We start from the raw sequence: 56,483 nt of genomic DNA on the forward strand, positions 1-56,483 counted from the left end.
CTTGGCCGAGGTGGCCGAGCCGAAGTCGTTGTAGTGCTCGGCCCTCAATGCGGCGGAGGCGCTGAAGGCCCGCGTGACGCGGCCCTCGAGACTGGCGTAGGCGGCGATGTCGTGGCGCGAGTGCGCGCCCGCGTTGCCCGGCTGGAAGCCCGGGAAGCCCGAGGCGCCGCCGGATTGATAGGAGCCGGGTTCGCCGGCATCGATCTCGTAGCGCTCGCGGCGGGCCTCGGCGCCGAGCGCCAGCGTCCACGGCGAGATGAGGCCGAGGTCGACCTCCCGCGAGACATCGAGGTTCAGCACTGTCTGCTGGTTGCTGAGCCGGCCGGCATCGAAGCGTGTCGGGCTGGCGTTGCCGAGCGAGTAGTTGGCGGTGTTCGCGACGTCCATGTCGAAGCGGTTGCGGCCGTGGTTGACGCTGGCGTCCCACGACCATCCGGCCCATTCGCCGCGCAGGCCGGCGATCAGGCCAAGGTCGACGCTGGTGCTCTGCTGCAGCGGGAGGAAGCCCTCGGGATAGAGCCCGGCGACGTTGTTGGTGACCGCGGTGGCGCGGGTGCGCCAGAACGCGGCGGTGACCGTGTCGCGGTGGCTGAGCGTGGCGACGGCGTAGGCCTGCAGGCTGCCGGCGAGCGGCAGTTCCGCGTTGAGCACGGCGGATTGCTGATGGCTGTCCGGATCGCCGAGCCGGTTGTTGATCTGGCCGAAGCGCGGTTCGGTCGCGGCCTCGCGGGTATCGAGCCCGGCGCGATTGGTGCGCTGCTGATGGCGGTTCTCGAGCGCGACGCGCAGCCAGCCATCGGCACCGAGCGCCAGGCCGGCGCTCACGGACTCGGTGTGCCGGAAGCCGTCGCCGGCGTCGGTCTGGCCGACCTCGACGCCGACGCTGCCGCCGCGCGCGCCCTTCTTCAGCACGATGTTGATCACGCCGGCGATCGCATCGGAGCCGTACTGCGCCGCGGCGCCATCGCGCAGCACCTCGACGCGCTCGATGGCGGCGAAGGGGATGGTGTTCAGGTCGACGGGCGCGGAGCCCCGGCCCTGCGTGCTGTTGATGTTGACGACCGCGGTGGTGTGGCGGCGCTTGCCGTCGATCAGCACCAGCGTCTGGTCCGGCGAGAGGCCGCGCAACTGCGCGGGCCGGACCGCATCGGAGGCGTCGGTCAGCGACGGACGCGGAAAGTTCAGCGAGGGCAGCAGCTGCGCGAGCGCGGTGGCGAGTTCGCTGGCGCCGGTGCGCTGCAGGTCGGCGGCGCTGAGGACGTCGATCGGCGACTCGGACTCGGCGATGGTGCGATTGACGCGGCGCGTGCCGGTGACGACGACTTGCTGGAGCTGATCGGCCGATGCGGCCGTCGCGGATGGCGGCGAGGTCTGAGCATGGACGGTCGGCGCGAGGCTGGCGATGGAGGCGAGCGCGACGGCGCTCAACGGGCGCTGAGGGCGAAACGGCAGACGAAGGGACATGGGGGCTTTCGAGTATTCATCGATCAAGACAGCCCCATAGCCTGCGTGAGCCGGCGTGCCCGGGCAAAGAAGCTCGGCGCAGATGCTCATGCGGAGGGAGCATTCGACAGCCCCGCCCCTCACGCCACCGGCCGCTGCGTCTCCCCCCATTCCGGATTGATCAACGCGAAGGTCTCGTGATCGCGCCAGGCGCCGTCGATGAACAGGTAGCGCGGGCTGAAGCCCTCGCGCTCGAAGCCGAGCCGCTCCAGCACCCGGCGGCTGCGCTGGTTGTCCGGCCGCACCGACGCCTGCACCCGGTGCAGCGACACCGCCGGCCCGAACGCCTCGTCGAGCAGCCGCCTCAGCGCCTCCTGCATCAGCCCCGCGCCGACGCACGCCCGATCAAGGCTGTAGCCCAGCATCGCGCTCTGGAACACGCCGCGCGTCACGTCCGACAGCGCGCATTGGCCGACCACGCGCTCCGGCGCGTCGAGCGACGACAGCCAGAAGCGCCAGGACGTGCCCGCGTCGAAGGCGGACTCCTCGCGGGCGAGCCGGGCTCGCGTCACCTCGAGCTCCCAATGGTCCGCCGCGCGTGTCGGATCCCAGCGCGCGAAGTGCTCGGCGTTGCGGGCCTGATAGTCGATCGTGGCTTCGGCGAGCGCGGACGCCGAAGCCCGCATCAGCAACCGGTCCGTGCGCATCTGCTTGAGCGGCGAGCCCGCGCGGCGGCCCACCGTGAAAGAAGAGGAAGACATCCCGCCACTGTAGTCCCGCGCCACATGACCAACGCCTCGTCGCGAAAGCGGGTGCACAATCACGGCCGCCGTTTCCGGCCTCCCCCTTCCAGCTCCGGCCCATGCCTCGCTTCAGCCGCTCCGTCCGCTTGTGGATGCTCGCCCTCACGGTCGCGAGCCTCCTGCTGGCGTGGCCGTTGCACGAAGCCCGGCACGTGAGCCAGCCCATCGCCGAGCAGGTGGCCATCGCCACGGCGGCGTTCGAGGCCACGACGGCCGCCGCCTCGCTCGCCAATGCCGGCATCGGTGCCGGCATCGATGCCGACGCGGACGGGCACGACGACACCGGCTCCTCCGAAGCAAAGGGCGCCGGCTGCGCCTGGTGTCTCTTCCACGCGCAGCACGCCGTCGCCGCGGACGCGCCGCTGCCGTTCGCCTTCCACGCCGAAGCCTCCGCGCCTCCCGCCTCCCCGCCCCGTGGCCTCCCCACCGGACGCTGCGCGCTCGCCGCCGATCCCCGAGGACCGCCCCGGGCCTGACGCGTCCCCCGCCGGACGCCTGACACCCCCGTTCGCCTTGCCCGATCCCCGTCCGCGCCACCGGCGCCGGACGGCCGCCGCGCATCGCGCCGATTCCAGTCCAGCGCTGCCCTGAGCGGATCTCCCGATCCGCGCGGCGGCCTGCCCGCGCGCGCCACGCTCCCCGGCGCGCCGCGGGACCTGCCCTCGTCCTGCCATGACCATCTCCGCTTCCCCCGCCCTCGGCCGTCGCTCCGCCTTCGCGCCGACGCCCCTCTCCTTCGCGCTGACACTCGCCTTCACGTCGTTCGACGCGAACGCCCAGGCCACGGACGCGTCCGTGTCGTCCGCGTCGTCCGCGTCGTCTGAGGCGCCCTCCGCGCAAGCGCTGCGCCGCGTCGAAGTCTCCGGCCGCCCCACGTCGCCGGCGCGTCAGCCCGGCGATCGCAACGAGCTCTCGCTCAAGCCCGCCGCCCTGCCCGCCGCCGTCCAGCACCTGGGCGAGGAGGACATGGCCGCCACCAACATCGGCCGTGACATCTCCAACGTCTTCCGCCGCGTGCCCGGCGTGCTGGCCCACAACATCGACCAGGGCGAGACCGGCAACGGCTTTCGCATGCGCGGCTTCGCGACGCAGGGCACGCACGGCGCCGACACCGCCGTCCTCGTCGACGGCGTGCCGCAGAACATCCCCTCCGGCCAGGGCGGCGCGGGCCATGGGCCGGTCTTCCTCGAATGGCTGAGCGGCGACATGATCGGCGGCATCGACGTCGTGAAGGGGCCGATCTCGGCGCTCTTCGGCGACCAGAACCGCGCCGGCGCGGTGGACATCCGCACCCGCGACGGCGGCGCGGCGACGCCCTCCAGCCTCGGCGTGACCATCGAGCACCACGGCCTGCGCCGCGCGTCGCTGGTGCTCTCCAACACCTTCGGCGGCGGCGCGGACGGCGCGCTGGCGGCGATCGACTCGCTGCTCATCGCCGACATCCATCGCAACGACGGCTATCGCCGCGACTCCCGCACCGACCGCGACACGCTCTTCTGGAAGCTGGGCACGCGCGTGGGCGATGCCCGCTACAGCCTGCGCTTCACCCGCTACGTCGCCGACTTCGACGCCGCGGGCTACCTGCTGCTGACCGACCTGGAGCGGGGCCTGGATCCACGCTCGACGCAGGCGGGCAATCCGGGCTTCGGCAACGCGCGCCGCACGATGCTGGTGCTGAACCGCGCGCCCGCCGACGGCGACGTCGGCTGGCAGGCGACCGCCTATGCCGAGCGCTTCGACCGCACGCGCGGCATCGCGACCAGCGCGACACAGCACACGGTGGGCACGGACCATCGCGACATCTTCGGCGGCCGCGCGCTGCGCCACCTACGGCTCGGCGAGGACGCCACGCTCCTGCTCGGCGCCGAGGCCCGCGCCGATCGCGGCGACGCCTCCCGCCGCATCGAGGTCCGACGCGTCCCGACCGCCAACTACATCAACGCGCAGGAGCTGGACCTGCTCACCTACGGCGTCTTCGCGCAGGCGCAATGGCGGCCGCGGCGCGACCTCAAGCTCAGCGCCGGCGCGCGCTACGACCGCTTCGACTACGACATCGCCAACCTCAAGCTGCCGGCCGCCAGCACCGGCTACCGCAAGGGCGTGATGACGCCCAAGCTGGGCGCGTCCTGGTCGGTGACGCCGGCGCTGGAGCTGTTCGCCAACGTCGCGCAGGGCATGCGCTCCCCGGCCGCGGAGCAGATCAGCAGCAGCGGCCCGGCCGGCCCGCTCGGCGCGCGAGGCGGCATCGTCAGCCCGGTCGCGCCAAGCAAGGTACGCTCCTACGATGCCGGCTTCACCGCCGCGCCGCTCACCGGCTGGACCGTCTCCGGCTCGGCCTACCTCATCCAGAACGACGACGAGATCACCGGCCAGCCCGATGGCTCCTTCAGATCGGTCGGCGACACCTCGCGCAAGGGCTTCGAGCTCGAGGCCCGCTGGCAGCTCGCCAGTTCAACCAGCATCCATGCCAGTGCCGCCCGCATCGTCGAGGCCACGATCAACAACCCCGTCCCCAACACCGGCGCGAAGCTGCCCGTGCCCGCGCGCCAGTTCAAGGCCGGCGCGCGGCACCGCTTCGCGCTCGGCCCCGGCCGTCTGACGCTGAACGCCGATGCCTACGCCCTCGGCGGCATCCCGTACTACGCGGGCACGCCGCAGACGCAGGAGCGCACGATGCCGGCATACATGCGCTACGACCTGCGCGCGACTTACGACTGGGGCTCGATGCAGGCCACGCTGTACGCGGTCTTCCAGCCCCGGCGTTTCGCCTCCGAGATCGCCTATGGCAGCGCGGCCGGGCTGATGTTGTCGCCGGTGCCGCGCGCCACCGCCGGCGCTTCGCTGAAGGTCTTCTTCCAATGAGCGCCGCTGCCTTGCTCGAGGCCCGGCGCCTCGTCATCCGCCGCGGCGACCGCGTCACCCTCGACACGCTGGACCTGACGGTGCCCGCCGGCTGCGTCTACGCGCTGCTGGGCGGCAACGGGGCTGGCAAGACCACCGCGCTGAACGCGTTGCTGGGCTTCGTGCCCGCGGCCTCCGGCCAGGCGCTGGTGGACGGCATCGACGCCTCGCGCGACCCGCAGGCGGCGCGCGCGCGGATCGCCTACCTGCCGGAGAACGTCGCGCTCTACCCCTACCTCAGCGGCATCGAGAACCTGCGCTACTTCTGTGCCCTGTCCGGCCTGCGCCTGGGCACGGACAGCGCCCGTGCGCTGCTCGCCGCGGCCGGCCTGGCCGGCGAGGCCCAGCCGCGCCGCGTCGGCGGCTACTCCAAGGGCATGCGGCAGAAGGTCGGGCTCGCGATCGCGCGCGCCCGCAAGGCCCGCGCGATGCTGCTCGACGAGCCGACCTCGGGCCTGGACCCGTCGGCCGCCAACGAGTTCGCGCGCGGCGTGCTCGCGGCGCGCGACGAGGGCCTGGCGATCCTGATGGCGACGCACGACCTGTTCAACGCGCTCCAGGTCGCGGACCGCATCGGCATCCTGCGCGAAGGCCGGCTGGTCGCCGAGCTCCCGGCGCGCGACATCGCGCACGACGAGCTCGAGCGCATCTACCTGCGCCATGCGCGCGCCGCGGACGAGGTGTCGCCATGATGGGCGCGCTGGTGCTCAAGGAAACGCGCGCGCTGCTGCGCGACGGCCGTCTCTGGATGCTGGGCGGGGCGCTGTTCCTGCTCTTCGTGGCGATGCTCGCGACGGCCCAGCTGCGGCTGCAGCGGGCCGGGCAGGAACGGCAGGAGGCCGAGGCCGCGTCACGCGCGCAATGGGACCATCAGGGCGAGAAGCACCCGCATCGCGGCGCGCACTTCGGGCTGTACGCGTTCAAGCCGGCATCGCCGCTGGCCGGCATCGAGCCGGGCATCGACGCGCATGCCGGCCAGGCGCTGTGGCTGGAGCCGCACCGGCGCAACATGGCGATGTTCCCGCCCGCGGCGGACGCGGCGCCGTCGATCGGGCTCGGACGCCTGACGCCGGCCTTCGTGCTGCTGACGCTGGTGCCGCTGCTGATCGCGGTCCTCGGCCACGGCACGGTGGCGCAGGAACGCGAGTCCGGCACGCTGCGCCTGCTGCAGGCCTGCGGGGCGCGCGCCCGGCCCCTGGTGCTCGGCAAGTGGCTGGGCCTGTGCGCCGGCATGAGCCTGGTGCTGATGCCAGCGCTGCTGATCGGCGCGTGGCTGGTCGTGGACCGGCGCGGCCTGCCGCAGGCGCTGGCGCTGGGCGCGGCGCTGATCGCGTACTACGCGGTGTGGGCGGCGCTGACGGTGCTGGTGTCGATGCACAGCCGCAGCTCGCGCGCGGCACTGCTGGCATTGATCGCGGCGTGGGTGATGGCGATGTTCATCGTGCCGCGGCTGGGCGCGGCGCTGGTCGAGCATTCGACACCGCTGCCGACGGGTCAGGTCTTCTGGGCCGCGATCGCCAAGGACATCGAGGACGGCCTGCCCGGCGATGGCAACGCGCGGGAACGCCTGCGCGCGCATGAGGCCACCCTCCTCGCCGGACATGGCGTGACCCGGCTCGACGACCTGCCCTTCGGCGCGAACGCGAAACGCCGGATGTTCCGCGATGCCTACGCGGCGCGCGTCCATGCCTTGCACTTCAGCGCCCTGTGGGAGGCGCGCCTGCGGCAGCAGGTGCTGCTGCGCGGCATCACCTGGCCCAGCCCGATGGCGCCGATGCGCGCGATCGGGAGCGCGCTCGCGGGGACCGACCTGGCGCACCGGCGCCATTTCGAGGATGCCGCCGAGCAGTACCGCCAGCGCTTCACCACGCTGATGGATGAATGGGACCTCCAGGCGACGCGCGGCCTCACGGCCTCCGACCGCAAGTACGCAGGCGACGCGCAGTGGCAGGCGATGCCGGCCTGGGCCTATGAACCGCCCGGGATCGGCTTCGCGCTGCGATCGGCGTGGCCGGACTTCGCCGCGCTCGCGCTGTGGCTGGTGACGGCCGTGGCCGCGCTCGCCCTCACGGCGCGGAGGGTGGCGCCATGAGGCTCTTGAACCTGCCGCCATCGCTCGACACCTGGCGCGCCGAGGGCCTGAGGCTGCGGCGGCTGCCGCTGGCGCGGGTGGCGCTTGGCGCGCTGCTGCCGGTGTTGATCGCGGTCTCGACCGCGGCGGGGCTGGAAGCCCGCGCCTGGCGACAGGCCGCGGTGGAGGACGGGATCCGGTTCGCCGCCGCCCGACAGGAAGCGCTCGACCAGCTCCGCGAGAAGCCCGCCGGGCCGGCTGCCGCGCAGGCCACCTACCAGCTCGGACGCGGTGAACTGGGCGCGACGCGCATGCCGGTGGGCGACGGGCTTGCGTTGGGCGTTCAGCGTCTGGAGGTGCTGCCGGTCCGTGAGAAGGCGACGCTCGACAGCCGCCATGTCGACGCGCGTCCGCTGGGCGCGCTGCGCAACCCGCTGCTGACCGAAGGCGGCCTGCCCGGCGTGCCCGCGATGGTGGCGCTGCTGTTGCCGCTGGTCGCGCTGTTGCTGTGCGCCGGCCTGCTGCAGGAGGAGCGCGAGCAAGGCCGCCTCGGCCTGCTGCGCGTGCAGGCCAGGCACGGACTCGCGCCCGTGATCGCCGCCGCGCTCGGCTGGCGATGGCTGGCGCTGTGCGGCGTCGCGATGCTCGGCACGCTGCCGGCGCTGCTGCTGGACCCGGGGACGTCCTTGGCGGCCATCACGGCGTGGGTGGCGGCGCTCGCGGCGTTCTGCGCGGCATGGGTGGTGCTGGGCGGCCTGCTGTCGTGGCTGCCCGTCTCGGGCGCGGCGGCGATGCTTCTGGCGCTCGGCGCGTGGCTGCTGCTGACCTTCGCGGTGCCGGCCACGCTCATGACACTCGCCGAGCGCGAATCGTCAATGCCCTCGCGCCTCGCGGCCATCGTCGCGATCCGCGACGCGCAGCAGGACAGCGAGGAGCGCGAGGAGGCGCTCGCGCGGGCCTGGTACGCGACGCATCCGGACGTCCCCGCCTCGCTGCCGGCCGTGTGGCCGGCGAGCTTCGCGGCGCGCGTGCTCGAGCAGGACAAGCGGCTGCGCCCGCTGATGCGCCGCTTCGACGAGAGCCGCCTGAAGCAGGCGGCCTTCGTCGAGCGCTGGTCGTGGACGTCGCCCGGGCTTGCGCTCGTGCTGGCCGGCGAGCGCCTGGCCGGCACGGATGCGGCCAGCCACGTTCGCTACCTGCGCGAGGTGGAGGCCTTCGAGGATCGCTGGCGCGCGTTCCTTGTCCCCCGGGTGATGGGCCGGCGCGGCCTCGATCCGGCGGATTGGGATGCCCTGCCCCGCGCGGACCTCGCCATAAAAACTCATCACCTTCGTGACTTTTTTCGCTAGGAGTTTGTAGTGCTTCAACTACAAAATCGACGAAACACTACAAGGTGATGGCGCCGGCTTGAGACGGCGCCCCGCCATCCGCCCCGCCATCCGTTTGCACCGGGCGCAGGGCGCCAGGACATGAGGCGCAGTTGATGACTTCAGGATCCCAAGCTCCGGCCACGGAGGAGAGCCCGCCACCCGCGGGACGCCACGCGGCGCCAGCCGACAGCCGATTCGCGGAGGACGACGCAGGTTTCGCGCTCTCCGCCTTCGCCGACTCCGCCCCGCACGCGGATGCCGCCCCTTCCTCCACCGTAATCGCGCTCGTGCGCTGGCCCCAGATGCGCCGGCTGCCTGCCGCGCAGCAGGTCGACATGGCCCGGATCTGCGCGCTGCTGGCGCATTCGCCCTCGGCCAGCTTCCTCATCCATCGCCGCTTGGACCTGCCCGTGGCGACGGTGCGGGCCCTGCTGCGCGAACTGCGCCATCAAGGATGCCTGCGCGCCGCCGGACGTGCCGCCGCAGCGAGCGCCCCGGCGGCTGGATTCGAGGAGCCGGTGCGCGGCGACAGCCTCTGGAGCAAGCTGCTCAAGCGGCTCAGGAGCTGACGATGGAAAGCCGGATCCTGTTGCTCGGCCCCGTCCGCGCCGGCAAGACGACCGCCATCCGCGCGATCAGCGACATCGAGACGGTCGACACCGACGTGCGCCCGTCCGACGACGTGGCGCTGCTGAAGGCGACCACGACGGTGGCGATGGACCTGGGGGTGGTGAGGCTCGACGAACGGGACCGCATCGTCCTGTACGGCGCGCCGGGGCAGGATCGTTTCGACTTCATGTGGGAGATCCTGCTCGCGCAATGCGAAGGCGTGCTGCTGCTGATCGACGACTCCGCGCAGGATCCGGTGGCGGATCTGGCGCATTACTACGGCCTGCTGATGCAGCCCGGCCAGAAGCGGCGTCCGCTGATGGTGGGCGTGACGCACTTCGACGGCCGCCCCGACGGCGACCTGGCCCGCTACGAAGCGGTGCTGGAGCCGGCCCGCGTGGCCTGCGGCTGCCTGTCGTGCTCACCGCCGGTGCAGGTGCTGGATGCTCGCGAGAGCGATGACGTGCGGGCCCTGCTGACCGGGCTGGCCGCCATGCTCGAGGTTCAGCAGCGCTTCAGGACCCGGCCTTGTCTGGCGTGAACGCGCTCACGGGACACGGCGATCCGCCGCACGGCACGGTGCTCGCGCTGCGAGGCTTCGGTGTCTCGTACGGCGAGCGCCGCGTCCTGATGGACATCGACCTCGATCTGCCGGGCAAGGGCGTCACCGTGCTGCTGGGCCCCAGCGGCACCGGCAAGTCCACGCTGCTCCGGACGCTGTCCGGCGTCAACGACGGCCATCCCCTGCTCCGGCTCGACGGCCACCGGCAGTACCAGGCCAGGGACCAGCGCCCGCCGCTCGTCATGCAGAAGACCCCGTTGATGGTCTCCAGCGTGTTCGAGAACCTGGTCGACGGATGGCCGGCGCGCGCGCGCATGACCGCCCGCGAACAGGTCATTCATGTGTCGGCCTGGCTGGCGTCGCTCGGCCTGCAACGGCTGAGCGGACACCTGCGGGACGCCGTGCTCGACATGCCGCCCGCCGACCAGCGCCTGGTGGCCATCCTGCGCGCGGCCCTGCATGAGACACCGCTGATGCTGGTGGACGAACCGACCGCCGGCCTGCACGGGGATGAGGCCGCCGCCATCGTGGACCTGCTGCGCCTGCTCGGGACGCGGCGCGCCGTGCTGGTGGCGACGCACCACCTCGGGCATGCCCGCGCGATGGCGGATCACGTGCTGCTGATCGCCAGCCGCCGGGTGCAGGAGTTCGGACCGGCGGGCGCCTTCTTCGACACGCCGCGCTCGGACGCCGGACGCGAGTTCCTGCGCACCGGCTCCTGCCCCGAGGAGCCGCTGGCGGCCATCGACGCCGCGCCTCAAGACCCTCCCGCGCCGGAGCCCGGACGGACCGCGGCCCCGGCCGTGGCGCCCGCGCCGGCCCGTCCGCGTTCGCTCGGGCCCACCGGCTTCGCCTGGCTGATGCCCGGGCAGCTTGCCGGAACCCCGTGGCCGGGCCTGGTGCATCCGGCGGACTATGACCTGGGCCTGCTGCAGGGCGTCGGCGTGACGCGGCTGGTGTCGCTGACCGACCGGCCGTTCGACGCCCCGCGGGCCGCGGCTTGCGGCATGACCGTCAGCCATGACGCCATCATCGACATGCAGCCCCCGACGGCGGAACAGGCGCTGCGGCTCTGCCGCAGCCTGGACGAGTGGCTGGGCCGCGCGGAGGTCGTGGCCGTGCATTGCCGCGCGGGTCTGGGCCGCACCGGCACCTTGCTGGCCGCCTACTGGATATGGCGTCATGCCGGACGCCTGGACGGGGGCCGGGCCTTGCGGGACGTGCGCCAGCGCCACCCGGGGTGGGTGCAGTCCCCCTCGCAGATCGAATTCCTGGACAGGTTCGCGCGCGACGTCGCGGGCGGACTGCAAGTCCTGGGCGAGCGGGCGGGCCTGGCTCCCGCGGCACGCATCTCCCCGTCTCCCTGCTAGCCGCTTGCGCGGCATTCCCCCTGTTTCTCTTCCAACGTTTCTCCTCCAACGAAAGGCATCCCATGTCCAAGCTCGACGCAGCCCTGCAGAAGGCCATCACCAGTGTTCCCGATTGCGTCGCCACCGGTTTTGTCGACCTGGCCTCCGGCATGTTGCTGGGCGTCAAGACCGTCGACTCGCATCCGCAGGAGGTCATCGAGATGCTGGCCGCCGCCACCGCCGACCTGTTCCAGGGTCCCAGCGTGGTCGCCATCGAACGGCTGTTCCGCTCGGCCCGCGGCGTGCCCGAGGACGGTCATCACTACTTCCAGGAAATGATCGTGAACAGCGACAACCTGATCCACGTGTTCCTGCGCGGCAAGCGCCAGCAACAGGTCGCGACCTACGTGTGCCGCAAGGGCGCCAACCTCGGCATGGTGCTGACGAAGGCGCGCATGGCGCTGCCCGAGATCGAAGCGGCGCTCTGAGCGGATGACGCCCCCCACCGCCCTCTCCGCGGCGCAGTCCAGCCAGGCGCGCTCGGTGCTGCGCGCGCTGCGCGGCGATCACCACGCCATCGAAGCCTGCGCGTTGATGACCAGCGACGGCCGCGTGGTGGCCTCCGTGCTGGGCCAGGACATCGATCCGGACCGGTTCGGCGCGATGTGCGCGGCGCTGCTCGCGCTGGGCGGCCGCGCCGCCCGGGAAGCGCAGCGCGGCGAGCTGCAGCAGCTGATCCTGGAAGGCCAGGCGGGTCCCGTCCTGCTCACGCGCACCGGCGAGCACGGCGTGCTGGCGGTCGCGGCGTCGCCCGAATGCCCGCTGGGGCGCCTGCTCATCGGGGCGCGCACGGCGGCGCTGGCGATGGCGGGGCTCATGGGTGGGATGACGGGCGGGATGACGGGCGGGGCTCGATGACCACCGTCCGCTACGTCGACCTCACGCCGCTGGGCGTGATGCGCGGCCTGTCGGAAGGGCGCCGCGACGATGCCAGCGCGCTGCTGCAGGCGCTGTTGCTGCGCGATCCCGGCCGCGCCTGGGAGCCCGCCGAGCTGGCGGCCTTGCCGCCGAGGCGGGCGCAGGACTGGGCTCGCCTGATGTTCCAGCTCCAGCGCGCGGCCTGCATCGACACCTTCCTCGCGCCGCCCGCCAATCCGGATCCGCGCTGGGCCGGCGTCCAGTCGGACCTCGCGGCGATGGTGGCGCTGGGCGCCTCGCAGGCGGCCCTGCTGGATGCGGACGGACTCGTGGTGGCTCAGGCGCTGGGCGCCGACTGCCAGGACCGCCGGGACCGCGGCACGGCATCGCCGCCCCAGGCCTGCGTGCGCTTGCGAGCCGGCGACGGCGCGAACGCCGCCGTCTACGGCCTGGCCCTGCAGGGCCTCGCCCCCGAGCGCTGCCCGCCGCTGGTGCGGCTCGCGCGCCGCCTGGTGCGGCTGAACACGGCCGTCGCCCCGGCACCGCCGGCGGAACCCGCCCGCCCGGTCGAGGACCTGCTCGCCCGGGAGCTGCGGGGCCTGGCCGACCACTGCCCCGGACTGCTGAGCACGGCGATCGCCTCGCGCGATGGCCTGGCGCTGGCCACGACCGGCGCCCTGCAGGCCGACGCGCTGTCCGCGACCTCGGCCTTCCTGCTGGACGAAATGGATACGCACCTGGGCCCGCTGCGGGAAGTCGGCAGCGCCCGCGAGGTGCTCGTGTGGACCGACGGCGGCCCCTGGTACTTCTCGGCGATCGGCCCGCTGCCTTATCTGCTGGCGCTGCACGCCGCGCCGGACGTGCCTGCCGCGCTGCTCCGCCACGCGGGCGCCCTGGGCTGCGCCCGCATGGTCGCGCTGCTGGCGCCCTTGACCGCGCGCCCATGACCGCGCCCGTGACCGCGCCCATGACCGCGGCCTGACGCCCGGGCCCTGGGCCTTCCCAACCTCTCTCCCCTCCACCCCGACGCGCCATGACCTCGCCCTCCCTCGCCGTCTTCGGCATCACGCATGCCGACCTGCCCACCACGGACCTGGCGCGCGCGCTGCGCATTCATCGCGACCTGCTGGGCTTCTGCGAGACGGCCAGAGGCGACGGATGGATCGATCTGGATGCCGGCGGCACGATCGCCCTGCGCCTGATGCAGGTCGCGCGGGTGGAGCATCGCTGTCTGCTGCGCGTTCGCGTTGGCGATGTCCAGGCCTGCGTCGACGCGCTGGTCGCGAACGGCCTGTCGCTGACCCTGGCCGCGCAGCGCAGCGCGGAGTCCACGCTGGCCGCCACGCTGCAGGACCAGGACGGACATGCGATCTGCGTCTGGCGCCACTTGAGCGAGGACGAGTACGACACGGCGCCGGAACTGCCCAAGGTCAAGGCGTGGACGCCCGAAGCCGACGCGCTGTTGAAGCAGTTGCTGAAGGGGGTGCCCGCGTTGTTCCGGGCCCTGGCGCGCCGCAAGGTGACGCGCGTGACGGAGAGCCTGGCCGATCCGGGGCACAGCGTGGGCACGGAGGAGGTCATTCGCGGCTTCATCCTCGCCAGCCCGCGGATCACGCGGGAGCGCAACCGCAAGCCGCTGGTGGAGGCCGGCATCGACGTGTCGCGGTATCAGGCGGAATGGGATGCGCCGTAGCGGCGCCGGCGCCGCGGCTCAGCGCGGCTCAGCGCGGTGGATCCGGCGGCGCAGCCGCGTGACGGGCCGGAATCCACGCGCCCAGCAGCGCCGCCGCCGCCAGCGCCAGCACGCCCGTGACCGCGATGCCGCCCGCGAGCGACGCGGTCGCGACCAGCGCCGACAGCAAGGCCGGTCCGCAGGAGCCGCCCAGGTCCGACAGGAAGCGCCACACCGCCAGGAAGTACGCGCGGCCGTGGCGCGGCGCGAAGTCCGCGCCCAGCGTCATGATCAGGCCCGAGCCGATGCCGTTGCCGAAACCGATCGCCGTCGCCGCGATCAGCAGCGTCGCGAAACCGGCGGTGAACGGCATCGCCAGCAGCGCCACGCCGATGATCGCCATCGACGGCACCGCGACCCAGCGGCGGCCCTTGGTGTCCATCACGCGGCCCGCCGGATAGAAGAGCAGCATCTCGATGCCGCCGGAGATGCCGTAGATCAGCGAGGCCACGGCCGGCGCGAGCAGGAGGTGATCAGCCCACAGCGGGATCACCGCCTGGCGCGAGGCGCGCACCGCGCTGACCAGCACCACGCCCAGACCCAGCGTCAGGAATACCCGGCGGTGATCGGCCACGATGGTGCCGAGCGAGACCGGCGCTGGCGCGGGAGCGCCAGGGGGATGCGGCGGCGGATGCAGGTCGGGCAGCCGCAGCCCGATCGAGGCCGCCGCGAGCACGCCCGCGATGCCGACCGCGAAGGCCGCCTGCAGGCCGAAGGCATGCACCGCCGCGGCCGACAGGAAAGGCCCGATGAACATGCCGATCCGCATCACGCCGCCCAGCGTCGACAAGGCGCGCGCGCGGTAGAGCGCGGGCACCGCCTCGGTCAGGTAGCTCTGCCGCGCCAGCATGTAGACCGCCTGCGACATGCCCACCATGAAACAGCCGATCGAGAACGGCACCAGACCCGAGGTCAACACGCACAGCGCCATGCCGAGCGCGCTCCACACCCCGGCCGCGACGATCGCCCAGCGCTCGCCCCAGCGCATCGTGATCACCGACGCGGGAATGTTGTTCAGCAGCGAGCCCAGGCCGATCAGCGTGACCACGAAGGCCGCCATCGAGACCGAGGCGCCCAGGTCCCGCGCCATCAAGGGCACGATCGGCAGGATCGCGCCCTCGCCGACGCCGAACAGCAGCGATGGACCGAAGGCCGGGACCGCGATCTTGCGAAGGGAGAACTCGGGCTCGGTTGAAGTGGGTGGCATGCGGAGGCTGCTGGCCCTCACCCCTGCCCTCTCCCGCAAGCGGGCGAGGGAGTAAGAGGCGCGGAGCATCAAAGGTGAAGCAAGCGGGCGAGGGAGTAAGAGGGGCGGAGCATCAAAGGTGAAGACGCGCGGGGTGCAGCGGCCCTTTCTTGCACCCTCTCCCGCGAAGTGGGAGAGGGAGGGGTGAGGGCCTGCGGCCGTGGCAGTGAAGATAAGCCAAGCCTCCCCAGCCCCGCGCCGCTACTCGCCCGGCTCAAGGCGTCCAGCGCCCGCCCAGTGCGCGCAGCAGTGCGATGCGGTTGACCTGCTCGGTCTGGCGCAGCGTCACGAGCACGCGCCTGGCGGTCGTGAGCTGGCGCTGCGCGTCGAGCAGCTCCAGCTGGCTGCTGCCCCCCAGCCGGTAGCTGCGTTCGGCCAGTTGCAGCGAGCGCTCGGCCGCGTCGACCTGGGCCTGCTGCGCGTCGAGCCGCTCGTCCAGCTGGTCGCGTACCGCCAGCGCGTCCGCGACATCGCGGAACGCCGACTGCAGCGCCGATTCATAGCCCGCCAGGGCTTCCTGCCGGCTGGCCTCGCTGACCGCCACCTGCGCGCGGCGCTGGCCGCCGTCGAACAGCGGCAGGTCGATCTGCGGCGCGATGCTCCACACGCCGCTGCCGCTCTTGAACAGGCCGTCGAGGTCCGGACTGCGCGTGCCGCCGCTGGCCGTCAGGGTCAGGCGCGGGAAGCGCGCGGCCCGGGCCGCGCCCACGTCGAAGGACGCGGCGCGCAGACGCTCCTCGGCCGCGCGCAGGTCGGGACGCCGCAGCAGGACCTCGGCCGGCAGGCCGCCCGGCACCGCCGGCAAGGCCATCGCGGACTGCGCGCCCTGCGCGGCGGGCAGCAGCCGATCGGGCAGCGGCTGACCGGCGAGCAGCTCCAGCTGCAGCCGCGCCTGCGTGACCGCCGAGACGCTCTCGGCCGCGTCGCCGCGCGCCGACTCGAAGGCCGTGCGCGCCCGTGCCCGTTCCAGCCCCGAGGCCGCGCCCAGCGCGTACTGGCGCTCGGCGAGCTCATGCGAGCGCCGCTGGCTCTCGCGCAACTCCTGGTTGAGCACCAGCCGCTGCTGCGCCGCCGCCAGGCCGAGCCAGGCCGTCGCCACTTCCGCGGCCAGGCTCAGCCGCGCGCTGCGCTGCGTCTCCTGTTCCGCGAGGAAGCGCGACAGCGCCGCGCCCTCCAGGCTGCCGAGCCGGTCGAACAGATCGATCTCATAGCTCGCCAGGCCGAGGTTGACGGCATAGGCCGTGGCCGCGCCGCTGCCCGTCGTGCGCTGCCGCGTCGCGGAAGCGCCCAGGCCGATCTCCGGCAGCCGGTCCGCGGCGGTGACGCGGTACTGCGCCCTCACCCGCTCCACGGCCGCGGCGCTCGCGCGCAGGCTGCGGTTCTGGTCGAGCGCGATGGCAACGACTTCATCGAGCCGCGCGTCGCTGAAGAAGCCGCGCCATTCATGCGAGGCCTCCACGGCGGCGGCGCTGGCGCTGGCGGCGGCCGGCGCCGCCGCGCGGAAGTCCTCGCGCATCGGCGGACGCGGCGTGCCGGTGGGAGGCACGAGGCTGCCGCAGGCGCCCAGGCCCAGCACGGCAGGCAGCACGGCGAAGATCCCGGCGAAGGTCACGGCGCGCTTCATGCCCGCACCTCCGGCTGCGCGGCGTCACCCGGCTCGCGCGGGGGTCCCTCGAGGGCACCGGGCCCGCCGGCCTTGGCCTGCCCGCCCCGGCTGAAGCGCTGCTTGACCCACAGATAGAACAGCGGCACGAAGAAGATCCCCAGCAGCGTCGCGCTGCCCATGCCGCCCAGCACGCCGACGCCGATCGCGCGCTGCGAGCCCGAGCCCGCGCCGCTCGCGTAGGCCAGCGGCAGCACGCCCATCATGAAGGCGAGCGAGGTCATCAGGATGGGCCGCAGGCGCTGCCGGCAGGCCTTCAAGGTCGCCTCGACCAGCCCCATGCCCTGCCCCAGCAGCGTCTGCGCGAACTCCACGATCAGGATGGCGTTTTTCGCCGACAGGCCCACCGTCGTCAGCAGCCCGACCTGGAAGAACACGTCGTTCATCTGCCCGCCGAGATGGCTCGCCGCCAGCGCGCCGATGATGCCCAGCGGCACCACCAGCATCACGCTGAAGGGCACCGACCAGCTCTCGTACAGCGCCGCCAGGCACAGGAAGATGAACAGCACCGACACCGCGTACAGCATCGGCGCCTGGTCGCCGGACAGGCGCTCCTGGTAGCTGCGGCCGGACCACTCGTAGCCGATGCCGGGCGGCATCTCGCGCAGCACCTGCTCCATCGCCGCCATCGCGGCGCCGGAACTCACGCCGGGCCGCACGTCGGCCTGGATCTCGTAGGCGGCGCTGCCGTTGTAGCGCACCAGCTGGCGCGGACCGTTGGTCCAGCCGGCCTTGGCGAAGGCGCTGAAGGACACCATCTCGCCGGCGGCATTGCGCACGTACCAGTAGCGCAGCGCCTCGGGATCGGCGCGGTAGGCGCCCTCGCCCTGCACCAGCACGCGCTTGACGCGGCCCCGGTCGATGAAGTCGTTCACGTAGCTGCTGCCCAGCGCGATCGACAGCGTGTCGTTGATCGTCGCCGTCGACACGCCCAGCGTGCCGGCCTTGTGGTCGTCGATGTCGATCTGCAGCTGCGGCGTCTCGGTCAGGCTGTTGGTGCGGGCGCGGGTCAGTTCGGGCCGCTGGTTGGCCAGGTCGATCAGGCGGTCGCGCGACTCGATCAGCACCTCGCTGCCGACGCCGCCCAGGTCCTGCAGGAACAGCTGGATGCCGGCGCTGCCGCCCAGGCCGCGCACCGTCGGCGGCTGCACGACGTAGATGTTGGCATCGCGCACGCGCTTGCCGAGCTCGCGGCTGAAACGCTCCGCCAGCGCGCCCGCGCCCTGCTCCCGGCCGGTGCGCTCCGGCCAGTCGGTCAGGCGGATGAAGCCCTGGCCGGAGCCCTGGTCGCCACCGGCCCCGCGCACGATGTTGTAGAAGCGGACTTCCTTCTGCTCGCCCAGATAGGTCTCGATGCTCTGCGCGACCGCTTCCATCCGCTCGGCCGTGGCGCCCGGCGCCATCCGCACCTGGATCTGCAGGCCGCCCTGGTCCTCGTCCGGCAGGAAGGAGGTGGGCAGCGTCTTGTAGAGCACCGCCAGCGCGGCGATCAGCAGCAGGTAGACGGCGAAGCTGCGCACGCCGCGCGCGGTGAGCCAGCGCACCCGCGACACGTAGCGCTCGGTGAAGCGGTCGAAGCCGCGGTTGAAGCCGCCGAAGAACCAGTCCAGCTGCTTGCCGAAGGGCCCGCCATGGGCGGCGTGCTCGCCCTTGTGGACGGGCTTGAGCAGCGTCGCGCACAGCGCCGGCGACAGGCTCATCGCCACCAGCACCGACAGGATCATGGCGCTCACCACCGTGATCGAGAACTGGCGGTAGATCACGCCGGTCGAGCCGCCGAAGAAGGCCATCGGGATGAACACCGCCGACAGCACGACCGCGATGCCCACCAGCGCGCCGCTGATCTCCTTCATGCTGGCGCGGGTCGCGTCGCGCGGGCTCAGCCCCTCCTCGCGCATCAGGCGCTCGACGTTCTCCACGACCACGATCGCGTCGTCCACCAGCAGGCCGATGGCCAGCACCAGCCCGAACATCGTCAGCGTGTTGATCGAGTAGCCCGCCAGCGCCAGCACGCCGAAGGTGCCCAGCAGCACGACCGGCACCGCGATCGCGGGCACCAGCGTCGCGCGCAGGTTCTGCATGAACAGGTACATGATCACCACCACCAGCACCATCGCCTCGATCAGCGTGTGCACCACGCCCTCGATGGAGACGCTGATGAAGGGCGTCGTGTCGTAGGTGAAGCTGACCTTCATGCCGTGCGGGAAGAAGGGCTCGAGCTCCTTGAACTTGGCCTTGACCAGCTCGGCGGTCTTGAGCGCGTTGGCGCCGCTGGCCGGCACGATGGCCATGCCGGCGGCGGTGACGCCGCTGCTGCGCACGTTGGTGGTGTAGCTGTCGCGGCCCAGCTCCACCCGCGCCACGTCGCCCAGCCGCAGCGCCGAGCCGTCGGGCTGCACGCGCAGCACGATCGCGCGGAACTGCTCCGGCGTCTGCAGCTTGGCGCGCGCGGTGATGATCGCCGTCAGGCGCTGGCCGTCGGGCACGGGCTGCGCGCCGAGCTGGCCGGCGGAGACCTCGGTGTTCTGCGCCAGCAGCGCGTTGCGGATGTCGCCCGGCACGAGCGCGTAGCGCTGCAGCCTGGCCGGGTCCAGCCAGATCCGCATCGCGTAGCCGGAGCCGAAGACGTTGATGTCGCCGACGCCCTCGATGCGGCTGATGATGTCCTGCAGCGTGCTGGACAGGTAGTCGCCGAGGTCGGCGGAGCTGACGCCCGGGTTGTCGCTGGTCAGCATGACGACCATCAGCGGCTCGGAGCCGGCCTTGGTCACGCGCACCCCCTGCGCCTGCACCGCCTGCGGCAGCCGCGACAGCGACTGCGACACCTTGTTCTGCACCTGCATCTGCGCCAGGTCGGGATCGGTGCCGGCGACGAAGCTCAGCTGCGTGTTGGCGCCGCCGGAGGCGTTGCTCGAGGACTCGATCGAGAACAGGCCGTCGATGCCCTTGAGGTTCTGCTCGATGACCTGCGTCACCGAGTCCTCGATCGCCTTGGCCGATGCGCCCGGATAGCTCGTGTTGATCGAGATCCGCGTCGGCGCGATGTCGGGGTAGCGCTCGAGCGGCAGGCCGAGCACCGCGGCCGCGCCGGCCAGCATCACGACGATGGCCAGCACCCACGCGAAGATGGGCCGGTCGATGAAGAAGGCGGCCATCAGACGCTCCCGGACGCGGCGCCGGCCGGGGCCGAGGCGCCCGCGCCCTTCTCGATGTCCTTCTCGGCGCCCTTCTCGGCGCCCTTCTTCCTGCCCGGCCCCGCCGGCACCGGCGTCACCGGCTGGCCGGGCCGCACGCGCTGCAGGCCCTCCACGATGAGCTTGTCGCCCGCCTTCAGGCCGCTGGCCACCACCCACTGGTTGCCCAGCGCGCGCTTGAGCGCGAGGCGGCGCAGCTCGGCCTTGTTCCCGGCCCCGGCCACGAGCGCCGTGGCCTCGCCGGTCGGCGACCGGGTGACGCCCTGCTGCGGCACGACGACGGCATCGCGGTCGATGCCGGCGAGCAGCCGCGCGCGCACCACCATGCCCGGCATCAGCAGGCCGCCGGGATTGGGCACGACGGCGCGCAGCGTCACCGCGCCGGTGCCGCGATCGACGGTCACGCCGCTGACCTGCAGCTGTCCGGGCTGTGCGAACTCGGAGCCATCCTCGAGCAGCAGCCGGATCTGGCGGCTGCCCTTGCCGGACGGCCCCTCGCCCTCGAGCTGGCGGCGCAGCTGCAGGATCTCGGCGCTGCTCTGCACGATGTCCACGTGCATCGGATCGAGCTGCTGGACGGTGGTCAGCGCCTGCGTCTGGTTGGCGGTGACGAGCGCGCCGGGGGTGACGGTGGAGACCTCGATGCGGCCGGAGATCGGCGCGGCGATGCGGGTGCGCTCCAGCTGCACGCGCGCGGCGTCGAGGGCGGCGCGCGCCACGGCCACGTCGGCCTGCGCCTGGCGCAGCGCGCTGGCGCTGTCGTCGGCGCTCTGGCGGCTGAGCGCATCGGCCTTGAGCAGCTCGGCGTCGCGCTCGGCGCGGCTGCGGGCGACGGCGGCCTGCGCCTCGGCCTTCTGCAGCGCGGCGGCGGCGCGGGCGCGTTCGGCCTCGTAGGTGGCGGCGTCGAGCTGGTACAGCGCCTGGCCGGCACGCACGGTGCTGCCCTCGTCGAAGAGCCGCTTCTGCACGATGCCGCTGACCTGCGGGCGGATCTCGGCGACCTGGCTCGCGGACAGCCGGCCCGGCAGCTCCAGCGCGAGCGGCGCGTCCTGCGTCGAAACGATGACGACGCCGACCTCGGGCGCGGAGGGCTTGGCGGCCTCGGGCTTCTTCTCGCCGCAGCCGGCGGCGACGAAAGTCATGGCCAGCAGCGCCGGCAGCGCGATCGGGAGCGGCATCGAGCGGGGCATCGAGCGGGGCAGCGGGCGCGGCGTCGGCGCGCGCGGACCGGCCGCGCGCGCGAGGAGTGTCAGAATCTTCGGCATGGCGGCGGATGCTGGCCGACGAATGTGGAGAGACCTTGAAGAACGCGTTGAAGCTTCCGTTCAACCTCACTGTCCGGCTGTTCATCGCCGTCTTCAGCACCGCCATGGCGGTGGCGCTGGCGATGGGCGTGTTCTCGCACATCAACCTGAACCGGGACTTCATCGGCTATCTCAACGAGCAGGCCGTCAACCGGCTGGAGCTCGCACGCACCAGCGTCACGGCGGGTTATCGCGAGAACGGCCGGAGCTGGGATTTCCTGCGCGAGAAACCCGAGCTGTGGGGCCGGCTGCTGCGGCCGCTGGTGCCGGAGGCGGACATGCCGGCGGTCAAGCACGGCCCGGCCGACCTGACCGGCGCGACGCGGCGCTTCACGCTGTTCGACGAGAACCGCGTGCGTGTCGCCGGCTACGCAGGGCCGGTGGAGCCGACGGTGGAGCGGCCGATCATCGTCGACGGGCTGACGGTGGGCTGGCTGGCGCTGACGCCGATCGAGTCGGTGAGCCCGGGCGCGGAGAAGCATTTCTACGACGCGCAGCTGCGCTCGGCCTGGGTGGTGGGCGGCGCCGCGGTGCTGCTGGCCGGCGCGGTGGCGTACTGGATCTCGCTGCGGCTGCTGCGCCCGGTGCGGCGGGTGGCGCACGCGACGCACCGGCTCGCGGCGGGGGAATTCGAAGTCCGCGTGCCCGAGACGCGCGGCAACGACGACATCGCCGGACTGGGCCGGGACTTCAACCAGCTCGCGCTGACCTTGCAGCGCAACGAGGCGATGCGGCGCGAGTTCCTGGCCGACGTCTCGCATGAGCTGCGCACGCCGCTGGGCGTGCTGCATGGCGAGCTGGAGGCGCTGGAGGACGGCGTGCGCAAGCTCGACGCGCAGGCGCTGCGCTCGCTGCAGGGCGAGGTCGCGACGCTGCACAAGCTGGTCGACGACCTGCATGAGCTGTCGATGGCGGACGTGGGCGCGCTGGCCTACCGCAAGGCGGAGCTGGACCTGCGCGAGCTGATCGGCGTGACGGCGGGCGCCTTCGGCGAGCGGCTCAACGGGAGCGGGCTCGAGCTGCGGCTGGATCTGCCGGAGCAGCCGCTGCGGGTGTTCGGCGATGAACGGCGGCTGCGGCAGCTGATGGCGAATCTCGTCGAGAACAGCTGCCGCTACACCGAGGCCGGCGGCGCCCTGAGCATCAGCGCGTGGCGCAGCGGCGGGCAGGTGGTCATCGACGTGCAGGACACGGCGCCCGGCGTCGGGCCGGAGCATCTGCCGCGGCTGTTCGAGCGCTTCTTCCGCGTGGAGGCCTCGCGCAGCCGGCGCGGCGGCGGCTCGGGGCTGGGGCTGTCGATCTGCCAGCGCATCGCGCAGGCGCACGAGGGCCGCATCGAGGCGCGCCCGTCGCCGCTGGGCGGGCTGTGGATGCGAGTGGAGCTGCCGGCCCATGGCTGAAGCGGATGTCCCGTTGCCGGTGAGCGGACCGGGTCTGGCGCCGATGCCGATGGAGCCGGGGCCGGCGCGGGTGCTGGTCGTCGAGGACGAACCCAAGCTGGCGGCGCTGCTCGCGGATTACCTGCGGGCGGCAGGTCACGAGCCGGAGTGCGTGGCTGACGGCGCCGAGGTGATCGCGGCCTGGACGGCCAGGCGGCATGACCTGGTGCTGCTCGACCTGATGCTGCCGGGCGTGGATGGATTGACCTTGTGCCGCGAGCTGCGCGCCAGGAGCAGCGTGCCGATCCTGATGCTGACGGCGCGGGCGGACGAATCGGACCGGCTGATGGGGCTGGAGACCGGCGCGGACGACTACATCGCGAAGAACCCGTTCAGTCCGCGCGAGGTGATGGCGCGGGTGAAGGCCGCGCTGCGGCGCAGCCGCGCGCACGAAGCGGCGACGGCGGCCGCGGTGGCGGCCTTCGCGTCGGGCGGCGAGCCGCTGCGCATCGACGAGGCGGGATGGACAGCGAGCTGGCAGGGCCAGGCGCTGGACCTGACGCCGATCGAGTTCCGCCTGCTGCACATCCTGGCCGCGCAGCCCGGGCGCGTGTATGCGAGGACGCAGCTGCTGGACCTGCTGCACGTCGATGGCCGCGAGGTCACGGAGCGCGCGGTGGACAGCCACGTGAAGAACCTGCGGCGCAAGCTCGAGAAGGCCGGCGCGGGGGCGGACCGGATCCGGTCGATCTATGGGGTGGGATATCGGTTCGAGCGGTGAAAAGTCGAAGGGCCCCTGAGTTGCCTCAGGAGCCCGACGCCGGTTGAGTTCGGTCTTACTGCTTGTAGAAGGTCACGTCGTCGACATTGAGCCAGGCGGAGCCCGTCGAGTCGCTCGTCCAGAACCCGATCTCGGCGTTCCCATTGCTCACATTGATGTTGCTGATGCTGAGCTGCGTATACCCGTCGGACGCCATCGAGGCCACGGACACCTGGCTGCCGCCGAAGTTCTTCACGTACAGCTGGTGCCCGCCCGTGCCCCGCACCCAGGCCTTCACGGTGTACTGCCCGTTGGGCAGGCCGGTGAGCGTCTGCGCGGTGTAGGCCCAGTACGCTCCCGTGCCGCTGTGCACGAGGTGCAACGAACCGGAATTGGGCCGCGTCGTGGCGGTGGACACCGTGCCGCCTTGCGACCCCGTGAACCAGCCGCCCAGCCCGTTCTCGAAGCCGGCGTTGCTCAGCAGGTTCACGCCGCCGTCGATCACGTCGACCCGGTCGGCCGTGACGAAGGTGTTCGACGAACTGGCGTTCTTCGCGCCGGTGGCCCGCACCTTCAGCGTGTGACTGCCCGCCGCCAGCACGGGGCTGCTCCACAGCAGCACGTCGTCCTTGCGAGCGGCTGAATAGGTGTCGATGGCGACTTCCGCGCCGCCGTCGACGGACACCGCGGCGATGCCGTGCGCCGGCGCTTGCCCGCCATACACCTTGACCTGGGTGCCGGTGAAGGGCACCTGGTAGTAAGCGTTGGCGAGCCCGGACCAATGGTTGTCGTTCTGATAGGCGCCGGTCTGGCTGCCGCCCGGCCAGTTGGCGGCGTTGTCGTAGCTGAAGCCGGCGTCGTTGCGCGTCACCCTGCCCAGGTAGGGCAGCAGGATCGGCAGCAGGCGGTTGCTGACCTTGACGTGGCCCGTGTCACTGGGGTGCAGCCCGTCGGTGAAGTCGGTGGACCCGCTCGACGAATCCAGCCAGCCCGTGGTGTCGATGTAGTGCACCTTGGCATCGCCCGCGTTGACGCGCGCGGTCACCGCCGCCTGCGTCTCCGCCTGGTAGAAGCCGCCGAAGGTGCGCAGCGCGAAGATGTCCGCGTTCGGATACTTGGCCCGGATGTTCTGCAGAAAGCCGGTGTAGCGGCTCTGGAACGTGGCCGAAGGCACCGAGTTGAAGGAGTCGTTGCTGCCCAGGTTCACGACGACCAGCTTGGCCGTGTACTTGGAGAAGTCCCAGGCCGGGTTGCCGGTGCACGCCACGTCGGGGCAGCGGTTGGCCTGCCACAGCTTGAAGTACAGCGACTCCATGCCCGGAAAGGTGTTGTCCGAGTAGTGATACCCATCGGACAGCGTGATCCCCGGATAGGAGATCTGGGTGTGATCGGCCGCCATTCGCTCGCCGGTGAGCCAGGCGTAGTCCGAGACCGCGGCGTCGGTCGTCGTCACGCCGGAGGTGATGGAGTCGCCGACGAACTCCACCAGTGGAAGCGTGTCGGGCCGCACCGTGGAGGCGCCGGCGTCCAGCACCAGGCCCTGGAATGGCAGCTCGATCTTCTCGTACTTGGCGAGGATCTTCAGCGTGTGCGTCCCGCTCGCCAGCGGCGTGGGCGTGAGGTTGATCGTGCCGACGGCATCCCAGTAGGTCGTGGGGACGCCATCCACGATGGCCATGAAGACGGTCTTCTCGGCCAGGTTCACCTTCACCGTGGTGCCGGTGAACTTGGTGGACAGATACGAGCCGTTCCAATAGCTGCGATAGAGGGCGCTGCTGCTCTTGTCCCAGCGCCCGACGTAGTTGATGTTGGTGTCCGTGAGGTCACCGTTGCCGGTGCCCGCCAGGACTGGCGCACTGCCGGAGATCGCGATCCCCATCAGAGCCAAATGAAGGAAATGCCGGGGAGCGGACGCCCTGGCAGAACGACGATGACCGGTCATGTCTCGGAACCTTTCAACGTAACGCGCTCATCACTTCGGAGTTGATATAGCGCTAAATCCCGTGACCATCCTAGTTCATGCGTCGCGCGAACTATTTAGGGAAAAACCTAGCCGCCGTCTTCCTCATGGATTCCCGCGCCCACCGGACGCGCCGTAGATCTGCCCGGTGATGTAGCTCGCCTCCGATGACGCCAGCGTCACATACACGTGAGCCAGTTCCGCCGGCTGCCCAGGGCGGCCCATCGGGGTGTCGCTGCCGAACTTCTGCAGCTTCTCCTGCGTCTGTCCGCCGGTGACCTGCAGCGGCGTCCAGAACGGCCCCGGCGCGACGCCATTGACCCGGATGCCGCGCTTGGCCAGCTGCTTCGCCAGGCCCTTGGTGAAGATCATCAGCGCGCCCTTGGTCATCGCGTAATCGACGATGTTCTCGCCCGGGTCGTAGGCATTCACCGAGACCGTGTTGATGATGGCCGCACCCGGTGGCAGATGCGGTATCGCCGCCTTGCTGAGCCAGAACGGCGCATAGACATTGGTCTTGAAGGTCCAGTCGAACTGGTCGGTCGCGATGTCCACGATCGACTCGTGACTCTGCTGCCGGGCGGCGTTGTTGACGAGGATGTCCAGGCCGCCAAGTTGACGGACCGCGTCGGCGATCACGCGCTGGCAGAACGCCTCCTCTCTCAGGTCGCCCGGCAGCGCGACCGCCTTGCGGCCAGCATCGCGGATCAGCTGGATGACCTCGCGCGCGTCCGGTTCTTCGTCCGGTAGATAGTTGATCGCGACGTCCGCCCCCTCGCGTGCGAAGGCGATCGCCGCCGCGCGGCCGATGCCGCTGTCGCCGCCGGTGATGAAGGCCTTGCGACCGGCCAGACGGCCTCGGCCGACGTAGCTGGTCTCGCCATGGTCGGGCCGCGGCGTCATCTTGCTGGCGAGCCCCGGCCACGGCTGTTCCTGCTTTGGAAAAGGCGGCTTGGGATAAAGCTCTGCCGGATTGCGCAGCGGTGGTGGCGGCGCGCCGGGCGACGGCACGGGAGCTCCCATCACCGGGCCGCTGCCGGCCACGCTGGCGACAGCGGCCAGCCCGGTCACGACCCCGCCGACCATCTTGCGGCGCGACAACGCCTCGCGTTCATTTGGATCCATGACGATTCCTTCGCTGGCAAAAGGGACAGCGCCAACATCGGCGCGCGATGCCCTGCCCTCATCCGGCAAGCGCCAAGCCGGGGAAGCGGAAAGGGACAAGGCGAGACACGATTGCCGGGGCCGCGCTTGATCGCCTGTCAGCGAGCGGCCCCCAACAGATCCGCCACCGCCGGCAACCCGATTGCCGCCGTCGTCTGCCATCGGAAAGCGATCTGCGCCGCGACGTCGCCGGGCGCTGGATTGATCTCGACGATCACCGCGCCCTGCGGCGCGAGCCTCACCATCCCCGCCGCCGGATAGACGACGCCGGACGTGCCAACGATCAGCAGCAGGTCGCACGCGGCGATGAGCCCGGCCGCCGCATTCACGACGTCGTCGTCGAGCCCTTCCCCGAACCACACGACGCCAGGCCGGATCGACCCGTTCGCGCAATGCTCGCAAGCCGGCGGCTTCAATCGCCGTTGCGCCTCAGGCGGCGGATCCGCGAGCTCATGCGGCGCGCCGCAGCGATCGCATCGCGCCGCGAACAGGCTGCCATGCAGATGGAGCGCGCCCTCGACGCCCGCGCGCTCATGCAGATCGTCGACGTTCTGCGTCACCACCCGCGCGCCGAGCGCCTGCTGCATCCGCGCGACCGCGACATGCCCCGGATTCGGCGGCGCCGCCATCACCTGACCACGGCGCCATTCATACCAGCCCCAGACGGTGTCCCTGTCGCGCCGCCAGGCCTCGGGCGTCGCGAGCTGCTGCGGATCGAATTCGCCCCACAGGCCGTTGCTGCCCGACCGGAAGGTCGGGATGCCGCTGTCCGCCGACATGCCCGCCCCGCTGAACACCACGATGCGCTCGAAGCGCCGGTCCAGCAGCGACCGCAGCGCCTCGGGCATCTCATGGGGAATGGGTTCGGATGTCATGGCCGCCTCCTCGGAATCGAGGGGCGGTTGTACCTCAGCCGCGCAGCGCGGCTTCGATCCGGGCGACGTCGATCTTCTTCATCTCCATCATCGCGTCGAACGCCCGCTTGGACGCGGCACGATCCGGGTGGTGCAAGGCGTCCGTCAGCACGCGCGGCGTGATCTGCCAGTTCACGCCCCACTTGTCCTTGCACCAGCCGCAGGCGCTCTCCGCGCCGCCATTGCCGACGATGGCATTCCACAGGCGGTCGGTCTCGGCTTGATCGTCGGTCGCGATCTGGAATGAAAAGGCCTCGGTCTGCTTGAACTGCGGCCCGCCGTTCAGGCCGATGCAGGCGACGCCGCACACGCTGAACTCGACCACCAGCACGTCGCCCTGCTGGCCGGACGGGAAGTCGCCCGGTGCCCGCGTGACGCGGCCGACCTTGCTGTCGGGGAAGGTCTTCTCGTAGAAGCGCGCGGCCTCTTCGGCGTCACGGTCGTACCAGATGCAGATGGTGTTCTTGGCGAGCATGGAAGTCTCCTTGAGCGATGCGATGGGGGTGGACTGTGGAGGCGGCCGGACGGGCGGGCAACCGGTGTTCCCCGGCATCCGCCGCTCTCACACCTGGACGACGGACGGCAAGGGCCGGTTTCGACAGCCTCCCCGCAACTTTTTCCGACCCGGCGTCCCCCGAACTGGAGGGCAGCCGCCCTTGGGACGCCGACGCACGTGAGGAGATACTCGACCAAAGGACCGGGCCCGCCGCCCCGGCATCACGCCCGGATGGGCCCCACACCCCTCGGAGGAGCTGCTGCCCATGAGTGCAACGACGCTGGCCGCCCTGCTGATGGCCGCCGGCATCGCGGTCCTGCTGATCCGGTTGATCCGCGAGCGCCGCGCGCATCAGGCCGCGCTCGCCCGCGCCGAGCGCATGGGACAGGTGCTGCTCACGCTGTCGCGGGCCAACCGGATGGTGCTGCGCATCGACGACGATCGCGCGCTCTTCACCGAGGCCTGCCAGCTCTGCGTCGACGCCGGCAACGCGATGCTGGCCGCCGTCTATGTGCGTGAGGGCGACCTCGCCCACCGCGTCGCCAGCGCCGGCCCGGCCGTCGACGTGCTGCGCAACGTCCCCGATCCACTCGACCTGCGCCTGCCCGAGGTCCAGGGCACCTACACCGCGCGCGTGCTGCGCGATGGCGTGAGCGCCGTCAGCAACGACTACGTGCTCGACTCCCAGGCCGGCCGCTGGCGCTCGGAGGCCGTCGCGCAGGGCATCCGCGCGATCGCCTGGATCCCGATCCGGCGCGCGGGCGCCGTCGCCGGCACGCTGATGCTGTGCGCGCGCCAGCCCGACTTCTTCGACGCGGAACTGATGGCGCTGCTCGAGGAACTCGGGGCCGACCTGTCCTTCGCGCTGGACAGCGTCGACAGCCGCCAGGCCCGCGACGCCGCGGCCCGCGAGATCGAGGCCGGCCGCGACCGCTTCCAGCGCCTGTTCGAGGCCGCTCCGGTGCCGATGGCCATCGTGGCGGTGGCCGACCGGCGCATCGTCGAGGCCAACCCGGCACTGTGCCGCCGCTACGGACTCACGCGCGAGGACGTCATCGGCACGACGACGGCATCGCATGCCTACGGTGTCATCGCGCAGGACCGCGATGTCTTCTATCAGGTGCTGCAGGCTCAGGGCCACGTCACCGACATGGCCGTGCGCACGCGCGACGCGGCCGGCAAGGCCGGCCGGGCCATGCTCAACGCCGTCCCGCTCGACTACCTCGGGCAGCCATGCTGCCTGATCATCAGCCAGGCCCTGCAGCGCGAGCAGGACTGATCGCCATCGCGCCGCTCCGGATCAGGCGTCCGGCTTGTGGCAGACCATCTCGATGTTGTGTCCGTCCGGCGCGATGACGAAGGCCGCGTAGTAGTTCGCGTGATAGTTCGGACGCAGCCCGGGCCCGCCGTTGTCCTTGCCGCCGGCCGCCAGCGCCGCGCGATGGAACGCATCGACCTGGTCGCGCGAGGCCGCCACGAAGGCGATGTGCAGGGGCGCGGGCTTCTCGGCGGTCTGGAACAGGCACAGCGACGAGTCTCCCTGCGCGATCTCGATGCCGTACGACGGCTCCCCTTCCCCGCAGATGCGCACGCCGATCGGCTCCAGCGCCTTGAGGAAGAAGGTCTTGCTCGCTGCGTAGTCGCTGACGCCGAACTTCACGTGATCGAACATGGGGACTCCCGGGACTTGAAGGCCTCGATGGCCGAAGGCGTTCTTGTACCTCGGCCCGAGGGACGGTCCGCAAGTCACGGCAAAGCCCTCATGAGCTCATGAGCAAACCTCAGTTCCAGGCGCCACATCGCGGCCGTAGCCTGCGGCGACCCAGACCGAGGAGGCCCTCATGACCCAGTCCGCCGCGTCCGATTCCTGGCGCTTCGAAACGCTCTCCGTCCACGGCGGCTACACGCCCGACCCGACGACCAAGGCCGTGGCCGTGCCGATCTACCAGACCGTCGCCTACGCCTTCGACAGCGCGCAGCACGGCGCCGACCTGTTCGACCTGAAGGTCCCCGGCAACATCTACAGCCGGATCATGAATCCGACCAACGACGTGCTGGAGAAGCGCCTCGCCGCGCTGGAGGGCGGCATCGGCGCGCTGGCCGTGGCCTCGGGCCAGGCGGCGGTGACCTACGCGATCCTCACCATCGCCGAGGCCGGCGACAACATCGTCGCGTCGAGCGCGCTGTATGGCGGCACCTACAACCTGCTGGCCCACACGCTGCCGCAGTACGGCATCCAGGCGCGCTTCGCCGACTACCGCCAGCCCGACGCCTTCGCCGCGCTGATCGACGCGCGGACCAAGGCGATCTTCGTGGAGTCGCTCGGCAACCCGCAGGGCAACGTCACCGACATCGAGCGCATCGCCCGCATCGCGCATGACCACGGGATTCCGCTGATCGTCGACAACACGGTGCCCTCGCCCTACCTGAGCCGTCCCATCGAGCACGGCGCCGACATCGTCGTGCACTCGCTGACCAAGTACCTGGGCGGGCACGGCACCAGCATCGGCGGCGCCATCGTCGACTCGGGCAGGTTCCCCTGGGCGCAGCACAAGGAGCGCTTCAAGCGCCTGAACGAGCCTGACCCGAGCTATCACGGCGTGGTCTACACCGAGGCACTCGGCCCCGCCGCCTACATCGGCCGGGCGCGCGTCGTGCCGCTGCGCAACACCGGCGCGGCGCTGTCGCCGTTCAATGCCTTCCTGATCCTGCAGGGCATCGAGACGCTCGCGCTGCGCCTGGACCGCATCAGCGACAACGCGCTGCGCCTGGCGCGGCACCTGACGCACCACGAGAAGGTGGGCTGGGTGAACTACGCGGGCCTCGAGGACCATCCCGATCACGCGCTGGCGCGCAAGTACCTCTCGGGCAAGGCCTCGGGCATCGTCACCTTCGGCCTGAAGGGCGCCGCCGGCGAGGGCCGCGAGCGCGGCGCGCGCTTTCTCGACGCGCTGCGGCTGTTCACCCGCCTGGTCAACATCGGCGACGTGCGGTCGCTGGCGACCCATCCGGCCTCGACGACGCACCGCCAGCTCTCGCCGGCCGAGCTCGACAAGGCCGGCGTGTCCGAGGACACGGTGCGGCTCTCCGTCGGCATCGAGCACATCGACGACCTGATCGCCGATCTCGATCAGGCGCTGGCCGCGGTCTGAGCGCGGCCCGCGCCGGCCGGTCACTTCACCGTGACGAAGATCGGGTTCGAGTAGAACCAGAGGCTGCCGTAGTTGCGGTCGTTGATCTGGTCGTGGCGCGTGGCGTTGTCGGTCGTGGTGATGCGCTGGTCGGCGAGCGGCTCGCCGCCGGCGCTCAGGTTGGGCACGTCCACGGCCAGGTTGGTGCCGCGCAGGCGGAAGTACTGGCTCTTGCTGGCGGTCAGCGTGGTCGTGACGCTGTAGTAGCCGTCGGCGCCCAGCGTCCAGTCGGCGCTGGTGAAGCGCTTGAGCACGCGCGTCGACGGGTTGGTCGCCACGTCGTACGCGGGCGTGCCCGGCGCGGCCTTGGCACCGACGTCGCCGGCGATCAGGTCGACGTGATCGACCTTGGGCACCATGTTGCCGAGGTTGCCGCTGTTGACCGGCCGCTGGTAGTTGTTCACCGAGGGGCTCTTGAAGCGGATCGTCACCGTGACGGACTGCCCCGCGCCGGCGATCAGTTCCTGCCCCATGCTGGCCTTGCCGGCGCCCGCAGCGGCATTGAAGTCGAGCGCGTTGATCAGGTCGCCGAACACGCCGAAGCTGCGTCCCGCGCGCAGGCTGCCCAGCAGCCCGGCGATGCCGGTGCTGTCCTTGGGCTGCCACACGTAGTTCTTCGCGTACTCGCCCGGGAAGTAGCCGCTGCTGTTGCCGGCGGCGTCGATCTCGAAGTGCGAGTCGGAGTCCGCGACGTTCCAGATCCGGCGGCCCTCGCCCAGCAGCGCGTCCCACACGCCGCCGAGCTGCGCCACGACGTAGTCCGTGCCGCCGTAGGTGCGGTTGGGCTTGTTGGCGTCGATGTAGGCGGAGTTGTAGCCGCCGCGATCGGGCTCCATCTGGTTGCCGACCATGCCTTCGATCGCGAAGACGATCCTGGGCGCCAGGTCGTTCATCTGCCTGAAGTCGGCGATGGTGTACTTGCCGGGATTGCGCGACGGGTGGTTGATGACGGCGTAGCTCGAGTCCGGATAGTTGTCCTTCAGCCAGGCGATGCCCTTGAGCGCGTCGGCGGCGGTGGCGTTGGCGCGCTGGCTGTATTTGGCCTTCCAGCGGGTCACGTCGTCCGCCTTGAACAGCGACTCGTCGGCGGTGGTGAAGACGTACTGGAATTCCTGCGCGGCATGGGGCGAGCTGGCCAGCGTGGTGCTGCCCTCGAAGATGCCGATGCCCAGGTGATCGTGGGTGGGCGTGTCCCACTCGAAGCCGGAGAAGATCAGCTTCTTGTCATAGGTGCCGGCGGCCTGCAGCGCCTGGATGCGGGGCAGCTCGTAGGACTCCATGCCGTAGGCGAAGGCCACCGGGGCGGCCAGCAGGTTGGCGTTGTTGTCGTACTTGGACGAACGCAGGTGGTTGGTCACCGCCATCCAGTCCAGGTTGTTCGAGGTGAAGGCCTTGCCCAGCACCAGGTCCAGCGTCTGCGTGGTGCGCGAGTCGTCGGACTGGACGGTGTGGACGTGCAGGTCGCCGGTGGTCCAGGCGCCGGGCTCCGGCTCGTTGCCATTGCCGCCGCCGCTGCTGCCGCCGCAGGCGGCGAGGGTCAGCAGGCCGGTCAGCGGCAGCGTGGACAGGAAACGGCCACGCCGGGCCTTGGAGTTGATGGAGTCAGTCTTCACGGGAGTCAGGCGCGGCCGAAGCGATGCGGGTGGTTGCGAAAACCCGCGAGTCTGTCGGCGCGGGGTGACGGCCCCGTGACCGGAATCTCACCGCGAGCGCGTGGCGTCGTCGAGCGCTCTCAAGATCGCACGGCGCTGAACGCGTTCATCGCGCCGGCGCGCTCGCCGCCTGCGCCGGCTCCAGGCGATCCAGGCTGTCCTTGAGCGCCTGGAACGCCGGCATCGCGCGCAGCGTCTCCGCGCCCGCCTTCTGCAGCTCGATCACGTCGTTCGCCTCGATCGTGAAGGCCGTCGGCACGCGCAGCAGGCTGTGGCGGATCTTGTCGTCCGGCGCGTCGCGCAGGCTCACGCTGATGATGTGCAGCTCCGCGTCCGCCGCGAACGGGCTGCCCGGCGTGCCGCGCGTGCGCAGCAGCTCGGCCTGCCAGCGGCGGTTGTCGTCCTTGAGCATCGCCAGCGTGACCTGCGTCTCGCGCGCGCCGGCGCCGAAGATCAGCGTCTCGATCACCTGCCCGGTCGAGGGCACGTGGTCGCTGGCGTCGATGCGCTCGGCCAGGTCGCGCTCCGAGTTCACCGTGATCAGCACCATGCGCCGGATCGAGCCCGGCGGCGAGTCCTGGAACGACGACGCCATCGTCCCCCCCGCCAGCAGCCGGTCCAGCATCAGCCGCGCGCCGGTGTTGTCGGACACGCCGCCGTCCACCAGGTGGATGAAGGGGCGCTCCTTCGCGTTGCGGTAACTCTCCGCGCTGAGCGCGAGCAGCCGGCTGCGGTAATCGTCCGCCGCGGTCGAGCCACGCAGCGCCCGCGGCGGCACGGCGCACTCGCCGGCATGGTTCTGCAGCGTCATCGGCGACAGCAGGATGGGCACCGCCGACGAGGCCGCCACCGCGAAGGACAGCGGCGTGCGGTCCAGGTCCGAGCAGATCAGGCTGAACTGCTCGGCCGTGAAGTCGAAGGGCGCGCCGGTCGTCAGGTCGGTCGCCGTCACCATCAGGTCCGGCGCGTTCGGACGCGACTTCAGGTCGCCGAAGGTGCGGCCGCGATAGAGCTCGTCGAGCCGCTGCGCCAGGATGTGGCTGCGGCCGTACCAGGGCGAGGTCAGGTGATACAGCCGCGTCGGCGCGAAGGCCTGGCGGATCAGGCCGGCCTCGAAGGGCACCAGCAGGAAGTCCGGCTCGAAGCGGGTCAGCGTCTCGTCGCCGAAGGCCGCGTAGTGCGCGGCCAGGATGCTGCCGCCCGACACGCCGCTGATCAGGCCGATCTGGTCGAGCATCGTGGTCGTCTGGCCATTGACGCTGAACTGCGTGGCCTTGAGCTCGCGCAGCACGCCGAGCCCGAAGGCGGCCGCCCGCGCGCCACCGCCCGACAGGGTGACCGCGGCCACCACCGGCCCCGTGCGGCGCCGCGTTGGCGGGGCCGGCGTCTCGACCAGCGAGCCCTCCGGTCCGGCCGTCACCGCCTGGACCGCCGGCACGGGCTGCACGCCGTTGATCCACGGCCGATAGGTCGAGCAGCCCGCCAGCGCGGCCGCCACCATCAACGGGGCCGTCCAGGCACCCAGTCTCCGGGCCATCGCCGCGGCGATCCCGTCATTCCACTTGCTCAATCGAATACCCCCGACCCGCGGCGCGACATCGCCGACACGACACGGGACGCCTTATACCGCGACGACAGCTCATTCGACGTCGTGATCTGCCAATTCGGCGCGATGTTCCTCCCGGATCGGACCGCCTCCGCAGCCAAGCGGGCCGCGCTCCGGAGGCCGCCATCCTCAAGCTTGACGACGCGCCCTGGAGGCTTGTTCGACAGAATGAGCCGAAAGAGACGCCACGCATGCCCCGACGGACCCGATGCCACCGCCTCGCGGTCCCCATGCCGCCAATCCGCGCCGCCAGCGGCTGCTCTCGCCACTTCGCCGCATTGATCGCGGCGGCCGGCCTCGCCGGTTGCACGACCGTCAGCATCACCAATGCCGAGGTCATCGAGCGCCGCTATCCGGGACTCACCGTGCTCCAGGTCGTGCCGGGCGCCAGCGGCGTCTCGGTGATCGACACGCGCGGTCTCGGACTCGTGATGGGCGTCCACTCGGCGACGCTGGGCGCGCTGCGCGAGACGACCTTCCTCGCGACGGACGCCTCGCGCTGCCGGACCATCATCGTCATCCAGAACGAGCAGCAGCTGCAGTCGCTGAAGGAGACGCTGGCCACCCGGCCGCTCATCGCCGACCTGTGCGTCGTCAAGTCACGCAACGAACCACAACCACCGCTGGGAGGCCCGCCATGATCCATCTGTCCAGAACCCGCCGCGCCCTGGCCCTGCTGACCGCTGGAGCCTGCGGCTGCGCGCCGCTGCAGCAGGCGCCGCTCGTCTACTCGTCCAAGGTCGCCGTGGGCGTCGACGTCTCCAGCAACGCGGCCGAGAGTCCCGGCGTGTCCATCAGCCTGGGCGTGAAGACCGTCGATGCGGCCTACGTGCCCGTGGCCGTGTCGAAGAAGGCCGATGACAAGGCGCCTGCCGGCGAGCGCACGCCCGACATCGTCCCGATCCATGCGAACTACGGCGAGGGATCGCTTCAACGCGATGCGCAGCAGAACAAGCAGAAGGCGGACGACTACGCCGCGGCCCAGAGCGCCGCCGCCGAGGCCGCCAGCAATGTCGCCAGGCTCCAGGCCGCATCGAACCAGGCCAAGCAGAAGCTGGCGAGCATCGCGGCGGCGCTGGTGGCGATCGATGGGCTTGGCCCGTTGCCCCCCGCGCCTTCGAGCACGGTCGTCGCCGCGATGTCGCCCGCCAGCGCCACGGAACTCCAGACCACGCAGGCCGCCCGGCTGGCCGCGCGCAAGGAGGTGTTCGACAAGTCCGTCAAGCCCCGTCTGGCGGAGCTGGCGGATGCCGGCGTCCCGCCGATCGCCAGCGACGGCGATCTGTCCGCGACACGCGCCGCGGTGGTCACGGCGCAGCAGAAGGTGAACACGGAGATCGACGTGCTCGACAAGTCGCTGACCCTCGCGGTGCCCGCCGCCAATGACAAGAAGGCCATCGCAGACCGGCTGCTCAAGGACCTGGCGGACGCGGCGCGTCAGACCCAGACCACGAAGACGGATGCGATGTCCGTGTTCGGCCGGTTCGATTCGAATGCCTCGGGTTCGGTGCCCGGCGGGGCGGCCTCAGGCAATGCCGCAGGGGCCGGCCTGCTCGTCGGCAAGGTCTTCTCCACCGGACTGGCCTCCCAGAACCTCACGGAAGCGACGAAGGTCGGCGCCGTCTCGGCATGCATCTCCAATGCGCTGACTGCCGCGGGAGCAGCGTCGGCATCGATGTCCGACGCCAACCGTCTGGCGATGGTCAGCGCGCTGGCCCAGGTCTGCGGCGGCAAGCCGGGTCAATGAGGGTCTTTCCCGCGAACGAACGCCTTCACCCCCGCCCGCTCCCGCGAAGCGGGGCGTGGGAGCTCCCACGCCATGCCTCGGCGATCAGCCGCCCCAGTTCCGCCGCGGCGGGACTGCGCGCCTCGGGGTCGTCCTCGCCAAAGTCGAGCGTGTGATCCAGTGACGGCAATGGCGGCAGCCCGTCGCGCTCATCGAGCACGATCATTCCCGGCCTCAAGTGATCCTGCGTGAACGCGGCGACCGCCAGTCCGCTCAGCGCGACCGCGCGCAGGTCCTGCAGGCTGTGCGAGCTGAACGCCCCATGCCAGGCGATGCCGGCGCGATTGAGCGCATCGATGCTGATCCGATGGCAGACGCACGGCGGCGGCGAGTACGCCAGCGGCAACGACTCGTGACCGGCCCGCGAGAAGTCCTCGCCCGCCGCCCACACCATCGGCGAGCGATGCAACAGCTGACCCCGGCCCTCCTCCGCCCGCGACACCACGACGGCGATGTCCAACTCGCGCTCGCGCACCATGGCCGCGAGGTCCAGCGTCAGGCCGACGTTCACCTCCAGCCGCACGTTCGGGCAGTTGCGCGAGAACTGCCGCAGCAGCCGCGGCAGGCCCTCGCTCATGAAGCTCTCCGGCACGCCGAAGCGCACCGTGCCCGAGATCGGTGAGCGCCGGAAGTGCTGCGTCAGCGCATCCTGCGCCTGCAGGATGCGCTGCGCGAGCCGCAGGAAATCCTCGCCATCGGCCGTGAGGCTCAGGCGCCGGGTCGTGCGTCTGAACAGCGGGCGGCCCACCAGCTCCTCGAGCCGCCGGATCTGATGGCTGATCGCCGACTGCGACAGATGCAGGCGCTCCGCCGCGCGCGTGAAGCCGTTGGACTGGTGCACCGCCAGGAAGGCCTGCAAGAGGGTGGGGTCGAAGCTCATGGCCGCGAGATTAATCAAGGCAGTCAATCAATCACAACGATTTAAATCATTTGCCCCATGAAACCAGGGTCATAAGAATGGCCGGACCTCGTTGTTCCCGCTGTCGAAGGACCCGCATGTCCACTGCTCGTCATCCCCTGCTCGCGCTCGCCGCCGTCTGTCTGGCGGCGTTGATGTTCGGCCTCGAGATCTCCAGCGTGCCGATCATCCTGCCGGTCCTGGAGGCCCGCCTGCGGGCGGACTTCCAGGACATGCAATGGATCATGAATGCCTACACCATCGCCTGCACCAGCGTGCTGATGGCCACCGGCACGCTGGCGGACCGCTACGGCCGGCGCCGCGTCTTCGCGGTCACGGTGCTCGCGTTCGGCGCCGCCTCGCTGCTGTGCGGGCTGGCGACGAGCACCGCGCTGCTGATCGCCGCGCGATTCCTGCAGGGCATGGCCGGCGGCGCGATGTTCATCTGCGCCATCGCCATCCTGTCGCACCAGTTCCCCGAGGGCCGCGAGCGCGCCCGCGCCTTCGCGATCTGGGGCGTGGTGGCGGGCATCGGCCTGGGTTTCGGACCGGTCATCGGCGGCGCGATCGTCGCGCTGGCCGGCTGGCCATGGGTCTTCGCCGTTCACGCGCCGCTGGCGCTGGCGGGCCTGGCACTCATCGCGATGGGCGTGACCGAATCGAGCGATCCGCAGGCGCGCCGGCAGAGGCTGGACCTCGGCGGCATCGCCGCGCTGACGGTCGCGGTGCTGGGCCTGAGCTCGCTGATCACGCAGGGGGCGGGACTGGGCTGGACGAGCCCGGCCGCGCTGGGCCTGCTGGCGGCGACCGTGCTCGGGCTGGCTGGCTTCGTCGCGGCGGAGCGCGCTCATCCTCATCCGATGTTCGACTTCAGCGTGTTCCGGATCCGCGAGTTCTCCGGCGCGATCCTCGGCTGCATCGGGATGAACTGCAGCTACTGGCCGTTCATGATCTACCTGCCGCTGTATTTCAGCGCCGGGCTGGGCTACGACGTCGCGACGGGCGGGCTGGCGCTGCTGGCCTACACCGTGCCTTTCCTCGTGATGCCGCCGGTCGCGCAGTGGCTGCTGCTGCGCCATGAGGCCCGTGTGGTCATCCCGGCGGGGCTGTTCGCGATCGGAGCCGGCTTCCTGGGCATGCTGCTGGGCAGCCGGCTCACCGGGCTGGTGTCCTGGGCCGTGCTGCCCGGAGCGCTCGTCGCGGGCATCGGGCTGGGACTGACGACGACGCCGGCCACGAGCATGACGACTTCCTCCGTGCCGGCGCATCGGGCCGGGATGGCCTCGGGGATGGACGTCAGCGCGCGGCTCATCACGCTGGCGATCAACATCGCGGTGATGGGACTGCTGCTCGTGTCGGGGATCGCGGCCGGGCTGGGCGATGCGCTGGGGGAGTCGATCGACCCGGGGCGCCTGGCGGCGGTCGCGCAGCGGCTGGCGGGCGGCGACGCGGCTGGTGGCGAGCGACTGCTCGCCGTGGTCACCGGCCCGGAGAGCGCCGCCGCGACGGTCCACGCGGCGGTGACGCAGGGTTTCGGCTGGGTGATGCTCTACGGCGGCCTCATGGCGTGGCTCACCGCGGCGGCGAGCTGGATCGTGCTGGGGCGCGGTTCCCGTTCGTCGCCCGTTCCTGCAGTTCACGCCGCGCCGCTGCGCCCTGGTCGCCTGCTCCTCGCAACACGGCTGGCCGATGACGACACTGACTCCATCGACACAGCCAACCGCCTCAGGAGCCCACCATGACCACCACCCGCTTCCACATCGCTTCCGCCACCAACACCACGATCAAGGCCGTCGCCTTCGGCGCCCTGGCATCGATGGCCCTGGTCCTCGGCATTGCCCACGCGCAAGGCCAGCGCGAGCTGCGCGCCTCGATCGTGACGCTGGATCCGGTGGTCATCTCCGTCAAGCGCGAGCAGCTGCCCACGGTCTACGTGACCGGCCGCCGCGACGCCTCGGCCAGCACCAGCGAACTGGCCTCGGCCCAGTGAGTCCGAACGGTTGCGCTGTCTCCGGGGAGCGATCCGCGGACTGACCGAACGGATCGCCCTTCCCCCACGAACGCCCGGCCCTTGCCGGGCGTTCTTCTTGCCGGCCTCACAGCCTCTCCTGCAAGGGCCACACCTCCACGACGCCATGTGCCACCGCGCACGGCGTCTTCGACACCATCTCGATCGCCTCCTGCAGGTCCTTGGCCTCGATCACGGCGAAGCCGGCGATGGGCAGGTCACTGCGCAGATAGGCGCCCTCGGTCGTTTCCACGCCGGCGCTGTCGGGGTTGCGCACCTGGACCGGAACACCCGCGATGCCGATCAAGGCACCGCCCTCCTTCAAGCGCGCGTCATGCGCATGCGCCGCATCGCGCACGGCGGCATCGGTCCGCCGATAACCGTCCTCGTCGCCGTATCCCACGGTGATGAACTTCGCCATTGAAGTCTCCATTTCGAAGCCAATGGCGGAGGCGGAGCAAACGGGGCGCCCGAAGCGCCACCTGTTGCCTTCAGTGTAGCGACCGCCCGGGGGCTTGCACCAGCACCCCGGGCGAACTCCAGAATCGCCCCCCGATCACCAGCGATTCAACGAATCAGGAGTACTGCCATGCACACGATGGATGCCACCGGAATGACTTCACATGAGGTCGTGATCGCCGGAGGCGGCCCGACCGGCCTGGTGCTCGCCAGCGAATTGGCCTTGGCCGGCATCGACGTCGCCATCGTCGAGCGCCGCCCAAACCAGGCGCTGGCCGGCTCGCGGGCCGGCGGCCTGCATGCGCGCACGCTGGAGGAGCTCGATCAGCGCGGCATCGTCGAGCGCTTCCTCGCGGAGGGACAGGTCGCGCAGCGCTGCGGATTTGCCTCGACGAAGCTGGACCTGAGCGACTTCCCCTCCCGGCACGCCTGCACGCTCGGCCTGTGGCAGAACCGCATCGAGCAGCTGCTCGCGCTCCGGGCCGAGGAACTCGGCGTGCACTTCCACCGCGAGCGCTCCGTGGAGGACTTCGCCCAGGACGAGAACGGCGTGACCATCAAGGCCTGCGGAGGCCTCACGCTGAGGGCCGCCTACCTCGCCGGTTGCGACGGCGGGCGCAGCATCGTCCGCAAGCGCGCGGGCATCGCGTTCCCGGGATGGGACGCGACGGAGAGCCATCTGCTCGCCGAAGTCGAGATGACGCAGCCGCCGCCCCTCGGCATCCATCGCACGCCGCGCGGCACCCACTCGTTCGGCAAGCGCGACTACGAAATCCGCGACGGCGAAATCATCTACAAGGACGGCGGCCCGATCCGCGTGATGGTGCCCGAGGGCGGGACCGGCGCGAGCGGCGAGCCCACGCTGGAAGACCCCCGCGCCGCGCTCATCGCCGCATGCGGCACCGATTACGGCCTGCACTCGCCGACCTGGATCTCCCGCTTCACCGATGCCGCGCGCCAGGCCGCGACCTATCGCGACCGCCGGGTGCTGCTGGCCGGCGACGCCGCGCACGTGCATTCGCCGGTGGGCGGACAGGGGCTCAACACCGGCGTCCAGGACGCGATGAACCTGGGCTGGAAGCTCGCCCAGGTCGTCAAGGGAACCTCGTCCGAACAGTTGCTCGACACCTATCACGCCGAACGCCATCCCGTCGGAGCGCGCGTGCTGCGCTACGCGATGGCGGGCGCCGCGCTGCTCCGCCAGGACGACGGCATCGGCGCGCTGCGCGACACGCTCGGGGAACTGCTCATCCTGGACGAGCCGCGCAAGCGGCTCGCCGGGGATCTCTCGGGGCTGGGCATCCGCTACGACTTCGGCCCCGGGCATCCACAGCTCGGGCGCCGCATACCGGATCTGGACCTCAACACCGAGGACGGTCCATGCCGGGTCTACAGCCTGCTGCATGACGGGCACGCGATGCTGCTCGATCTGGGCGACGAGGGTGCGATGGATGCGTCACCACCGCCGCGATCGGATCGCATCCGATGCCTGCGCGCACGCCATGACGGACCTTGGGAGCTTCCGGTGATCGGCGCAGTCACACCGCCCACGGGCGTGCTGATCCGTCCGGATGGCTACGTGGCCTGGGCCGGTGAAGGAGGCACGCGGGGACTCGCCGAGGCCTTGCAGCGCTGGTGCGGCGTGCCCCTGCCCTGAGCCTCGGCAGCGGAGCCGAGGGCGGCTCCGCGTCCTACGCGCGGGCGCGCCCTTGCCTGACACCGCCGCCCAGGCCGTCACGCCTAGGCTGGACCCATGGGAGTACACCGACTCATCGGGCGTCTGGCGATGGCGCCCTTCTCCAAGGCCCTGCCCGCGATGGGCGACACCGAGCGGGCGGCGCTCGAAGCCGGCACGGTCGGCTTCGAGGGGCAGCTCTTCGCGGGACAGCCCGATTTCGATGCGCTGCTCGCGCAAGGCCCGAATCGCCTCACCGACGAAGAACGCCGATTCCTCGACGAAGAGGTCAGCACGCTCGTCGGCATGCTCGACGACCACGCGATCGACGCGGCCGGCGACCTGCCGCCCGAGGTGTGGCGCTACCTGCGCGAGCACCGCTTCTTCGGGATGATCATTCCCAAGGACTACGGCGGCCTGGGCTTCGGCCACTACGCGCACGCCGAGGTGGTGACCCGCATCGCCACCGTCAACACCGCCTGCGCGGTGACGGTGATGGTGCCCAACTCGCTCGGTCCCGCGGAGCTTCTGCTGCGTTACGGCACGCCGGCCCAGCAGCAGCACTACCTGCCCCGGCTGGCCGACGGCCGCGAGCTGCCGTGCTTCGGTCTCACCTCGCCGTACGCCGGCTCGGATGCCGCGTCCATTCCCGACCGCGGCGTGCTCACCGAGCGCACCATCGAGGGCCGCGCCGTGCGCGGCTTCAGCGTGCGCTTCGACAAGCGCTACATCACGCTCGCCCCGGTGGCCAGCGTGGTGGGCCTCGCGTTCCAGGCGGTGGACCCGTCGCGGCCCGAGGGCGAGCAGGAGCTCGGCATCACCTGCGCGCTGCTGCCGGTGCCCACGCCCGGCATGGACATCGGCCGGCGCCACCACCCGATGAACTCGGCCTTCATGAACGGCCCGATCCGCGGCGAGGACGTGTTCGTGCCGATGGACTGGGTCATCGGCGGCGAGGAACGGGTCGGCCAGGGCTGGCGCATGCTGATGGAATGCCTGGCCGCGGGCCGCGCCATCTCGCTGCCGGCGCTGGGCGCGGCGATGCAGCAGACGGCGCTGTTCGTGGTCAACGGCTATGGCCAGGTGCGCGAGCAGTTCGGGCTGCCGATCGGGCGCTTCCACGCCATCGCCGGCATCACCGCGCGCATGGCCGCGCGGCTCTATGCCACCGATGCCGCGCGGCGCTACACCGCCGCGGCGCTCGATGCCGGCGAGCGCCCCAGCGTCGCCAGCGCGATCCTCAAGGTGCAGCTCACCGAGGCCGGCCGCAGCGCGGTCAACGAGGGCATGGACGTGCTCGGCGGCAAGGGCATCATCGCGGGGCCGCGCAACCTGCTTGGCGTGGCCTACCGCCATGCGCCGATCGCCATCACGGTGGAAGGCGCCAACCTGCTGTCGCGCGCGCTGATCATCTTCGGCCAGGGCGCGACCCGCTGCCATCCCTTCGTGCTGGAGGAGATGGCGGCCGTGCAGGCGCAGGATCCGGAGCGGCTCGGGCGCGCGCTGACGGGGCATGCCGGCCATGTGCTACGCAACCTCTGGCGCAGCCTGGCGCACGCGCCGCTGCGCGGTCAGCCGCCGGACGACCTGCGGCGCGAGGCCAGGCTCATCGCCTCGCTGTCGGCCCGCTACGCGCTCACGGCCGACCTCGCCATGGGGCTGCTGGGCGGCAAGCTCAAGCGGATGGAGCTGCTGTCGGCGCGACTCGGGGACATCCTGGCCGCGTTGTACCTGGCCGCGGCCTGCGTGTGGCGCTATCAGGTCGAGAGCGATCCCGCGATGCTGCCGGTGGCGCGCGCGGCGATCCGCCTGCAGTTGGACGACGCAGCGTCCCTGCTGCGCGAGCTCCATGCCAACCTCCCCTCGCGCCTGCTGCGGGCGCTGGCGCCGATGTTCCTCCATGGGACCCGCCATCTCGCGCCCCTGCGCGACCGCGAGTCCATCGCGCTGGCCGACGCGCTGCGCACGCAGCCGGCCATGGTGCGGCGGCTGTGTCCCGACGTCTCGCGTCCGAAGAGCGGCGGCCTGCTCGACCTGATGCGCGCGCTCGAGGCGGCCCGCGCACTCGGCGACGAGGTGCCCAAGCTCAACAAGGCGCTGCGGCGCGCGGGCTCGCTCGAGGAGGTGGCGCGCGCGTCACGCGATCCCGAGGCGGCGCTGGCCTACCTGCGCGCGGCCGAGGAAGTGATCCGGGTGGACGAGGATCAGGGGGTCAGATAGAAGTCCATGGGGATGAGCTCGACGGCCCATCCGCCCTCTTCGCCCAGGGTCGCGGCCGGATGCATCGAGGCCAGGCGAAGCGCTTCCTCCGGCGTGTCCGCATCGATGATGAACAGACCGCCGACGACTTCCTTCGCCTCGGTGTACGGGCCGTCGGTGACCTGGGTCTTGCCGCCGCGCGGGCGAAGCGTCTTCCAGTGCTCCAGGTCGCCGAGCGACGCGGACACGAGCACCTTGCCGGTCGCGCGCATCTTCTCGTCCAGCGCCGGGCACTGGCTCACCAGCGCCTTGACGTCGTCCGGCGCCATCTGGGCGAATTTCTCGGGGGTGAAGTAGGCCAGGCCAAGATATTTCACGGGAGGTCCTTTCAGGGTTGATGCCTTGACGACGAAGCGGGAGATCGGAAATCGACAGCGCCAGGAGATTCTCCCGACTCGCGGCCCGGGAGGATCCGGCACACTCCGCGAGATGTCCACCGCTCCCACCGATCCCGCTCCCATCCTCTTCAAGACGGCCAAGGCCTTCGAGACCTGGCTGAAGAAGCATCATGCGAGCGCCGACGGGGCCTGGCTGATGATCGCCAAGCGCGGGTGCGCGGAGCCCAGCGTCACCTATGCCGAGGCGGTGGAGATCGCGCTCTGCTGGGGCTGGATCGATGGCCAGAAGCGGGGGCTGGACGACACGCACTTCCTGCAGCGCTTCACGCCGCGGCGCCCGCGCAGCGTCTGGTCCAAGGTCAATGTGGAAAAGGTCGGGAAGCTCATCGAGGCGGGCCGGATGCAGCCAGCCGGACTCGCGCAGGTCGAGGCGGCCAAGGCCAGTGGCCGCTGGGAGAGCGCCTACGACGGTTCCCGTTCGGCGACGGTGCCCGAGGACCTGCTCGCCGCGCTGGAAGCCGAGCCGAAGGCCAAGACGTTCTTCGCGACGCTCAACGCGGCGAACCGCTACGCGGTGCTATGGCGCATCCAGACCGCAGTGAAGGCAGAAACGCGGGCCAAGCGGATCGCGCAGCTGGTCGCCATGCTCGCGCGGGGCGAGACCGTTCACATCTTCAAGCCCAAGCCCAAACCCGAACCCGAGGCCTGATCTCCCGCGCGGCGGCCAGGGAGATGCGCCGCTGTGCTCACGTGTTGCCCCTACCCTGTCGATTTCTCCCGTCGCCATTCGTCGTGCAAGGGGGCGGCAGCACGCCGCGCCATCAACCGGAGAACCGCAATGAACTACGTGGATGGATTCGTGATCGCCGTGCCGACCGCCAAGCGCGAGGCCTATCGCCAGCTGGCGCAGGATGCCTCGGCCGTGTTCAAGGACCACGGCGCGCTCAGCGTCGTCGAATGCTGGGGCGACGACGTGCCGGACGGCAAGGTGACCTCGTTCCCGATGGCCGTGCAGCGAAAGCCTGATGAGACCGTGGTCTTCTCGTGGATCGTCTGGCCGTCGCGCGAAGTGCGCGACGCGGGGATGAAGAAGTCGATGGAGGACCCGCGCATGAACCACGATCCGAAGAACATGCCCTTCGATGGCCAGCGCATGATCTTCGGCGGGTTCCAGATCATCGTCGAAGCCTGACGGCGGCCTGGCCGGACAGTGGGCGCCGCTTCGTTGCCTGTGCCTCGGCGTCCTGTTCATCATCGGGGCACACGTGTGACGCGAGCGGCGCGTCATCCGTTCACCTACACGTCCATCCATTGATCGCCGCTATCGCCGCGACGCGCTCATCAACAGAATCGAGGCTCTCATCTGACGACACGGCCGCGCCGACGCTTCGGCCCGGCGCCGTGCCGCCACTCCCCACGACTCCCTGCCCTCACGAAAGCCGCCCATGACGACCATGCTCCGCCGCGTTGCCTATGTCAGCCAGATTGCCGAGGGCACGACCGACGAGGCGATCAAGCGGATCGTGGCCAAGGCCCAGCTCAACAATCGCCGGCACGACCTCTCCGGCGTGCTGGCGCTGGGGCCCGGCCTGTTCGCGCAAATCCTAGAAGGCGCGCCTGACGCCGTGGAGAACACCCTCACCCGGATCCGCGCCGACGAGCGCCACCTGAATGTCCGGCTCGTCATCGACGTGCCGATCCAGGGGCGGCTCTTCGACCGCTGGAGCATGGAACTGCTCGTCGACGAGGAGTCCGCCACCCTGGTCGCGCAGGTGGGCGACGGCCGCCGCGCGGCGGGCGACCTCGTCGACCATCTGCGCCGGCAGCACGAGCGCGACCCGCTGTGGTGGACCCGGGACATCGCCGGGATGGCGCTCGCGGCCTGAGCGCGGCCCCCGGTCCGGCTCAGCGCGGCGTGAATTCCAGGTTCGACGACACGTAGCTGATCGGCATGAACACGCCCCCGCCGACGTACTGCAGGTGCAGCGCGTCGGCCTGGCCGCCGGAGAGCGATCCGGTGACACCGGTCGTCGTCGACGACCGGCGGACGCCCCCGTAAAGCGCGGCGCCGGCTTTCGCCGCCAGCAGCGTCCGGCCATCCGCGCTGCTGGCGAGCGCCGACCACGCGCCGCCATCGGCCGAAGCGCGCCAGGTCGTGCCGCCGTCGGGAGACTCATAGAGCGTGCCGCCGTTGGTCGCGGCGACGACATAGCGGCCGTCCGCCGACGTCGCGATCCCCCGCCAGTCGCGGCTGGTGTCCACGGGCTCCCAGGTGGTGCCGGAATCGCTGGAACGCCAGACGTTGCCCGTATCGACGGTGGCGTACAAGCGCTTGCCATCGGCCGACGAGGCCACGCTCCACCAGAACTGGGCGGATGCCCGCGCGGTCCAGGTGACGCCGAAATCAGTCGACACGAACAGCTGCGATCCGTTGGTCCCCGCGACGAGCACGCGGCCGTCCGCCGAGGAACTGACCGTGCGCCAGGCACGGTTGGAGTCGCGCGGAGTCCAACTGGCGCCGCCGTCGGCGGAGGTCCAGATCTGCCCCAGATAGGCCGTGGCGACGAGCCGCATGCCGTCCGCCGAGCTGGCGACCGCGCTCCATGCGCGGCTGCTGCCGTCGTTGTTCCAGGTGTTGCCGCCATCGGGCGAGGTGAACAGCGCTCCGCCGTTGGTCGACGCCACGATGCGGCTGCCGTCCGAGGACATCGCCACGCCGGACCAGACCTGACCCGTCAGCCGCTGCGTCCAGTGGCCGCCCGTGTCGCTCGAGGTCAGCAGCTCGCCCGACGAGGCAGTCGCGACCTGCTGGGTGCCGTCCGCGGACACGCTGGTGGCGGACCAGGCGCCCGTGGGGGTGTCGGCGGTCCAGTCGATCTTGTTGCCGCCAGGAAGGCCGACCGTCGCGATGCGCTGCCCGGCGTTCTGCGCGATGGTCCAGCCGCCCGCGCCCACGCCGGTGACCTTGATCCAGTCGCCGATGACGGGCGACGCCGGCAGCGTGATGACCACCGGCGTGGCCGCGTTGGCCAGGTAGCCCGTGTTCGACTCCGCCTGCACTGCGGAACCGGTGACGTTCACCCATCGCGTGTCGGCGGGCGCCGCGCTGCAGAGGTAGGCCGTGGAGGTGACCTCGCCCGCGTCCAGGACGCCATTGCGGTTGCTGTCCAGCCCCGACTGCACCCGTTGCCCGCCGTGCGTGCAATTGGCGCCAGGAGATTCCGAGGCGAGCGCCACCAAGGCGTCGAGACCGGAGGCGCCGCCCGGGCCCGTCGGACCGGTGGGACCGGTGGGGCCAGTCGGCCCGGTCGGCCCCGTGGGGCCGGTGGGACCGGTCGGTCCCGCGGGGCCGGTGGGGCCGCTCGGCCCGGTGGCGCCGCTGGCCCCGCTGCACACGTAGGCCACGCTGCTGGCCTCGCTGTCCTCGAGCGAGCCATTGCCGTTGGCGTCCGTCCCGGCCATCACCGCCGAGCCGCCGAGCGCGCAGTTCGCGCCGGCCGCCTCGGCGCGCACGCGCACCAGCACCGACTGGCCGTTGGCGCCTGGCCGTCCGTCCAGGCCATTGCAGACGTACTGCGTGGAAGACACTTCCGCGTCAACGAGCACGCCGTTGCCATCGGCATCCCGGCCGGACTCGATGCGGGTGCCCGCGGCGGGACAGTGGCTGCCCGCGGCCTCCACCGCCACGCGGACCAGCGTGGGCCGGGTGTCGTCGGGGACCTCCTCGGGCTTGGCGGTCAAGTCCGAGGACCCGCCCCCGCAAGCGCTCAGCAGGACGGTGGAGCAGGCAATCCCGGCCGCGAGCAGACGGCGGAAAGGCGCGGCGGCGCGCGCGTCGTGATGACGTCGGTCGATTCTGTCGAGTGGCATGGCAGTTGAGGAAAGCGCGCTTGAGCGCCGCCCCCTGCGGCGCCCTCCCTGGCGCGAAAGTGCGAAGTATCGGTGCGCCGGGATGTCCTACTTCACCGTATAGCTCTGCGCCGCCGTGTCATACGCGCCATTGCGCGCCGGGTCCCAGTAGGTGAAGTTGAATCGCACGACATCGCCCTTCTTCAGCCCCGTCGCCGTGTAGGCATTGCCGCTGCCTTCCTTGAGCATCCGCACGTTCAACTGCCCGCCGCCATTGACCGTGTAATGCACGTCGGCCCAGGTCCCGGTCGGCTCGGTGAACTTGACCGTCGTCGCCGTCGGCTGGCTGATGCCCGCTGGCGGCGGCGGCTCCTGCGTCGTCGTGCCGGACTCCCACACCACGTCGTCGATCGCGAACTGGAAGGCCGAGGCCGGCAGCCGGTTGTTGTCGCTCGAGATCATGAAGATGTCCGCGATCGACTGCAGCGCCACCTTCGGTCCGATCAGCGTCGAGACGGGGATGGTCGCCTGCGCCCAATCGCCATTGCGCACCATGCCGAACGCCGTCGTGTTGGCGGGGAAGTTCACCCACGACTGGTTGGTGTAGGTGTCGCCGATGCCGATGTTGAAGGACACGTCGGCCGGGATCTTGATCCGCACCTTCACCTGGCCATTGCGGAAGTTGGTCAGGTCGCGGACCTGGCGCGACTGGATGCCGCCGCCGAACCACTGCCCCGGCGTGTTGTAGCTCCACGCGATCACGTTGCCGCCCTCGTACGGCAGGATGTTGCCGGCGCCGGTCGAGGCGCCGTTCCACAGGAAGATGTCGGACGTGGTGCCCGCCACCAGCTTGTTGTTGACCACCGTGTTGTCGGTGAACACGCCGAACTTGCCGACCTCCGGCACGACCTGGTTGCCCAGCTTCACCTCGCCCTTGCCATCGAGCTCGTAGACGCGGACGTAGTCGACGTACATCGTGGCGGGCAGCGGCGCGGTCACCTGCGACGGATTCGCCGCGTCGGTGAAATTGCCGCCCACCGCCATGTTCAGCAGCAGATAGAACGGCGCCTGCAAGGCGCTCGAGTTCACCGGCAGCGGCGCGTCGTACATGTCGTGCTCGCCATCGTTGTCCACGACGGTGAAGCGCATCTGGCTCTCGGTCCAGTAGAAGCGGTACTTGACGAAGCGGTTCGCGAAGGACACCTGCGGCCGGTACCAGCTCTTGGTCTGCCACGAGGTGGAGGCGGCGCACGATTCATTGCCCGGCACGCAGGCAGCCTGCGACCAGGTGATCACGTTGGACCCGGCGAAGTAGTCCGCCGACGGCGCGCCCGCGGCGGACCAGGCGGCGGCGCGATGCCCCTGCTCGACGATGTCGATCTCGCCCTTGCGCGGCCAGACCTGCGGGCTGGTGCCCAGCATCCATGCGGCCGGCCACAGGCCGGTGGTGACCTGCGGCGTGGCCATGCGGATCTCGACCATCCCGTACTGCACCTGCACCTTGCCGTAGGAATCGATCTTCCCGGAGGTGAACTCGTTGCTGCCGACGGTCTGCCTCAGCGCGCGGATCGCGAGCGCGCGGGTGCCGGGCTCGAAGGGCACGTCGGCGATCGAAAGGTTGTTAGGGCTGTAGGACTCGAGCTCCGCGTTGCCGTAGCCGCAGAGATTGATCTGGCAGCCGTTGCCGTCGAAGGGGGTCCAGAGCGCGGTGTTCAAGGTGGCGCCGTTGAACTCCTCGGACCACAGCAGGCGGCCGATGGTCGGGTTGGTGACGCTGGCACCGGCCTGTGTGGCGGCGGTGACCAGCAGGCCCAATGCGGCGGCTCGCGCGCCAAGGCGGTTTGGAAATTCCATGCATGTCTCCAGAAGGTGTCGAAGGTGTGCGGGAGGGCACCGATCGGCGCGGTCCGGCCAACGCTCTGCGGCGCTCGTCCAGGTCCGCGACTTCTCCTGCGAGACGCATCCTAGGGAAGATCAGGCAATCTTGAAAGCGCTTTCAAGAAATTGAGGGTTTTCGATTGCAACGGCCCACTCGCTCCTTCTTACCCCCTCGCCCGCAAGCGGGCAATACCGGCACTCGCTCCTTCTTACCCCCTCGCCCCAGCGGGGAGAGGGAGGGGAGAGGGGGCTCGTGCCACACCGCTGCTGCCCTTCGAAGCACCCCCTCTCCCCTGCCCTCTCCCCCCTCGCGGGGGGCGAGGGAGTTCTTGCCGGCAGCGCTTGCTCGTTCCTACACCCTCGCCCCAGCGGGGAGAGGGAGGGGAGAGGGGGCTCGTGCCACAGCGCTGCTGCCCCTCGAAGCGCCCCCTCTCCCCTGCCCTCTCCCCCCTCGCGGGGGGCGAGGGAGTTCTTGCGCAAGGCAAGTGCGGGCAAGGCCGGTATTACCCCCTCATCAGCCCACCAGCGCCTTCGTCGCGAAGTACAGCACCGACGGCCCCAGCAGGCATCCCAGCCCCGTGTGGAAGGTCGCCACCAGCGCCCCATACGGCACCAGCTTCCGGTCCGTCGCCGCCAGCCCCGCGGTCACGCCGCTGACCGTCCCGGCCAGCCCGCCGAACACCATCGCCGAACGCGGCGTCCCCAGCTTGAGGAAGCCCGCCGCGAACGGCGTCCCGACCATCACCAGGATCGCCTTCACCACGCCGGTCGCGATGCTCAACGCCATCACATCCGAGCTCGCGCCGATCGCCGCCCCGGTGACCGGCCCCACGATGTAGGTCACCGCCCCGGCGCCGATCGTGGTCATGCTCACCGCATCGGTATAGCCGAAGGCCCGCGCAATGCTGGCTCCGACGACGAACGGCAGCACCGTCCCCAGCACCAGCGACAGCGCGCCCACCAGCCCCGCCCGCTTCGCCTCCGTGGCCTGGACCTCGAACGCCGTCGCGACGATCGCGAAATCCCGCAGCATCGCCCCGCCCATCAGCCCCACGCCGGAGAACAGCGAGACATCCGCCAGCCCCTTGTGTCCGCCCGTCACCTTGCCGCCCCACCACGCGAGCGCCAGGCCCAGGAACACCGCGATCGCCGAGCCATGCACGCGTCCGAACGTCAGACGCCGCGAGATCTGCCCGGAGACCAGCACCACCCCGCCCACCAGCGCGAAAGCCGCCACCAGGCCGTTGTGCGCGGCCGCCTTTTCAAGGATGTCCAGCATGGCGTCACTCCGCGTCGTTGAGCAAGGGGTTCTCCAGGCGCGCCGCGGGCAGCTCCCGCTCGCCGCCCTCGGGGCGCTCCGCGCGGTTGATCAGCGCGATCACGCAGCCGCACACCGACACGCCGGCCACGGCCGCCAGCACCGCCACCGGACCGCCGCGCAGCGCCGCGACCATGTCCTGTTGCGCCGCCATCGCGACCACCACCGGGATGTACATCGCGCCCCAGTACTCGACGCCGAGCTCGGTGAGCTGCGGCAGGATGCCGCGCCGGTGCATCTGCAGCCGCGCCACGATGAGCAGCAGCATCGCGATGCCCACGCCCCCCACGTTGGTCTTGACGCCCAGCGCCTGCCCCAGCAGGTCCCCCAGGAAGATGCCCAGCAGATGGCAGATGGCGAGCAGCGCCGTGCCGTAGATGACCATGTCTTGTCTCCAGGTGAAGTCGCCGGTTGGATGCGCCGGTCTGTTGCCCTGGGCGGCGAAGTTATCGGGACACCCCGCCCCGATCAATCAAGCAGCGCGTCGACATCGTTACGCCGCGCGGAACGGTCGCGGCCGCGCGCCCTCCCCGACCGCGCCACAACCCCGATGCCCACGCGATGACAACGTAGTCATCAGCCGTTACGCATTCTGACGAGCCCTTGCGATCGAAGCTTCGACACTGCCGGCATTCACCCCTTCTTCAACTTCATTCACCCCCATGCGCCCACTTCCTCGTCGATTCGCCCCGCGCGCCAGCCTCGTGGCCCTCGCCTTCGGCGCGGTCGCGCCCGCGTATGCGGCCCTCAGCGTCAACGTCGCCCAGGACATCTGGTCGGGCGGCTTCTGCTCCCGCGCCACGATCCGCAACCCCGGCACCGCCCCCAGCGGCGCCTGGACCCTGCGCTTCGACATGCCCAAGGGGCAGATGAACAACAGCTGGAGCGGGGAGTTCAGGCTCGAGTCCGGCACCACCTACGCCGTCACCGGCCTCAGCTGGAACTCGCCGGTCGCGCCGGGCCAGAGCTTCGAGGTCGGCTTCTGCGGCACCGGCACCGCGCCCAGCACCACCTCGTTCCGCATCGCCGAGGCAGGCTCGGCCCCCGCCCCCGCCCCCGCTCCGGCTCCGGCTCCCGCGCCAGCTCCGGCCCCCGCGCCAGCGCCCGCACCTGCGCCGGCTCCTGCGCCCGCACCGGCTCCCGCTCCCGCTCCCGCGCCTGCTCCTGCTCCTGGCGGCGACCTCTCCGTTCCCGCGACAGGCCAGTTCAAGCTGCCGTTCAGCGTCGCCGCCGATGGCCGCATCCTCGACAGCCAGGGCGCCGCCGTCTCGATCCGCGGCGTCAACTGGTTCGGCTTCGAGACGCCGGATCTCGTCGCGCACGGCCTGTGGCAGCGCAACTACAAGGACATGATCGGCCAGATGAAGGACCTGGGCTTCAACGCGGTCCGCCTGCCCTTCTGCCCCGCCACGCTGCACTCGACCGGCCGCCCCAGCGGCGCGCTGAACACCAGCATCAATCCCGACCTCGCCGACAAGACGCCGCTGCAGGTGCTGGACCGCGTCGTGGCCGAGTTCGCCTCGCGCGGCTTCTACGTGCTGCTCGACCATCACCGCCCGGACTGCAACGCGATCTCGACCACGCCGCAGATCCCCGGCTACACGCTCGACCAGTGGGTGGCGGACCTGAAGTTCGTCGCCGACCGCTACCGCAACGTGCCCAACGTCTTCGCCATCGACCTGAAGAACGAGCCGCACAGCAGCGGCGGCAGCGGCGCCTTCTGGGGCACCGCCGATGCCGGCAACGACTGGAAGCTGGCCGCCGAGCGCGCCGGCAGCGCGGTGCTCGGCACCAACGCCAAGCTGCTGGTGTTCGTCGAGGGCGTGTCCGACAACCAGGGCCGCTGCGAGAACCCCGATGCCCACTGGTGGGGCGGCAACATCGAGCCCTACGCCTGCTATCCCCTCGACGAGACCAGGATCCCGCGCAACCGCCTGGTGCTGTCGCCGCACATCTACGGCCCGTCGGTGAGCAGCCAGCCCTACTTCGGCGATGGCACCGGCTTCCCGAACAACATGCCCGCGATCTGGCAGAACCAGCTCGGCCGCTTCATGGGCAAGAACGCCGTGGTGCTGGGCGAGTTCGGCGGCCGCTTCACCGACAAGGACCGCCAGTGGCAGGTCAAGTTCGTCGACTGGCTGAAGTGCAAGGGCGTGCGCAACTTCTTCTACTGGTCGTGGAACCCGAACTCCGGCGACACCGGCGGCATCCTGCAGGACGACTGGCAGAGCGTCTCGCTCGACAAGTACAACAACCTGAAGCGGCTGTGGGACGGCTCGGCGGTGGACGCCGCCGTCTGCAAGTAAGGCGCCGCGGCCTTCACTGGCCGAAGAACACGCGCCGCACGAAGCGCGTCGCGTCCTCGCGCGAGGCCTGGAAGGCGGCCTCGTTGCGGCCGACGTGCGCGCCGCGCGTCATGCAGGCGTTGATGAACGCGGTGAGCTGGTCCGATGGAATCACCTGGCCGGTGCGCTCGGAGGTCACGACCCAGGTCGGGATGTCGGTGCGGATGACGCCGCAGGCGTAGCCGCTGGTCGCGTCGGCCCGGTAGCGCACCGGGAGCAGGCTGTCCCACGCGTGGTTCGCATCCGCGTAGCGGTGCGTCTCCACCGGCGTGCCCAGCGCGGCGTACTCGAGGCCCAGGGCCTCGCAAGGCTCCGGATGCGTGTAGTCATCGGCCGCGCCGACCAGGTTGAGCAGCGGCGCGCGCGTGACGCTCGGCGAGGTATAGATCTGCGAGCAGCCGGCATAGGCCGCGATGTGCAGCGCGAAGGCCTGATCGGTCTTCACGACGGCGCGCAGGAACGGCAGCTCCGCCGTCTGCAGCGCCACCGTGCCGCCGCGCGAGAAGCCCATGATGCCGATGCGCCGCGCGTCGATGCGCGGGTCGACCGACAGCAGGCGCAGCGCCTGGAAGGCGTCCATCACGTTGGCGGCGGCCGGCACGCTGGTCTGGTCCGCCGCCGTCGACGACACGCCGCGCGGCGCGAAGCTGTCGACGATGAAGGTCGCCACGCCGATGCCGTTGAAGGCCTTGACCCATTGCTGCAGACCCGGCCCCACGCCATCGCTGCCGTGCGCGAGCACGATCGCGGGCACCGGCCCGGCGAAGCCGGCGGGCAGGCTGAGGTCGCCCCACACCGGCGTCGGGACCCATTGCGCGCGGCGCTCGCGCGCGAGGTCGAAGAGCGACTTGGGCGTGAAGCTGTCGAAGGCGATGCGGGTGCTGTCGTCGGCGCGCGCGGCCGTGGCGGTCAGGCCGAGCACGCACACGGAGACCAGGACTCGGAACAGTCGATGCATGAAGGCTCTCGGGCAGTGAAGGAAAGCGGCGGAGCGCCTGACCGGCGCTCCGCATGAGCGGGCCGCCCCGCGGGGCGTGAGCGGCCGCCGGAGGTTAACCGCGTGCCGCTGCGCCGCCGGCTCGTCAGCTGTCCCGCCCATCGGGCACATGCGCGTCGCCTGGCGTCAATGCGGCGCAAAGGCAGCGTCAATTCAGCATGAAGCAACGGGCCGGAAGGGCTACAGCCGCGCGATGTCCGGCGCGTCGCCGCCCAGCCACGCGCGCGAGTAGGCCTCGCGCGTCGCGGCCTCGGACTTCGCATCGCCCTTGCGCTTGTAGACCTCCGCCAGCCCCGCCAGCGCCCAGCCATTGCCACGCACTCGCGCGAGGGACTCGCGCAGCGTGTCCTCCGCCGCGTCCAGCCGTCCCTGCCGCAGATAGACCGAGCCCAGCGACTGCCGGATCGGGTAGTACCAGTACGGCGGCTCCGTGTAGGCGAGCTGGTCCTCGATCGCGACGGCCGCCTCGTAGGCCTTGGCCGCCGCGGCCAGGTCGCCCTGCGCGTCGGCGAGCCGGCCGGTGGCGACCAGGCGCGCGGTCTGCACGATCTCCTTGCCCGGCACGCCCCAGTCGGCATAGGGCTTGAAGTCCGCATCACGCGCCAGCGCGGCGATGGCGTCGATCTCGCGCTGCGCGCCGGCCGCGTCCTGCTTCGCCGCGAAGGCCAGCGCCCGCGCGTAATGCGCCAGACCGGTCGCCACGAGTTGCTCCTTCGGCGGCGCCTTCAAGCCGAGGATCACGTCCGGCGCGCTGAAACGCGCATGCGCCAGATAGGGCGCGGCCTTCACCGGCTCCAGTCCCGCGAACTGCGCGACCATCGCGTCCGGCAGCGCCGCGTCGAGCTTGCCGGCGGCCTGGATCGCGGTCGGGCCGTCGCCACCCATCTGCGCCGACACCAGCACGAAATGGATGTTGTGCGGGTAGTACGCGGACTTGTACATCGGGTCGGACGGCGAGGTCCCGAAGTACTGCTCATCGACGGCCATCGCGCGCTTGTTGATGTCGAGCGAGTCCTTGTAGAGGCCGACGCGGTAGTAGATGTGGGCCGGCATGTGCACGACGTGGCCGGCGCCCGGCATCAGCGCCGCCAGGCGCCGCGCGGGTTCGAGCGCGCGCTCGGGCTTGGCCGACGCCTCGACGGCATGGATGTAGAGATGGATCGCGCCCGGGTGATCGGGGTTCCGGGCGAGCACCGTCTCGAGCGCCGCGACGATGTCCGCCGCCCGGCCCTTGGGCCGCGCGCCGCCGGCTTCCCAGTAGTCCCAGGGCTGCGTGTCCATCGCCGCCTCGGCCAAGAGCGTGAGCACCGTGTCGTCATCGGGAAACTGCTTGGCGACGGCCTTCATCGCATCGGCGTAGGCGCCATCGAGCGCCGCCCGCTCGGCCTTCGGGTCCGCGGAATAGCGCGTGCGCAAGGCCGCGATCAGCGCGCGGTCCTTCTCCGGCGCGCGGGGCGCGAGCTCGACCGCCTTGGCCAGCGCCGCGAGCGCTGGCGCGGCCGCGTCCGGCATCATCGGCGCGTTGATGTTGGGGCCCAGCACCAGCGCCTCGCCCCACCAGGCGAGCGCGAAGCGCGGGTCCAGCCGGCGCGCGGTCTGGAACGCGCGCTGCGCCTCCGCATGGTTGAAGGCGAAGGCCCAGCGCAGGCCCTGGTCGAAGTAGGCCTGGGCCTTCGGGTTGGCGGTGCCGGCCTTGAAGCTCAAGCTGCCCAGGTTGTCGTAGAGCGGCACCTGGCCGGCCGCGGCCCGCATCGGCTGCGGCTTGAAGGGCTTGGTCTCGGTCTGCGCGAGCACCAGCCGCTCAAGCAGCGCCGGGCGTCCCGGGGCGGCCGGCGCGCACAGGCCGCCCGGGCCCGCGAACAGCGGATCGAAGGCCGCGTCCGCGCCGCCGGCCGTGGAGGCGAAGGCCAGGATGAGGGCCGCGACAGCGGTCAAGCGGGGCACGTCAGCGGGCTTGGAGGCATCCATGTCGTTCTCCTGATCTGCGCGGCGGCACCTGCCGGGCGCGGGCGGCGATGATGTTGCCCGCCCGACCGGGGCCCGGCCATCCCCAGGAACGCTTTCGATACAGACATCCCCCGCCCAGCGCACCGACACTCGCCCCCTATGAACAAGTTGAACCGGTTCCTGCACGATTTCCTTCCCGCCTGGGCCGCCGAGTGGCTCGACATCCTGGTCCCGCTGATCGAGGTCGTCCTGATCGGCCTGGGCGCCTGGCTGGTGATGCGCGTGGCGCGCCACCTCACCCGCAAGCTCACCAGCACCTACGCGCTGCCGGTCACCGTCGCCACGGTCTTCCTGCGCTCCGTCGCGGTGCTGATCTACGGCGGCGCCGTGCTCTGGTCGCTGGAGCGCCTGGGCGTCTCCGGCGCCGTCCTGTGGACCG

General features: G+C 71.0%; 49 protein-coding genes (2 of these 49 only partly in view). 27 read left to right on the forward strand and 22 right to left on the reverse strand.

What is annotated here, in order from left to right:
• Together ACEN96_RS16975 and ACEN96_RS16980 are read right to left on the reverse strand one after the other, a co-directional pair.
• A protein-coding gene (locus ACEN96_RS16975) for a TonB-dependent receptor plug domain-containing protein (protein ID WP_495584265.1) crosses the window boundary here: on the reverse strand, window positions 1-1,464 show its 5' portion. It extends 921 nt beyond the left edge of the window; only the first 1,464 of its 2,385 coding nucleotides appear in the window; it begins with the start codon at window positions 1,462-1,464; its stop codon lies off the left edge, out of view.
• A 119-nt stretch (window positions 1,465-1,583) separates the two neighbouring features.
• The gene (locus ACEN96_RS16980) at window positions 1,584-2,204 is read right to left on the reverse strand and encodes a GNAT family N-acetyltransferase (RefSeq protein ID WP_495584266.1); all 621 of its coding nucleotides are present in this window, start codon (window positions 2,202-2,204) and stop codon (window positions 1,584-1,586) included.
• A 194-nt stretch (window positions 2,205-2,398) separates the two neighbouring features.
• Here ACEN96_RS16980 and ACEN96_RS16985 point away from each other — a divergent pair, with 194 nt between their 5' ends.
• The 12 genes from ACEN96_RS16985 (at window position 2,399) to ACEN96_RS17040 (ending at window position 13,719) form a co-directional block, all read left to right on the forward strand.
• Complete coding sequence (locus ACEN96_RS16985) at window positions 2,399-2,722, forward strand: DUF2946 family protein (protein ID WP_495584267.1); 324 nt, start codon at window positions 2,399-2,401, stop codon at window positions 2,720-2,722.
• A 196-nt stretch (window positions 2,723-2,918) separates the two neighbouring features.
• Window positions 2,919-5,108 carry a TonB-dependent receptor gene (locus ACEN96_RS16990; RefSeq protein ID WP_495584268.1) on the forward strand — a complete coding sequence of 730 codons (2,190 nt, stop codon included), beginning with the start codon at window positions 2,919-2,921 and terminating at the stop codon, window positions 5,106-5,108.
• Entirely contained in the window at window positions 5,105-5,839 is a 735-nt protein-coding gene (locus ACEN96_RS16995) for an ABC transporter ATP-binding protein (protein WP_495584269.1), read from the forward strand. Before ACEN96_RS16990 ends, ACEN96_RS16995 begins: the two co-directional genes overlap by 4 nt.
• A complete protein-coding gene (locus ACEN96_RS17000) occupies window positions 5,836-7,239 on the forward strand; it encodes a DUF3526 domain-containing protein (RefSeq protein WP_495584270.1) in 1,404 nt (467 codons plus the stop codon). Before ACEN96_RS16995 ends, ACEN96_RS17000 begins: the two co-directional genes overlap by 4 nt.
• Window positions 7,236-8,567 (forward strand): DUF3526 domain-containing protein, encoded by a 1,332-nt coding sequence (locus ACEN96_RS17005; RefSeq protein WP_495584271.1) that lies wholly within the window; start codon window positions 7,236-7,238, stop codon window positions 8,565-8,567. Before ACEN96_RS17000 ends, ACEN96_RS17005 begins: the two co-directional genes overlap by 4 nt.
• Window positions 8,568-8,875: 308 nt before the next feature.
• On the forward strand, window positions 8,876-9,157 hold the full coding sequence (locus ACEN96_RS17010) for a hypothetical protein (protein WP_495584272.1): 282 nt from the start codon (window positions 8,876-8,878) through the stop codon (window positions 9,155-9,157).
• Window positions 9,158-9,159: 2 nt separating this feature from the next.
• Window positions 9,160-9,738 carry a GTP-binding protein gene (locus tag ACEN96_RS17015; RefSeq protein ID WP_495584273.1) on the forward strand — a complete coding sequence of 193 codons (579 nt, stop codon included), beginning with the start codon at window positions 9,160-9,162 and terminating at the stop codon, window positions 9,736-9,738.
• On the forward strand, window positions 9,735-11,129 hold the full coding sequence (locus tag ACEN96_RS17020) for a phosphatase domain-containing putative toxin (RefSeq protein WP_495588628.1): 1,395 nt from the start codon (window positions 9,735-9,737) through the stop codon (window positions 11,127-11,129). The genes ACEN96_RS17015 and ACEN96_RS17020 overlap by 4 nt, the downstream gene beginning before the upstream one ends.
• A 62-nt stretch (window positions 11,130-11,191) precedes the next feature.
• Window positions 11,192-11,596, forward strand: coding sequence for a hypothetical protein (locus ACEN96_RS17025; RefSeq protein ID WP_495584274.1), 405 nt, complete (start codon window positions 11,192-11,194; stop codon window positions 11,594-11,596).
• 4 nt (window positions 11,597-11,600) lie between these two features.
• Window positions 11,601-12,026 (forward strand): roadblock/LC7 domain-containing protein, encoded by a 426-nt coding sequence (locus ACEN96_RS17030; protein WP_495584275.1) that lies wholly within the window; start codon window positions 11,601-11,603, stop codon window positions 12,024-12,026.
• Window positions 12,023-12,973, forward strand: coding sequence for a roadblock/LC7 domain-containing protein (locus ACEN96_RS17035; RefSeq protein ID WP_495584276.1), 951 nt, complete (start codon window positions 12,023-12,025; stop codon window positions 12,971-12,973). The genes ACEN96_RS17030 and ACEN96_RS17035 overlap by 4 nt, the downstream gene beginning before the upstream one ends.
• Window positions 12,974-13,059: 86 nt before the next feature.
• A complete protein-coding gene (locus ACEN96_RS17040; protein WP_495584277.1) occupies window positions 13,060-13,719 on the forward strand; it encodes a DUF2621 family protein in 660 nt (219 codons plus the stop codon).
• A 28-nt stretch (window positions 13,720-13,747) separates the two neighbouring features.
• On the opposite strand, the gene ACEN96_RS17045 is transcribed toward ACEN96_RS17040, so the two are convergent.
• The 4 genes from ACEN96_RS17045 to ACEN96_RS17060 form a co-directional block, all read right to left on the reverse strand.
• Window positions 13,748-14,965, reverse strand: coding sequence for an MFS transporter (locus ACEN96_RS17045; protein WP_495584278.1), 1,218 nt, complete (start codon window positions 14,963-14,965; stop codon window positions 13,748-13,750).
• 253 nt (window positions 14,966-15,218) lie between these two features.
• Window positions 15,219-16,628 (reverse strand): efflux transporter outer membrane subunit, encoded by a 1,410-nt coding sequence (locus ACEN96_RS17050; protein ID WP_495584279.1) that lies wholly within the window; start codon window positions 16,626-16,628, stop codon window positions 15,219-15,221.
• Window positions 16,625-19,822 (reverse strand): efflux RND transporter permease subunit, encoded by a 3,198-nt coding sequence (locus tag ACEN96_RS17055; protein WP_495584280.1) that lies wholly within the window; start codon window positions 19,820-19,822, stop codon window positions 16,625-16,627. Before ACEN96_RS17055 ends, ACEN96_RS17050 begins: the two co-directional genes overlap by 4 nt.
• Entirely contained in the window at window positions 19,822-21,126 is a 1,305-nt protein-coding gene (locus tag ACEN96_RS17060) for an efflux RND transporter periplasmic adaptor subunit (protein WP_495584281.1), read from the reverse strand. Before ACEN96_RS17060 ends, ACEN96_RS17055 begins: the two co-directional genes overlap by 1 nt.
• 47 nt (window positions 21,127-21,173) lie before the next feature.
• On the opposite strand from ACEN96_RS17060, the gene ACEN96_RS17065 reads away from it, so the two are divergent.
• A complete protein-coding gene (locus ACEN96_RS17065) occupies window positions 21,174-22,565 on the forward strand; it encodes an ATP-binding protein (protein ID WP_495584282.1) in 1,392 nt (463 codons plus the stop codon).
• On the forward strand, window positions 22,558-23,325 hold the full coding sequence (locus tag ACEN96_RS17070; protein ID WP_495584283.1) for a response regulator: 768 nt from the start codon (window positions 22,558-22,560) through the stop codon (window positions 23,323-23,325). Before ACEN96_RS17065 ends, ACEN96_RS17070 begins: the two co-directional genes overlap by 8 nt.
• 55 nt (window positions 23,326-23,380) lie before the next feature.
• Here ACEN96_RS17070 and ACEN96_RS17075 read toward each other — a convergent pair whose 3' ends face one another.
• The 4 genes from ACEN96_RS17075 to ACEN96_RS17090 all read right to left on the reverse strand — a co-directional run bounded on the left by ACEN96_RS17075 (window position 23,381) and on the right by ACEN96_RS17090 (window position 27,817).
• Window positions 23,381-25,183, reverse strand: a complete 1,803-nt coding sequence (locus ACEN96_RS17075; protein ID WP_495584284.1) for a GDSL-type esterase/lipase family protein — start codon at window positions 25,181-25,183, stop codon at window positions 23,381-23,383.
• A gap of 186 nt (window positions 25,184-25,369) precedes the next feature.
• Complete coding sequence (locus ACEN96_RS17080; RefSeq protein WP_495584285.1) at window positions 25,370-26,389, reverse strand: SDR family oxidoreductase; 1,020 nt, start codon at window positions 26,387-26,389, stop codon at window positions 25,370-25,372.
• 137 nt (window positions 26,390-26,526) lie between these two features.
• Window positions 26,527-27,303 (reverse strand): SIR2 family NAD-dependent protein deacylase, encoded by a 777-nt coding sequence (locus tag ACEN96_RS17085; protein ID WP_495584286.1) that lies wholly within the window; start codon window positions 27,301-27,303, stop codon window positions 26,527-26,529.
• A 34-nt stretch (window positions 27,304-27,337) separates the two neighbouring features.
• Complete coding sequence (locus ACEN96_RS17090) at window positions 27,338-27,817, reverse strand: VOC family protein (RefSeq protein ID WP_495584287.1); 480 nt, start codon at window positions 27,815-27,817, stop codon at window positions 27,338-27,340.
• A 286-nt stretch (window positions 27,818-28,103) separates the two neighbouring features.
• Here ACEN96_RS17090 and ACEN96_RS17095 point away from each other — a divergent pair, with 286 nt between their 5' ends.
• A complete protein-coding gene (locus tag ACEN96_RS17095; protein WP_495584288.1) occupies window positions 28,104-29,117 on the forward strand; it encodes a GAF domain-containing protein in 1,014 nt (337 codons plus the stop codon).
• Between the two features lie 21 nt (window positions 29,118-29,138).
• On the opposite strand, the gene ACEN96_RS17100 is transcribed toward ACEN96_RS17095, so the two are convergent.
• On the reverse strand, window positions 29,139-29,510 hold the full coding sequence (locus ACEN96_RS17100; RefSeq protein WP_495584289.1) for a VOC family protein: 372 nt from the start codon (window positions 29,508-29,510) through the stop codon (window positions 29,139-29,141).
• 169 nt (window positions 29,511-29,679) lie between these two features.
• Here ACEN96_RS17100 and ACEN96_RS17105 point away from each other — a divergent pair, with 169 nt between their 5' ends.
• Window positions 29,680-30,990 carry an O-acetylhomoserine aminocarboxypropyltransferase/cysteine synthase family protein gene (locus ACEN96_RS17105; RefSeq protein WP_495584290.1) on the forward strand — a complete coding sequence of 437 codons (1,311 nt, stop codon included), beginning with the start codon at window positions 29,680-29,682 and terminating at the stop codon, window positions 30,988-30,990.
• Between the two features lie 20 nt (window positions 30,991-31,010).
• Here the strand turns inward: ACEN96_RS17105 and ACEN96_RS17110 are convergent, their stop codons facing one another.
• Both ACEN96_RS17110 and ACEN96_RS17115 read right to left on the reverse strand, forming a co-directional pair.
• Window positions 31,011-32,642 carry an S-layer protein gene (locus ACEN96_RS17110; RefSeq protein ID WP_495584291.1) on the reverse strand — a complete coding sequence of 544 codons (1,632 nt, stop codon included), beginning with the start codon at window positions 32,640-32,642 and terminating at the stop codon, window positions 31,011-31,013.
• 145 nt (window positions 32,643-32,787) lie between these two features.
• Window positions 32,788-34,251, reverse strand: coding sequence for a patatin-like phospholipase family protein (locus ACEN96_RS17115; RefSeq protein WP_495584292.1), 1,464 nt, complete (start codon window positions 34,249-34,251; stop codon window positions 32,788-32,790).
• 266 nt (window positions 34,252-34,517) lie between these two features.
• On the opposite strand from ACEN96_RS17115, the gene ACEN96_RS17120 reads away from it, so the two are divergent.
• Together ACEN96_RS17120 and ACEN96_RS17125 are read left to right on the forward strand one after the other, a co-directional pair.
• A complete protein-coding gene (locus tag ACEN96_RS17120; RefSeq protein WP_495584293.1) occupies window positions 34,518-34,928 on the forward strand; it encodes a hypothetical protein in 411 nt (136 codons plus the stop codon).
• Window positions 34,925-36,034, forward strand: a complete 1,110-nt coding sequence (locus tag ACEN96_RS17125) for a hypothetical protein (protein WP_495584294.1) — start codon at window positions 34,925-34,927, stop codon at window positions 36,032-36,034. Before ACEN96_RS17120 ends, ACEN96_RS17125 begins: the two co-directional genes overlap by 4 nt.
• Window positions 36,035-36,059: 25 nt before the next feature.
• Here the strand turns inward: ACEN96_RS17125 and ACEN96_RS17130 are convergent, their stop codons facing one another.
• On the reverse strand, window positions 36,060-36,953 hold the full coding sequence (locus ACEN96_RS17130; RefSeq protein WP_495584295.1) for a LysR family transcriptional regulator: 894 nt from the start codon (window positions 36,951-36,953) through the stop codon (window positions 36,060-36,062).
• A gap of 116 nt (window positions 36,954-37,069) precedes the next feature.
• On the opposite strand from ACEN96_RS17130, the gene ACEN96_RS17135 reads away from it, so the two are divergent.
• The gene (locus ACEN96_RS17135; RefSeq protein ID WP_495584296.1) at window positions 37,070-38,713 is read left to right on the forward strand and encodes an MFS transporter; all 1,644 of its coding nucleotides are present in this window, start codon (window positions 37,070-37,072) and stop codon (window positions 38,711-38,713) included.
• Window positions 38,710-38,961, forward strand: a complete 252-nt coding sequence (locus ACEN96_RS17140; RefSeq protein WP_495584297.1) for a hypothetical protein — start codon at window positions 38,710-38,712, stop codon at window positions 38,959-38,961. The genes ACEN96_RS17135 and ACEN96_RS17140 overlap by 4 nt, the downstream gene beginning before the upstream one ends.
• A 106-nt stretch (window positions 38,962-39,067) precedes the next feature.
• Here the strand turns inward: ACEN96_RS17140 and ACEN96_RS17145 are convergent, their stop codons facing one another.
• A complete protein-coding gene (locus tag ACEN96_RS17145; RefSeq protein ID WP_495584298.1) occupies window positions 39,068-39,400 on the reverse strand; it encodes a YciI family protein in 333 nt (110 codons plus the stop codon).
• A 192-nt stretch (window positions 39,401-39,592) separates the two neighbouring features.
• On the opposite strand from ACEN96_RS17145, the gene ACEN96_RS17150 reads away from it, so the two are divergent.
• Window positions 39,593-41,095: an FAD-dependent monooxygenase gene (locus ACEN96_RS17150; RefSeq protein WP_495584299.1), complete on the forward strand. Its 1,503-nt coding sequence runs from the start codon at window positions 39,593-39,595 to the stop codon at window positions 41,093-41,095.
• Window positions 41,096-41,191: 96 nt separating this feature from the next.
• Window positions 41,192-43,333, forward strand: a complete 2,142-nt coding sequence (locus tag ACEN96_RS17155) for an acyl-CoA dehydrogenase (protein WP_495584300.1) — start codon at window positions 41,192-41,194, stop codon at window positions 43,331-43,333.
• Here the strand turns inward: ACEN96_RS17155 and ACEN96_RS17160 are convergent.
• Complete coding sequence (locus ACEN96_RS17160; RefSeq protein WP_495584301.1) at window positions 43,318-43,689, reverse strand: YciI family protein; 372 nt, start codon at window positions 43,687-43,689, stop codon at window positions 43,318-43,320. The genes ACEN96_RS17155 and ACEN96_RS17160 overlap by 16 nt on opposite strands.
• 112 nt (window positions 43,690-43,801) lie before the next feature.
• Between ACEN96_RS17160 and ACEN96_RS17165 the strand changes: the two genes are divergently transcribed.
• The 3 genes from ACEN96_RS17165 to ACEN96_RS17175 all read left to right on the forward strand — a co-directional run bounded on the left by ACEN96_RS17165 (window position 43,802) and on the right by ACEN96_RS17175 (window position 45,596).
• Window positions 43,802-44,419, forward strand: coding sequence for a YdeI/OmpD-associated family protein (locus tag ACEN96_RS17165; protein ID WP_495584302.1), 618 nt, complete (start codon window positions 43,802-43,804; stop codon window positions 44,417-44,419).
• Between the two features lie 129 nt (window positions 44,420-44,548).
• Window positions 44,549-44,902, forward strand: a complete 354-nt coding sequence (locus ACEN96_RS17170; RefSeq protein ID WP_495584303.1) for a DUF1428 domain-containing protein — start codon at window positions 44,549-44,551, stop codon at window positions 44,900-44,902.
• 253 nt (window positions 44,903-45,155) lie between these two features.
• A complete protein-coding gene (locus tag ACEN96_RS17175) occupies window positions 45,156-45,596 on the forward strand; it encodes a BLUF domain-containing protein (RefSeq protein WP_495584304.1) in 441 nt (146 codons plus the stop codon).
• 19 nt (window positions 45,597-45,615) lie between these two features.
• Here ACEN96_RS17175 and ACEN96_RS17180 read toward each other — a convergent pair whose 3' ends face one another.
• The 4 genes from ACEN96_RS17180 to madL form a co-directional block, all read right to left on the reverse strand.
• Window positions 45,616-47,451 (reverse strand): WD40/YVTN/BNR-like repeat-containing protein, encoded by a 1,836-nt coding sequence (locus ACEN96_RS17180; protein ID WP_495584305.1) that lies wholly within the window; start codon window positions 47,449-47,451, stop codon window positions 45,616-45,618.
• Window positions 47,452-47,667: 216 nt separating this feature from the next.
• The gene (locus tag ACEN96_RS17185) at window positions 47,668-49,413 is read right to left on the reverse strand and encodes a glycoside hydrolase family 16 protein (RefSeq protein ID WP_495584306.1); all 1,746 of its coding nucleotides are present in this window, start codon (window positions 49,411-49,413) and stop codon (window positions 47,668-47,670) included.
• A gap of 538 nt (window positions 49,414-49,951) precedes the next feature.
• Window positions 49,952-50,716: a malonate transporter subunit MadM gene (gene madM, locus ACEN96_RS17190; protein ID WP_495584307.1), complete on the reverse strand. Its 765-nt coding sequence runs from the start codon at window positions 50,714-50,716 to the stop codon at window positions 49,952-49,954.
• 4 nt (window positions 50,717-50,720) lie between these two features.
• Window positions 50,721-51,140, reverse strand: coding sequence for a malonate transporter subunit MadL (madL, locus tag ACEN96_RS17195; RefSeq protein ID WP_495584308.1), 420 nt, complete (start codon window positions 51,138-51,140; stop codon window positions 50,721-50,723).
• 319 nt (window positions 51,141-51,459) lie between these two features.
• Between madL and ACEN96_RS17200 the strand changes: the two genes are divergently transcribed.
• Entirely contained in the window at window positions 51,460-53,061 is a 1,602-nt protein-coding gene (locus ACEN96_RS17200) for a cellulase family glycosylhydrolase (protein WP_495584309.1), read from the forward strand.
• Window positions 53,062-53,074: 13 nt separating this feature from the next.
• Here the strand turns inward: ACEN96_RS17200 and ACEN96_RS17205 are convergent, their stop codons facing one another.
• The gene (locus tag ACEN96_RS17205) at window positions 53,075-54,058 is read right to left on the reverse strand and encodes a dienelactone hydrolase family protein (RefSeq protein ID WP_495584310.1); all 984 of its coding nucleotides are present in this window, start codon (window positions 54,056-54,058) and stop codon (window positions 53,075-53,077) included.
• Window positions 54,059-54,277: 219 nt separating this feature from the next.
• On the reverse strand, window positions 54,278-56,065 hold the full coding sequence (locus ACEN96_RS17210) for a hypothetical protein (RefSeq protein WP_495584311.1): 1,788 nt from the start codon (window positions 56,063-56,065) through the stop codon (window positions 54,278-54,280).
• A gap of 138 nt (window positions 56,066-56,203) precedes the next feature.
• Between ACEN96_RS17210 and ACEN96_RS17215 the strand changes: the two genes are divergently transcribed.
• Window positions 56,204-56,483: the start of a mechanosensitive ion channel family protein gene (locus ACEN96_RS17215; protein WP_495584312.1), read on the forward strand. It continues 332 nt past the right edge of the window; 280 of the gene's 612 nt are visible here — the first part of the coding sequence; its start codon is at window positions 56,204-56,206; the stop codon falls past the right edge of the window.

This window comes from Roseateles sp. Mitsp63, from assembly GCF_059491535.1.

Excerpts from the sequence above, each read along its gene's own strand:
- ACEN96_RS16980 (WP_495584266.1), bottom strand. The coding sequence starts at position 2,204 with ATGTCTTCCTCTTCTTTCACGGTGGGCCGCCGCGCGGGCTCGCCGCTC.
- ACEN96_RS16990 (WP_495584268.1), top strand. The coding sequence starts at position 2,919 with ATGACCATCTCCGCTTCCCCCGCCCTCGGCCGTCGCTCCGCCTTCGCG.
- ACEN96_RS16995 (WP_495584269.1), top strand. The coding sequence starts at position 5,105 with ATGAGCGCCGCTGCCTTGCTCGAGGCCCGGCGCCTCGTCATCCGCCGC.
- ACEN96_RS17000 (WP_495584270.1), top strand. The coding sequence starts at position 5,836 with ATGATGGGCGCGCTGGTGCTCAAGGAAACGCGCGCGCTGCTGCGCGAC.
- ACEN96_RS17005 (WP_495584271.1), top strand. The coding sequence starts at position 7,236 with ATGAGGCTCTTGAACCTGCCGCCATCGCTCGACACCTGGCGCGCCGAG.
- ACEN96_RS17015 (WP_495584273.1), top strand. The coding sequence starts at position 9,160 with ATGGAAAGCCGGATCCTGTTGCTCGGCCCCGTCCGCGCCGGCAAGACG.
- ACEN96_RS17025 (WP_495584274.1), top strand. The coding sequence starts at position 11,192 with ATGTCCAAGCTCGACGCAGCCCTGCAGAAGGCCATCACCAGTGTTCCC.
- ACEN96_RS17030 (WP_495584275.1), top strand. The coding sequence starts at position 11,601 with ATGACGCCCCCCACCGCCCTCTCCGCGGCGCAGTCCAGCCAGGCGCGC.
- ACEN96_RS17035 (WP_495584276.1), top strand. The coding sequence starts at position 12,023 with ATGACCACCGTCCGCTACGTCGACCTCACGCCGCTGGGCGTGATGCGC.
- ACEN96_RS17040 (WP_495584277.1), top strand. The coding sequence starts at position 13,060 with ATGACCTCGCCCTCCCTCGCCGTCTTCGGCATCACGCATGCCGACCTG.
- ACEN96_RS17045 (WP_495584278.1), bottom strand. The coding sequence starts at position 14,965 with ATGCCACCCACTTCAACCGAGCCCGAGTTCTCCCTTCGCAAGATCGCG.
- ACEN96_RS17050 (WP_495584279.1), bottom strand. The coding sequence starts at position 16,628 with ATGAAGCGCGCCGTGACCTTCGCCGGGATCTTCGCCGTGCTGCCTGCC.
- ACEN96_RS17055 (WP_495584280.1), bottom strand. The coding sequence starts at position 19,822 with ATGGCCGCCTTCTTCATCGACCGGCCCATCTTCGCGTGGGTGCTGGCC.
- ACEN96_RS17060 (WP_495584281.1), bottom strand. The coding sequence starts at position 21,126 with ATGCCGAAGATTCTGACACTCCTCGCGCGCGCGGCCGGTCCGCGCGCG.
- ACEN96_RS17070 (WP_495584283.1), top strand. The coding sequence starts at position 22,558 with ATGGCTGAAGCGGATGTCCCGTTGCCGGTGAGCGGACCGGGTCTGGCG.
- ACEN96_RS17075 (WP_495584284.1), bottom strand. The coding sequence starts at position 25,183 with ATGGGGATCGCGATCTCCGGCAGTGCGCCAGTCCTGGCGGGCACCGGC.
- ACEN96_RS17080 (WP_495584285.1), bottom strand. The coding sequence starts at position 26,389 with ATGGATCCAAATGAACGCGAGGCGTTGTCGCGCCGCAAGATGGTCGGC.
- ACEN96_RS17085 (WP_495584286.1), bottom strand. The coding sequence starts at position 27,303 with ATGACATCCGAACCCATTCCCCATGAGATGCCCGAGGCGCTGCGGTCG.
- ACEN96_RS17090 (WP_495584287.1), bottom strand. The coding sequence starts at position 27,817 with ATGCTCGCCAAGAACACCATCTGCATCTGGTACGACCGTGACGCCGAA.
- ACEN96_RS17095 (WP_495584288.1), top strand. The coding sequence starts at position 28,104 with ATGAGTGCAACGACGCTGGCCGCCCTGCTGATGGCCGCCGGCATCGCG.
- ACEN96_RS17100 (WP_495584289.1), bottom strand. The coding sequence starts at position 29,510 with ATGTTCGATCACGTGAAGTTCGGCGTCAGCGACTACGCAGCGAGCAAG.
- ACEN96_RS17105 (WP_495584290.1), top strand. The coding sequence starts at position 29,680 with ATGACCCAGTCCGCCGCGTCCGATTCCTGGCGCTTCGAAACGCTCTCC.
- ACEN96_RS17120 (WP_495584293.1), top strand. The coding sequence starts at position 34,518 with ATGCCGCCAATCCGCGCCGCCAGCGGCTGCTCTCGCCACTTCGCCGCA.
- ACEN96_RS17125 (WP_495584294.1), top strand. The coding sequence starts at position 34,925 with ATGATCCATCTGTCCAGAACCCGCCGCGCCCTGGCCCTGCTGACCGCT.
- ACEN96_RS17130 (WP_495584295.1), bottom strand. The coding sequence starts at position 36,953 with ATGAGCTTCGACCCCACCCTCTTGCAGGCCTTCCTGGCGGTGCACCAG.
- ACEN96_RS17135 (WP_495584296.1), top strand. The coding sequence starts at position 37,070 with ATGTCCACTGCTCGTCATCCCCTGCTCGCGCTCGCCGCCGTCTGTCTG.
- ACEN96_RS17140 (WP_495584297.1), top strand. The coding sequence starts at position 38,710 with ATGACCACCACCCGCTTCCACATCGCTTCCGCCACCAACACCACGATC.
- ACEN96_RS17145 (WP_495584298.1), bottom strand. The coding sequence starts at position 39,400 with ATGGCGAAGTTCATCACCGTGGGATACGGCGACGAGGACGGTTATCGG.
- ACEN96_RS17150 (WP_495584299.1), top strand. The coding sequence starts at position 39,593 with ATGACTTCACATGAGGTCGTGATCGCCGGAGGCGGCCCGACCGGCCTG.
- ACEN96_RS17155 (WP_495584300.1), top strand. The coding sequence starts at position 41,192 with ATGGGAGTACACCGACTCATCGGGCGTCTGGCGATGGCGCCCTTCTCC.
- ACEN96_RS17165 (WP_495584302.1), top strand. The coding sequence starts at position 43,802 with ATGTCCACCGCTCCCACCGATCCCGCTCCCATCCTCTTCAAGACGGCC.
- ACEN96_RS17170 (WP_495584303.1), top strand. The coding sequence starts at position 44,549 with ATGAACTACGTGGATGGATTCGTGATCGCCGTGCCGACCGCCAAGCGC.
- ACEN96_RS17175 (WP_495584304.1), top strand. The coding sequence starts at position 45,156 with ATGACGACCATGCTCCGCCGCGTTGCCTATGTCAGCCAGATTGCCGAG.
- ACEN96_RS17185 (WP_495584306.1), bottom strand. The coding sequence starts at position 49,413 with ATGGAATTTCCAAACCGCCTTGGCGCGCGAGCCGCCGCATTGGGCCTG.
- madM (WP_495584307.1), bottom strand. The coding sequence starts at position 50,716 with ATGCTGGACATCCTTGAAAAGGCGGCCGCGCACAACGGCCTGGTGGCG.
- madL (WP_495584308.1), bottom strand. The coding sequence starts at position 51,140 with ATGGTCATCTACGGCACGGCGCTGCTCGCCATCTGCCATCTGCTGGGC.
- ACEN96_RS17205 (WP_495584310.1), bottom strand. The coding sequence starts at position 54,058 with ATGCATCGACTGTTCCGAGTCCTGGTCTCCGTGTGCGTGCTCGGCCTG.
- ACEN96_RS17210 (WP_495584311.1), bottom strand. The coding sequence starts at position 56,065 with ATGGATGCCTCCAAGCCCGCTGACGTGCCCCGCTTGACCGCTGTCGCG.